General features: G+C 59.4%; 61 protein-coding genes (2 of these 61 cut by a window edge). 16 read left to right on the forward strand and 45 right to left on the reverse strand.

Annotated features, from left to right (window positions below):
• The 3 genes from QNH97_RS25320 to trxA form a co-directional block, all read left to right on the forward strand.
• Positions 1-426 carry the 3' portion of a hypothetical protein gene (locus QNH97_RS25320; protein ID WP_283554413.1) on the forward strand. 39 nt of this gene lie to the left of the window's left edge, so the window shows 426 of its 465 coding nt (coding positions 40-465); its start codon lies off the left edge, out of view; the stop codon is at positions 424-426.
• Positions 423-1082, forward strand: a complete 660-nt coding sequence (locus QNH97_RS25325) for a class I SAM-dependent methyltransferase (protein ID WP_283554414.1) — start codon at positions 423-425, stop codon at positions 1080-1082. The genes QNH97_RS25320 and QNH97_RS25325 overlap by 4 nt, the downstream gene beginning before the upstream one ends.
• A gap of 180 nt (positions 1083-1262) precedes the next feature.
• Positions 1263-2135, forward strand: a complete 873-nt coding sequence (gene trxA / locus QNH97_RS25330) for a thioredoxin (RefSeq protein WP_283554415.1) — start codon at positions 1263-1265, stop codon at positions 2133-2135.
• Here the strand turns inward: trxA and QNH97_RS25335 are convergent.
• Complete coding sequence (locus QNH97_RS25335) at positions 2132-2485, reverse strand: hypothetical protein (protein WP_283554416.1); 354 nt, start codon at positions 2483-2485, stop codon at positions 2132-2134. The genes trxA and QNH97_RS25335 overlap by 4 nt on opposite strands.
• Positions 2486-2615: 130 nt before the next feature.
• Here QNH97_RS25335 and QNH97_RS25340 point away from each other — a divergent pair, with 130 nt between their 5' ends.
• The 5 genes from QNH97_RS25340 to QNH97_RS25360 all read left to right on the forward strand — a co-directional run bounded on the left by QNH97_RS25340 (position 2616) and on the right by QNH97_RS25360 (position 6801).
• A complete protein-coding gene (locus tag QNH97_RS25340; protein ID WP_283554417.1) occupies positions 2616-3203 on the forward strand; it encodes a DUF2796 domain-containing protein in 588 nt (195 codons plus the stop codon).
• A gap of 134 nt (positions 3204-3337) precedes the next feature.
• Positions 3338-4048 (forward strand): ABC transporter ATP-binding protein, encoded by a 711-nt coding sequence (locus QNH97_RS25345; RefSeq protein ID WP_283554418.1) that lies wholly within the window; start codon positions 3338-3340, stop codon positions 4046-4048.
• Between the two features lies 1 nt (position 4049).
• Positions 4050-5315: an ABC transporter permease gene (locus QNH97_RS25350; RefSeq protein ID WP_283554419.1), complete on the forward strand. Its 1266-nt coding sequence runs from the start codon at positions 4050-4052 to the stop codon at positions 5313-5315.
• A gap of 11 nt (positions 5316-5326) precedes the next feature.
• On the forward strand, positions 5327-5845 hold the full coding sequence (locus QNH97_RS25355) for a DUF3299 domain-containing protein (protein WP_283554420.1): 519 nt from the start codon (positions 5327-5329) through the stop codon (positions 5843-5845).
• A 257-nt stretch (positions 5846-6102) separates the two neighbouring features.
• The gene (locus tag QNH97_RS25360) at positions 6103-6801 is read left to right on the forward strand and encodes an OmpW/AlkL family protein (RefSeq protein WP_283554421.1); all 699 of its coding nucleotides are present in this window, start codon (positions 6103-6105) and stop codon (positions 6799-6801) included.
• Between the two features lie 189 nt (positions 6802-6990).
• Here QNH97_RS25360 and pgnE read toward each other — a convergent pair whose 3' ends face one another.
• Complete coding sequence (gene pgnE, locus QNH97_RS25365) at positions 6991-7920, reverse strand: UDP-N-acetylglucosamine epimerase PgnE (protein WP_283554422.1); 930 nt, start codon at positions 7918-7920, stop codon at positions 6991-6993.
• Positions 7913-8797, reverse strand: coding sequence for a sugar nucleotide-binding protein (locus tag QNH97_RS25370; RefSeq protein ID WP_283554423.1), 885 nt, complete (start codon positions 8795-8797; stop codon positions 7913-7915). The genes pgnE and QNH97_RS25370 overlap by 8 nt, the downstream gene beginning before the upstream one ends.
• A 301-nt stretch (positions 8798-9098) precedes the next feature.
• Here QNH97_RS25370 and QNH97_RS25375 point away from each other — a divergent pair, with 301 nt between their 5' ends.
• Positions 9099-13418 (forward strand): DEAD/DEAH box helicase, encoded by a 4320-nt coding sequence (locus tag QNH97_RS25375; protein ID WP_283554424.1) that lies wholly within the window; start codon positions 9099-9101, stop codon positions 13416-13418.
• Between the two features lie 281 nt (positions 13419-13699).
• Here QNH97_RS25375 and QNH97_RS25380 read toward each other — a convergent pair whose 3' ends face one another.
• Positions 13700-15787, reverse strand: coding sequence for a mechanosensitive ion channel family protein (locus QNH97_RS25380; RefSeq protein ID WP_283554425.1), 2088 nt, complete (start codon positions 15785-15787; stop codon positions 13700-13702).
• Between the two features lie 329 nt (positions 15788-16116).
• Here QNH97_RS25380 and QNH97_RS25385 point away from each other — a divergent pair, with 329 nt between their 5' ends.
• The 4 genes from QNH97_RS25385 to QNH97_RS25400 are packed head-to-tail and all read left to right on the forward strand — an operon-like array spanning position 16117 to position 20135.
• Positions 16117-17043 carry a DUF72 domain-containing protein gene (locus QNH97_RS25385; RefSeq protein WP_283554426.1) on the forward strand — a complete coding sequence of 309 codons (927 nt, stop codon included), beginning with the start codon at positions 16117-16119 and terminating at the stop codon, positions 17041-17043.
• Entirely contained in the window at positions 17040-17852 is an 813-nt protein-coding gene (locus QNH97_RS25390) for an endonuclease/exonuclease/phosphatase family protein (protein ID WP_283554427.1), read from the forward strand. Before QNH97_RS25385 ends, QNH97_RS25390 begins: the two co-directional genes overlap by 4 nt.
• Complete coding sequence (clsB, locus tag QNH97_RS25395; RefSeq protein WP_502944469.1) at positions 17849-19147, forward strand: cardiolipin synthase ClsB; 1299 nt, start codon at positions 17849-17851, stop codon at positions 19145-19147. The genes QNH97_RS25390 and clsB overlap by 4 nt, the downstream gene beginning before the upstream one ends.
• Complete coding sequence (locus QNH97_RS25400; RefSeq protein WP_283554428.1) at positions 19134-20135, forward strand: lysylphosphatidylglycerol synthase domain-containing protein; 1002 nt, start codon at positions 19134-19136, stop codon at positions 20133-20135. The genes clsB and QNH97_RS25400 overlap by 14 nt, the downstream gene beginning before the upstream one ends.
• 138 nt (positions 20136-20273) lie before the next feature.
• Here the strand turns inward: QNH97_RS25400 and QNH97_RS25405 are convergent, their stop codons facing one another.
• The 3 genes from QNH97_RS25405 to QNH97_RS25415 all read right to left on the reverse strand — a co-directional run bounded on the left by QNH97_RS25405 (position 20274) and on the right by QNH97_RS25415 (position 23428).
• Complete coding sequence (locus QNH97_RS25405; RefSeq protein ID WP_283554429.1) at positions 20274-21032, reverse strand: alpha/beta hydrolase family protein; 759 nt, start codon at positions 21030-21032, stop codon at positions 20274-20276.
• A complete protein-coding gene (locus QNH97_RS25410; protein ID WP_283554430.1) occupies positions 21022-22131 on the reverse strand; it encodes a DUF3182 family protein in 1110 nt (369 codons plus the stop codon). The genes QNH97_RS25405 and QNH97_RS25410 overlap by 11 nt, the downstream gene beginning before the upstream one ends.
• Before the next feature lie 301 nt (positions 22132-22432).
• Positions 22433-23428 (reverse strand): GlxA family transcriptional regulator, encoded by a 996-nt coding sequence (locus QNH97_RS25415; protein WP_283554431.1) that lies wholly within the window; start codon positions 23426-23428, stop codon positions 22433-22435.
• A gap of 97 nt (positions 23429-23525) precedes the next feature.
• On the opposite strand from QNH97_RS25415, the gene QNH97_RS25420 reads away from it, so the two are divergent.
• Both QNH97_RS25420 and QNH97_RS25425 read left to right on the forward strand, forming a co-directional pair.
• Positions 23526-24080, forward strand: coding sequence for a cysteine hydrolase family protein (locus QNH97_RS25420; protein WP_283554432.1), 555 nt, complete (start codon positions 23526-23528; stop codon positions 24078-24080).
• A 357-nt stretch (positions 24081-24437) separates the two neighbouring features.
• A complete protein-coding gene (locus QNH97_RS25425) occupies positions 24438-25064 on the forward strand; it encodes a hypothetical protein (RefSeq protein ID WP_283554433.1) in 627 nt (208 codons plus the stop codon).
• Between the two features lie 124 nt (positions 25065-25188).
• On the opposite strand, the gene QNH97_RS25430 is transcribed toward QNH97_RS25425, so the two are convergent.
• Both QNH97_RS25430 and QNH97_RS25435 read right to left on the reverse strand, forming a co-directional pair.
• Positions 25189-25716 carry a single-stranded DNA-binding protein gene (locus tag QNH97_RS25430; protein ID WP_283554434.1) on the reverse strand — a complete coding sequence of 176 codons (528 nt, stop codon included), beginning with the start codon at positions 25714-25716 and terminating at the stop codon, positions 25189-25191.
• A 9-nt stretch (positions 25717-25725) separates the two neighbouring features.
• A complete protein-coding gene (locus QNH97_RS25435) occupies positions 25726-27123 on the reverse strand; it encodes an MFS transporter (RefSeq protein ID WP_283554435.1) in 1398 nt (465 codons plus the stop codon).
• Positions 27124-27301: 178 nt separating this feature from the next.
• Between QNH97_RS25435 and uvrA the strand changes: the two genes are divergently transcribed.
• On the forward strand, positions 27302-30136 hold the full coding sequence (gene uvrA, locus QNH97_RS25440; RefSeq protein WP_283554436.1) for an excinuclease ABC subunit UvrA: 2835 nt from the start codon (positions 27302-27304) through the stop codon (positions 30134-30136).
• Between the two features lie 80 nt (positions 30137-30216).
• On the opposite strand, the gene bfr is transcribed toward uvrA, so the two are convergent.
• From bfr to rpoB, 36 genes are all read right to left on the reverse strand, one after another.
• Positions 30217-30681 carry a bacterioferritin gene (gene bfr, locus QNH97_RS25445; protein ID WP_025215751.1) on the reverse strand — a complete coding sequence of 155 codons (465 nt, stop codon included), beginning with the start codon at positions 30679-30681 and terminating at the stop codon, positions 30217-30219.
• Positions 30682-30838: 157 nt separating this feature from the next.
• Positions 30839-32287: a catalase gene (locus QNH97_RS25450; protein ID WP_283554437.1), complete on the reverse strand. Its 1449-nt coding sequence runs from the start codon at positions 32285-32287 to the stop codon at positions 30839-30841.
• Between the two features lie 223 nt (positions 32288-32510).
• Entirely contained in the window at positions 32511-32897 is a 387-nt protein-coding gene (rplQ, locus tag QNH97_RS25455) for a 50S ribosomal protein L17 (protein ID WP_003186009.1), read from the reverse strand.
• Positions 32898-32939: 42 nt separating this feature from the next.
• Positions 32940-33941: a DNA-directed RNA polymerase subunit alpha gene (locus QNH97_RS25460; RefSeq protein WP_003186012.1), complete on the reverse strand. Its 1002-nt coding sequence runs from the start codon at positions 33939-33941 to the stop codon at positions 32940-32942.
• A gap of 22 nt (positions 33942-33963) precedes the next feature.
• On the reverse strand, positions 33964-34584 hold the full coding sequence (gene rpsD, locus QNH97_RS25465; RefSeq protein ID WP_003176404.1) for a 30S ribosomal protein S4: 621 nt from the start codon (positions 34582-34584) through the stop codon (positions 33964-33966).
• An 18-nt stretch (positions 34585-34602) separates the two neighbouring features.
• Complete coding sequence (gene rpsK, locus QNH97_RS25470) at positions 34603-34992, reverse strand: 30S ribosomal protein S11 (RefSeq protein WP_002555466.1); 390 nt, start codon at positions 34990-34992, stop codon at positions 34603-34605.
• Between the two features lie 30 nt (positions 34993-35022).
• Complete coding sequence (gene rpsM, locus QNH97_RS25475; RefSeq protein ID WP_003186020.1) at positions 35023-35379, reverse strand: 30S ribosomal protein S13; 357 nt, start codon at positions 35377-35379, stop codon at positions 35023-35025.
• Between the two features lie 130 nt (positions 35380-35509).
• Entirely contained in the window at positions 35510-35626 is a 117-nt protein-coding gene (gene rpmJ / locus QNH97_RS25480; protein ID WP_002555468.1) for a 50S ribosomal protein L36, read from the reverse strand.
• Between the two features lie 30 nt (positions 35627-35656).
• Complete coding sequence (secY, locus tag QNH97_RS25485) at positions 35657-36985, reverse strand: preprotein translocase subunit SecY (RefSeq protein ID WP_283554438.1); 1329 nt, start codon at positions 36983-36985, stop codon at positions 35657-35659.
• Positions 36986-37423, reverse strand: coding sequence for a 50S ribosomal protein L15 (gene rplO / locus QNH97_RS25490; RefSeq protein ID WP_003186032.1), 438 nt, complete (start codon positions 37421-37423; stop codon positions 36986-36988).
• Positions 37424-37426: 3 nt separating this feature from the next.
• A complete protein-coding gene (rpmD, locus tag QNH97_RS25495; RefSeq protein ID WP_003176408.1) occupies positions 37427-37603 on the reverse strand; it encodes a 50S ribosomal protein L30 in 177 nt (58 codons plus the stop codon).
• A gap of 2 nt (positions 37604-37605) precedes the next feature.
• The gene (rpsE, locus tag QNH97_RS25500) at positions 37606-38106 is read right to left on the reverse strand and encodes a 30S ribosomal protein S5 (RefSeq protein WP_003186035.1); all 501 of its coding nucleotides are present in this window, start codon (positions 38104-38106) and stop codon (positions 37606-37608) included.
• Positions 38107-38109: 3 nt separating this feature from the next.
• Complete coding sequence (gene rplR, locus QNH97_RS25505; RefSeq protein ID WP_003186037.1) at positions 38110-38460, reverse strand: 50S ribosomal protein L18; 351 nt, start codon at positions 38458-38460, stop codon at positions 38110-38112.
• A gap of 10 nt (positions 38461-38470) precedes the next feature.
• A complete protein-coding gene (gene rplF / locus QNH97_RS25510; protein ID WP_003186039.1) occupies positions 38471-39004 on the reverse strand; it encodes a 50S ribosomal protein L6 in 534 nt (177 codons plus the stop codon).
• Positions 39005-39016: 12 nt separating this feature from the next.
• Positions 39017-39409 (reverse strand): 30S ribosomal protein S8, encoded by a 393-nt coding sequence (gene rpsH / locus QNH97_RS25515; protein WP_003186040.1) that lies wholly within the window; start codon positions 39407-39409, stop codon positions 39017-39019.
• Positions 39410-39619: 210 nt separating this feature from the next.
• Positions 39620-39925: a 30S ribosomal protein S14 gene (gene rpsN, locus QNH97_RS25520; RefSeq protein ID WP_003186042.1), complete on the reverse strand. Its 306-nt coding sequence runs from the start codon at positions 39923-39925 to the stop codon at positions 39620-39622.
• Between the two features lie 13 nt (positions 39926-39938).
• Positions 39939-40478 carry a 50S ribosomal protein L5 gene (gene rplE, locus QNH97_RS25525; protein ID WP_003186044.1) on the reverse strand — a complete coding sequence of 180 codons (540 nt, stop codon included), beginning with the start codon at positions 40476-40478 and terminating at the stop codon, positions 39939-39941.
• Between the two features lie 20 nt (positions 40479-40498).
• Positions 40499-40813: a 50S ribosomal protein L24 gene (gene rplX / locus QNH97_RS25530; RefSeq protein WP_003186046.1), complete on the reverse strand. Its 315-nt coding sequence runs from the start codon at positions 40811-40813 to the stop codon at positions 40499-40501.
• 11 nt (positions 40814-40824) lie between these two features.
• Complete coding sequence (rplN, locus tag QNH97_RS25535; protein ID WP_002555479.1) at positions 40825-41193, reverse strand: 50S ribosomal protein L14; 369 nt, start codon at positions 41191-41193, stop codon at positions 40825-40827.
• 23 nt (positions 41194-41216) lie between these two features.
• Positions 41217-41483 (reverse strand): 30S ribosomal protein S17, encoded by a 267-nt coding sequence (rpsQ, locus tag QNH97_RS25540; RefSeq protein WP_003176419.1) that lies wholly within the window; start codon positions 41481-41483, stop codon positions 41217-41219.
• Between the two features lie 2 nt (positions 41484-41485).
• Positions 41486-41677, reverse strand: coding sequence for a 50S ribosomal protein L29 (rpmC, locus tag QNH97_RS25545; RefSeq protein ID WP_002555481.1), 192 nt, complete (start codon positions 41675-41677; stop codon positions 41486-41488).
• On the reverse strand, positions 41677-42090 hold the full coding sequence (rplP, locus tag QNH97_RS25550; RefSeq protein WP_025215754.1) for a 50S ribosomal protein L16: 414 nt from the start codon (positions 42088-42090) through the stop codon (positions 41677-41679). The genes rpmC and rplP overlap by 1 nt, the downstream gene beginning before the upstream one ends.
• Positions 42091-42102: 12 nt before the next feature.
• Positions 42103-42789, reverse strand: a complete 687-nt coding sequence (gene rpsC, locus QNH97_RS25555; RefSeq protein ID WP_003176422.1) for a 30S ribosomal protein S3 — start codon at positions 42787-42789, stop codon at positions 42103-42105.
• A gap of 13 nt (positions 42790-42802) precedes the next feature.
• The gene (gene rplV, locus QNH97_RS25560) at positions 42803-43135 is read right to left on the reverse strand and encodes a 50S ribosomal protein L22 (protein ID WP_003103908.1); all 333 of its coding nucleotides are present in this window, start codon (positions 43133-43135) and stop codon (positions 42803-42805) included.
• 11 nt (positions 43136-43146) lie between these two features.
• Entirely contained in the window at positions 43147-43422 is a 276-nt protein-coding gene (rpsS, locus tag QNH97_RS25565; protein ID WP_002555486.1) for a 30S ribosomal protein S19, read from the reverse strand.
• Positions 43423-43438: 16 nt separating this feature from the next.
• The gene (rplB, locus tag QNH97_RS25570) at positions 43439-44263 is read right to left on the reverse strand and encodes a 50S ribosomal protein L2 (protein WP_003210080.1); all 825 of its coding nucleotides are present in this window, start codon (positions 44261-44263) and stop codon (positions 43439-43441) included.
• A 14-nt stretch (positions 44264-44277) separates the two neighbouring features.
• Positions 44278-44577, reverse strand: a complete 300-nt coding sequence (gene rplW, locus QNH97_RS25575; RefSeq protein WP_002555488.1) for a 50S ribosomal protein L23 — start codon at positions 44575-44577, stop codon at positions 44278-44280.
• Positions 44574-45176 (reverse strand): 50S ribosomal protein L4, encoded by a 603-nt coding sequence (rplD, locus tag QNH97_RS25580; RefSeq protein ID WP_003186057.1) that lies wholly within the window; start codon positions 45174-45176, stop codon positions 44574-44576. Before rplD ends, rplW begins: the two co-directional genes overlap by 4 nt.
• Before the next feature lie 12 nt (positions 45177-45188).
• Positions 45189-45824: a 50S ribosomal protein L3 gene (gene rplC / locus QNH97_RS25585; RefSeq protein WP_003186059.1), complete on the reverse strand. Its 636-nt coding sequence runs from the start codon at positions 45822-45824 to the stop codon at positions 45189-45191.
• A gap of 80 nt (positions 45825-45904) precedes the next feature.
• Positions 45905-46216: a 30S ribosomal protein S10 gene (gene rpsJ, locus QNH97_RS25590; RefSeq protein WP_003186070.1), complete on the reverse strand. Its 312-nt coding sequence runs from the start codon at positions 46214-46216 to the stop codon at positions 45905-45907.
• Positions 46217-46372: 156 nt separating this feature from the next.
• Positions 46373-47566 (reverse strand): elongation factor Tu, encoded by a 1194-nt coding sequence (gene tuf, locus QNH97_RS25595; RefSeq protein ID WP_003186071.1) that lies wholly within the window; start codon positions 47564-47566, stop codon positions 46373-46375.
• 31 nt (positions 47567-47597) lie between these two features.
• Positions 47598-49703: an elongation factor G gene (fusA, locus tag QNH97_RS25600; protein ID WP_283554439.1), complete on the reverse strand. Its 2106-nt coding sequence runs from the start codon at positions 49701-49703 to the stop codon at positions 47598-47600.
• A 30-nt stretch (positions 49704-49733) separates the two neighbouring features.
• Complete coding sequence (rpsG, locus tag QNH97_RS25605; RefSeq protein ID WP_003186074.1) at positions 49734-50204, reverse strand: 30S ribosomal protein S7; 471 nt, start codon at positions 50202-50204, stop codon at positions 49734-49736.
• A gap of 118 nt (positions 50205-50322) precedes the next feature.
• The gene (gene rpsL, locus QNH97_RS25610; protein WP_002555494.1) at positions 50323-50694 is read right to left on the reverse strand and encodes a 30S ribosomal protein S12; all 372 of its coding nucleotides are present in this window, start codon (positions 50692-50694) and stop codon (positions 50323-50325) included.
• 216 nt (positions 50695-50910) lie between these two features.
• The gene (gene rpoC / locus QNH97_RS25615) at positions 50911-55110 is read right to left on the reverse strand and encodes a DNA-directed RNA polymerase subunit beta' (RefSeq protein ID WP_283554440.1); all 4200 of its coding nucleotides are present in this window, start codon (positions 55108-55110) and stop codon (positions 50911-50913) included.
• 64 nt (positions 55111-55174) lie between these two features.
• Positions 55175-56022: the final stretch of a DNA-directed RNA polymerase subunit beta gene (gene rpoB / locus QNH97_RS25620; RefSeq protein WP_212797810.1), read on the reverse strand. Its footprint extends 3226 nt past the window's final position; 848 of the gene's 4074 nt are visible here — the last part of the coding sequence; its start codon lies off the right edge, out of view; the stop codon is at positions 55175-55177.

The raw sequence follows: 56022 nt of genomic DNA on the forward strand, positions 1-56022 counted from the left end.
CTGCTGATGGCGTGCAGCAGCGACGCCCCCAAGCCCGCAGCCCCCGCACCAGCCCCGGCGCCGAAACAGGCCCAGGAAAAGGCCCGCCAGGCTGCCGAGCTGGGCCCGCTGCCGGCGCATCAACGCGAATTGAGCGGCACCCTGCAAGGCATACCGGCCGGCGCCGAGGTCGAGCTGGCGTTGCTGGTGATCGATGACAAGGGCCGTCCGCAACAATTGCTCGCCAGTTCCAGCCTGATCGGCACCACCCAGGCCCTGCCCTTTCGCCTGCGTTTCAACCCCGAAACCTTCCCGGTCGGCGCTCGCGTCGAACTGCGTGGTCGCGCCAGCCAGTCCGGCCAGTTGATCCTTCACCTGCCGGAACAGCGCATCAGCCAACCGACCACCCAGGCGCTGGGCATGCTGCAATTTGTCAAAGCACCATGACGGCACCGCAGGACCTGCAACAAGCGTTGAGTGAGTTGCTGGGTGACGCGCGCCTGGTGGCCTGCCCGCTACCCGGCAGCGACTTGAAATTGTGGCTGATCGACGGCGACAACATGGACCGGGCCTTCAGCCCGGAGGAGACCCGCCGCATTCTCCATGAACCGCCTTATTGGAGCTTTTGCTGGGCCAGCGGCCTGGCGATGGCCCGCTACCTGGCCGAACGGCCGCAGTGGGTCGCGGGCAAGCGGGTGCTGGATTTTGGCGCCGGTTCCGGCGTGGCGGGCATCGCGGCGGTCAAGGCCGGAGCCCTGGAAGTGGTGGCTTGCGACCTCGATCCGCTGGCGATTGCCGCGTGCCAGGCCAATGCCGCGCTCAATGGCGTGGAACTGGGGTACTCGGCAGACTTCTTCGCCGAAGCCGATCGCTTCGACCTGGTGCTGGTGGCCGATGTGCTCTACGACCGCGCCAACCTGCCGCTGCTCGATCACTTCCTCAGCCGCGGTCGCGAAGCCCTGGTGGCCGATTCCCGGGTGCGGGACTTTCAGCATCCGCTGTACCGGCGTATCGAAATGCTTGAAGCCATGACCTTGCCGGACCTGGCCGAGCCCGAGGAGTTTCGGCATGTGAGCCTGTACCACGCGCGGCGCTGGCCCTAAAAGCATCGCGAGCAAGCTCGCTCCCACAGGAATCGGATGAACACTTGAGATCCCTTGTGGGAGCGAGCTTGCTCGCGATGGGGCCCTGCCAATCAACACACCTCTCACTACCACTCCGCTTTCAGCCACCCCCCACCAAGCCGTATAGTTGCCCCATTCAAGCGTTCTACGAGATCCCCCATGACCCAGGACACGCCCTACATTTTCGACGCCACCACCGCCGATTTCGACCAGTCGGTGATCGCCAACTCTTTCCACAAACCGGTACTGGTGGATTTTTGGGCCGAGTGGTGCGCACCGTGCAAGGCGCTGATGCCGATGCTGCAAACCATTGCCGAGAGCTATCAGGGCGAACTGTTGCTGGCCAAGGTCAACTGCGACCTCGAACAGGACATCGTTGCCCGCTTCGGCATTCGCAGCCTGCCCACCGTAGTGCTGTTCAAGGACGGCCAGCCCGTCGATGGTTTCGCCGGGGCCCAGCCGGAATCAGCGGTGCGCACGATGCTCGAGCCCCATGTGCAGATGCCGCCGCCGGCCGCAGCCGACCCATTCGAACAGGCCCAGGCGCTGTTCGATGACGGTCGTTTCGCCGACGCCGAAGCCCTGCTCACCGTGTTGCTGGGCGAAGACAATACCAACGCCAAGGCCTTGATTCTGTACGCCCGCTGCCTGACCGAGCGCGGCGAGCTGGGCGAAGCGCAAACCGTGCTCGATGCGGTAAAAAGCGACGAGCACAAGGCCGCCCTCGCTGGAGCCAAGGCGCAGATCCAGTTCCTCGGCCTGGCTAAAAACCTGCCGGACGCCGCCGACCTCAAGGCGCGCCTGGCGAAAGACCCGCAGGACGATGAAGCGGTGTATCAACTGGCGATCCAGCAACTGGCGCGGCAACAGTACGAAGCGGCCCTCGATGCGCTGCTCAAGCTGTTCATGCGTAACCGCAGCTACAACGAAGGCCTGCCCCACAAGACCTTGCTGCAAGTGTTCGAACTGCTGGGCAACGATCACCCGCTGGTGACGACCTATCGCCGCAAGCTGTTCGCGGCGCTGTATTAAGCCTCGGGCCCGACCCAGCTATAGAGCGGCGTATCGCCGCCGCTCAACACCTTGACCTCGGCGCTATGGCGCAAGCGCACTAACAAGCGCTTGCCCGCCGAGGCACTGCCGGTCAGGCCTTCGAGTTGCTCCAACAGGTCCGGGCCGCTCAGTTGCCCGGCCTTGCGCAGCAGTTCCTTGGCGATCTGCCACTGGGCGTCGTCCTGGTTCGCCGGCTTGGCCGCCGATGTCGCCGTGCCTTCGGACCTGGCCACTTGCAACTGCGCGCCGAGCTGCGCCCAGTCGCCTTCATCCATTTCGATCGACAAGTCCACCGGCCAATCGCCGACCGTTCCGCGTATCCGCAACATCACCGCGCTCCTGAATATTTCATGCGCCCATGCTCCCATGGCCCTTGCGCGACGCCAAGCAGACAGTCAAACTCCCCGCACTTTCGTTATAAGATTACATAACACATCTTGTACTTCCTGGAGACTCGTCATGCGTCGCTTGCTTCTCGCCCTGCCGTTTGCCCTGCTGCCATTGGCTGTCGCTCATGCGGCCATCGAGCATGACCACGACCATGAACATGAGCACGGCAGCCTCGGCGCCCATGAACATGGGGTCGGCCGGTTGAATGCTGCACTGGACGGCCAGACCCTGGAGCTGGAACTGGAAAGCCCGGCGATGAACCTGGTGGGGTTCGAACACGCCGCCACCAGCGACGCCGACAAGGCCAAGGTGGCCGCCGCCCGTGCCCAACTGGAAAAACCCCTGGCCCTGTTCAACCTGCCGGCCGCCGCCCAGTGCAGCGTGGCCCAGCAGGAACTGGAAAGCCCATTGTTTGGCGATAAACCGGACCACGAAGACCACGATGAAGACGCCGATGGCGACGAACACCACGAGCACAGTGAAATCCATGCCCACTATCAATTCACCTGCGCCGTTCCTGGTGCCTTGAAGAACCTGGACCTGGCGACACTGTTCAAAACCTTCCCGGCCACTCAGAAAATTCAGGTACAACTGATCAGCCCAAGCGGCCAGCAAGGCGTGGAAGTGACCGCCAAGGCGGCCACCCTGAAATTCTGATTCACTGCAAAACCCATATGGGAGCGAGCTTGCTCGCGATGAGGCCGGCACATCCAATACAGATGCAGCCTGACACACCGCTATCGCGAGCAAGCTCGCTCCCACAGGGTTCACCTCGATCTGACCGGTTTCATATGACCCAAGCACTCATCGAACTGTCCGACCTGGGCTTCAGTTGGCCCGGGCAACCGCCATTGCTGGACATCCCGGCGTTTCGCCTGGAGGCCGGCGAAACCTTGTTTCTCAAAGGCCCGAGTGGCAGTGGCAAGACCACGCTGCTGGGGCTGCTGGGCGGTGTGCAGACGCCGGATCGCGGCAGCATCCGCCTGCTCGGCCAGGAACTCAGCGAACTGGGCGCCGGCAGTCGCGACCGGTTTCGCGTGGACCACACCGGCTACATCTTCCAACAATTCAACCTGCTGCCGTTTCTCTCGGTGCGCGAGAACGTTGAGCTGCCTTGTCATTTTTCCAAGCTGCGTGCGCAACGGGCCATGCAGCGCCACGGCAGCGTCGACCAGGCCGCCGCCACGCTGCTGGCTCACCTTGGGCTGACCGATCCAAACCTGCTGGAGCGCCGCGCCGATTCGCTGTCCATCGGCCAACAGCAACGGGTTGCCGCCGCCCGGGCGTTGATCGGCCAACCGGAACTGGTGATCGCCGACGAGCCAACCTCGGCCCTGGACTACGACGCTCGGGAAAACTTCCTGCGGCTGTTGTTCGCCGAATGCCGCGAGGCCGGCTCGAGCCTGTTGTTCGTCAGCCACGACCAGAGCCTGGCGCCACTGTTCGACCGCAACCTCTCGCTGGCCGATCTCAATCGCGCCGCTACGCCACTCGAGGTCTGAGATGTATTTGTTCCGTCTAGCCATGGCCAGCCTGGCGAACCGCCGCTTCACCGCGATCCTCACCGCTTTCGCCATTGCCCTTTCGGTGTGCCTGCTGCTGGCAGTGGAACGGGTGCGCACCGAGGCGCGGGCCAGTTTTGCCAGCACCATCAGCGGTACCGACCTGATCGTCGGCGCCCGCTCAGGCTCGGTGAACCTGCTGCTGTACTCGGTGTTCCGCATCGGCAACGCCACCAACAACATCCGCTGGGACAGCTTCGAACACTTCGCCAGCAACCCGAAAGTGAAGTGGGCGATTCCCATGTCACTTGGCGATTCCCATCGCGGCTACCGGGTGATGGGCACCACCGAGGCTTACTTCGAGCACTATCAGTACGGCCGCCGGCAACACCTGGAATTGGCCGATGGCCGGGCTTTCGTCACCGATCCGTTCGAAGTGGTGCTCGGTGCCGAAGTGGCCGAGGCGCTCCACTACAAGCTCGGCGACAAACTGGTGCTGGCCCACGGTGTGGCGGTGGTCAGCCTGGTCAAGCATGACGACAAGCCCTTCACCGTGGTCGGGATTCTCAAGCGCACCGGCACCCCTGTGGACCGCACGCTGCACATCAGCCTCGGCGGCATGGAAGCGATCCACATCGACTGGAAGAACGGCGTGCCGGCCCAGGGCAATGGCCGCATCAGCGCCGACCAGGCCCGTAACATGGACCTCACGCCCCAGGCGATCACCGCGTTCATGCTCGGGCTTAACAGCAAGATTTCCACGTTTGCCTTGCAGCGCGAGATCAACGAGTTCCGCGGCGAACCGTTGCTGGCGATCCTGCCCGGCGTGGCGCTGCAAGAGTTGTGGAGCCTGATGGGCACGGCGGAAAAAGCCCTGTTCGTGATTTCGCTGTTCGTGGTGCTGACCGGGTTGATCGGCATGCTCACGGCGATCCTCACCAGCCTCAACGAGCGCCGCCGGGAAATGGCGATCCTGCGGTCGGTGGGCGCGCGGCCGTGGCACATCGCGACCCTGCTGGTGCTTGAAGCCTTTGCCTTGGCGCTGGCCGGAGTGAGTGCTGGGCTGGCCCTGCTGTACATCGGCATCGCCGCCGCCCAGGGCTACGTACAGTCAGCCTATGGCTTGTATCTGCCACTGGGCTGGCCGAGCGAATATGAATGGACGCTCATGGCTGGCATCCTGGTCGCCGCCCTGCTGATGGGCAGCGTGCCGGCCTGGCGCGCCTATCGCCAATCGTTGGCCGATGGCCTGTCGATCCGTTTATGAGGACATTGAAAATGCCCCGCGCCCTGCTTGCGCTGTTGATGATGGTCGCCCTGCCGCTGTGGGCGGCCGAGCCGAGGGACCTGGCCTGGTCGGAAATGATCCCGCCGGACGCGCCGCCGGAAGTGCCGAACATGACCCCGTTGCACGACTTGTCGAAGATGAGCGATGCCCTGGCCGCCGAAGCCGCACCGGCGGCCAAGCAGGATTTGCCCAACGCACCGGTGGTCAAGGCCCTCGACGGCCAGCAGATTCGTTTGCCTGGCTACATCGTGCCGCTGGAAGTCAGCGAGGAAGGCCGCACTACGGATTTCTTGCTGGTGCCGTATTTCGGCGCTTGCATCCATGTGCCGCCACCGCCGTCGAATCAGATCGTGCATGTGAAAAGCGAGGTCGGCGTGAAACTCGATGAGTTGTACCAGCCGTACTGGGTCGAAGGACCGATGCAGGTCAAGCCGTCCACCAGTGAACTGGCCGATGCCGGGTATCAGATGGAGGCGCAGAAGATTTATGTATATGAGCTGCCGGAGTGAACCCGGTAGTGATGTGCAGTCAGTCAGATAGCTATCGCGAGCAAGCTCGCTCCCACAGTTGATCGGGTTTCTTCGGAAAGAATGCAGTCGAATGTGGGAGCGAGCTTGCTCGCGATGGGGCCGTCAAGGCGTGCTCATCAGCATTTTATTGAGCCAAATCAATTTATCACCCCAGACTCATTGAGCTGTGTCAAAAGACCAGCCCAGACGGCTTCGTACCATAGGACATCAATTTTGAAATGTCCTCTGGAGCCCCCATGCACAAGTCCTTGCTCAGCGCCTCCCTCGTTGCTCTCGCGCTCGCCGCCCCGCTCGCCCAGGCCCACACGGCCGGCGACATCATCGTTCGCGCCGGTGCCATTACCGTCAATCCAGAGGCCGACAGCTCCAGCGTCAAGGTCGACCGTGGTCCGTTGGCCGGTGCCGACCTGGGCGGCAAGGCGACCATGAGCAGCGACACGCAACTGGGGCTGAACTTCGCCTACATGATCACCAACAACCTGGGGATCGAACTGCTGGCGGCCTCGCCGTTCGAGCACGACGTGAAGATCAAAGGCACCGCCCTGGGCGCGGCCAACAACAAGCTCGGCAGCCTCAAGCACCTGCCGCCGACCCTGAGCCTGGTCTACTACCCGCTCGACGCCAAGTCGGCGTTCCAGCCTTATGTCGGCGCCGGCATCAATTACACTTGGATCTACGACGAACACGTCGGCAGCACAGCCAGCGCCAACGGCTTCAGCAACTTTCGCGCAAGCAACAGCTGGGGCATGGCATGGCAAGTGGGCGCTGACTACATGCTGACCGACAACGTGATGATCAACGGCCAGATTCGCTACATCGACATCGACACCACGGCGTATGTCGACAACAACGCCGTGGCCGGCGGGACTCGGGCCAAGGTGAATGTCGATGTGGATCCGTTCATCTACATGGTGGGGTTGGGCTACAAGTTTTAACCTGCAGCACAATGGCAAGTTGATAACACATCCTGTGGCGAGGGAGCTTGCTCCCGCAGGGCTGCGAAGCAGACCCAAAGAGGTTGCGACCGCTTCGCGCTCGAGCGGGAGCAAGCTCCCTCGCCACAGTGTTCACTCCAGCATTGTGCAGTTCATGAAAAAGGCGCCTCGAAAGGCGCCTTTTTTCATTCAGCGGCCCAGCAACCGCGCCAATCCCTCACTCATTGGTGTTTGCGGGGGAAAGTTGAAGCGCTCCAACAAACGACGATTGTTGGCCCGGGAATGGCGGATGTCGCCAGAACGCGCCGGGCCATGGCTGATCGGCGGCAGGTCGCCGACCACCGCGGCCAGGGCCTGGAGCATCTGGTTGAGGGTCGTGGCCTGGTTCCAGCCGACGTTCACCGCCCCCACTTCCACCTCAGGCTTCTCGATGGCTTGCACCAGCAAGTCCACCAAGTCTTCGACGTAGACAAAATCCCGGGTCTGCTCACCATCGCCGAACACAGTGATCGGCAAGCCTTTCAGCGCCCGTTCGCTGAAGATGCTGATGACCCCGGAATACGGCGAGGACGGATCCTGGCGCGGGCCGTAGATGTTGAAGAAGCGAAACACCACCGGTTCCAGCGCGTGCTGACGACGATAGAAGTCGAAGTAGAACTCGCTGGCCAGCTTATCCGAGGCATAGGGTGTGAGCGGCGCCTTGGGGGTTTCTTCGTCGATGGACTCGCCTTCGCCATTGTTGCCGTAGACCGCTGCGCTGGAAGCGAACAGCACCCGCTTTACACCGGCCTGGCGCATGGCTTCGCAGACATTCAGGGTACCGATGAAATTGCTCTGGTGCGTGCGCACCGGGTCGTCCACCGAGGCTTGTACCGAAGCCACGGCGGCCAGGTGCGCCACGGCGCTGCAACCGGCCATGGCCCGGGCGACCAGCGCCGCATCGGCGACGTCGCCTTCGATCAGCTCGACAGCGGGGTTGTCCAGCGGCAGGTTGCTGCGCTTGCCGGTGGACAGGTCATCGAGGATGCGTACCGAATGTCCCTTGGCAAGCAGAGCGTCAGTCAGGTGCGAACCAATGAAACCCGCACCGCCGGTGATTAAAACAGGGCCTTCAGCCATGACGATAAAACCTATCCAGTAAGCTCGGGAGCGCCGCGCGCCAGGCGCGGGGCTTGATCCCGAAAGTGTGCAGTATTTTCTTGCAGGCCAGTACCGCGTGCTGCGGCTCTTCCGCGGCGTCCGGCCGTGCAGCGTGAGCCTGGGGCGTGGGTGCCTCGACCGCCAGGGGATGGAGGGCGCGGGCTTCGGTGAGGATCGCCTGGCCCAGGGCCAACGGCGTGGTCGCCTCGTGCCCGGCGTAATGGTAGGTGCCCCACAGCGGAGCGGCGCAATCGAGTTGCTTGAGTACGGAGATGATCACCCGTGCGGCATCGTCCACCGGCGTCGGATTGCCCCGACGGTCATCGGCCAGCAACAGCTCTTCGGGCTGTTCGGCCCGGGCCAGGAAACGTCCGAGAATGCCGTCGGCGCTGTCGTCCAGCAGCCAGCCGAAACGCAGCAGCACATGTTGCGGGCAGGTGGCGCGCACGCTTTGCTCGATCCGCCACAATGCCTGGCCACGCAGGCCCAGGGGCACGGGCTCGTCTTTTTCGCTGTAGGCGGTGGCACGGGAACCATCGAACACCCGATAGCTGGACGGTTGCAGCAAGACGATGTTGTGATGCTGGCACAGCTCGGCCAGGCGCTCGACAGCCCGCTCCTGGCTGGCCAGGCGCGGCTCGCTGACGGCCTCGGCCTGGAACCAGTCGAAGTAGTACGCCAGGTTGATCAAGGCGTCCGGCCGGGTGTCGTCGAGCAACTGAGTCAGGCTCGCGGCATCCCAACCGTCTTCGGGGGGGCGGGGGGCAAGAAAACCGATGTCTTCTTCTGCACCGAGGCGAATCAGCGCCTGCCCGAGGGCATTCCCGCCGCCCAGTAACATAAGGCGCATTCGCATAAAGTCAGCAGGCCCAGTCTGTTGGCACAAGAATTTGGTCGACAACGCCCGCAGGCGTTGTCGGAATCGTTGCATTTTGCGGGTTTAGTGCGCAACCGTCATCCGTAAAGTGTGGATCCGGCATTTGCGTTGTCCTTTATGGCCTCTTCGCGAGCAGGCTCGCTCCCACAGGTGACGGGTTTCTTCAGATGAAATGCGATCAAATGTGGGAGCGAGCCTGCTCGCGATGAGGCCCTGACAGGCGACAGAGGTCTCAGACGATACTTGCATCCTCCCCTCCTCGCCCGCATAAACTGCCCCCATGAATCTGCCTCTTGCAGCCGACCACGCCATGGCAGGCTTTCACCCTGCCGTTCGCGCCTGGTTCAGCCAGACCTTCCCTGCGGTCACCGCCGCCCAGGCCCAGGCGTGGCCGTTGATCGGCCAGCGCCGTTCGACCCTGGTGGCGGCGCCCACCGGCTCGGGCAAGACCCTGACCGCATTTCTCGCCGTACTCGACGACCTCGTGCACCGCGGCCTGGAACAGGGCGGCCTGCCGGACCAGACCCTGGTGGTCTACGTCTCGCCGCTCAAGGCGCTGAGCAACGACATCCAGATCAACCTGCAAAACCCGCTGGCCGGCATTACCGAACAACTGCGGCAAATGCACCTGCCGCCCCTGCACATCACCACCGCCGTGCGCACCGGCGACACGCCGCAGAAAGAACGCACGGCGATGCGCAAGACCGCGCCGCACATCCTGGTGACCACCCCCGAATCGCTCTACGTGCTGCTCGGCTCTGATTCCGGCCGGCAGATGCTCGCCAGCACCCGCACGGTGATCGTCGACGAAATCCACGCCATCGCCGCCAGCAAGCGCGGCAGTCACCTGGCCTTGAGCCTGGAACGCCTGCAAGCCCTGTGCGCCGAACCGCTGGTGCGCATTGGCCTGTCGGCCACGCAAAAACCCATCGAAGCGGTGTCGCGCTTCCTCGTGGGCAGTGGGCGTACCTGTGAAATCGTCGACATCGGCCACGCCCGGCCCCGGGACCTGGACCTGGACATCGAGGTGCCGCCGGTGCCGCTCTCGGCGGTAATGGCCAATGACGTCTGGGAGCTGGTCTACAACCGCCTCGCCGACCTGGCCCGGGAACATCGCACCACCCTGGTCTTCGTCAACACCCGGCGCCTGGCCGAACGCCTGAGCCGGCATTTGAGCGAGCGCCTGGGCAAGGACGCCGTGGCGGCCCATCACGGCAGCCTGGCCAAGGAGTTTCGTCTCGATGCCGAACAACGCCTCAAGCGCGGCGAATTGCAGGTATTGATCGCCACCGCGTCGCTGGAGCTGGGCATCGATATCGGTGACGTCGACCTGGTGTGCCAGATCGCCTCGCCCCGCTCGATCTCGGCCTTTCTGCAAAGAGTTGGGCGCTCCGGGCACCAGGTCGGCGGCACGCCCAAGGGCCGCCTGTTCGCCACCACCCGCGACGATCTGATCGAGTGCGCCGCTCTGCTCGACTGCGTGCGCCGTGGCGAACTCGACATCCTGCACATCCCCAAGGCGCCACTGGACGTATTGGCCCAGCAGATCGTCGCCGAGGTCAGTTGCCAGGAATGGCAGGAACAGGCGCTACTGGAAACCTTCCGCCGCGCGTCGCCCTACGCGGAACTGGATGAAGGGCATTACCAAGCGTTGTTGCAGATGCTTGCCGAAGGCCTCAACGGTCGCCAGGGCGTGCGCAGTGCCTACCTGCACCGGGACGCCGTGACCCGCACCTTGCGCGGACGCCGGGGCAGCAAGCTGACCGCCGTGACCAGCGGCGGCACCATCCCGGACAACGCCGACTACAGCGTATTGCTCGAACCCCAGGGCCTGAATATCGGCAGCGTCAACGAAGACTTCGCGGTGGAAAGCATTGCCGGCGACGTATTCCAGCTGGGCAACACCTCCTACCGCATCATTCGCGTCGAAACCGGCCGCGTGCGGGTCGAGGATGCCCAGGGCCAGCCGCCGACCATCCCGTTCTGGCTCGGTGAAGCCCCGGGTCGCAGCGCTGAGTTGTCCCTGGCCGTGGCGCGCTTGCAAGCCCAGCTTGATCAACTGCTTGGCGCCACGCCGGGCAATCTGCAACCGGCCCTGGATTGGCTGACCGGCACCTTGCAGTTAAATCTGGCCAGCGCCGAACAATTGGTGGATTACCTGGCGCCGGCACGCCTGGCTTTCGGCGCCCTGCCGTCCCAGGACACGCTGCTGATGGAGCGGTTCTTCGACGAGTCCGGCGGCACGCAACTGATCATCCACACGCCGTTCGGCAGCCGCATCAACCGCGCCTGGGGCCTGGCCTTGCGCAAGCGTTTCTGCCGCACTTTCAATTTCGAGCTGCAAGCCGCCGCCAGCGAAGACGCCATCGTGCTGTCGCTGTCCACCAGCCACAGCTTCGAGCTGGACGAGGTCTGGCGTTACCTCAACAGCCACAGCGCCGAACAGATCCTGATCCAGGCCGTACTGGATGCGCCGCTGTTCGGCGTGCGCTGGCGCTGGAACGCTGGCGTGGCCCTGGCCTTGCCGCGTTATGCGGGCGGGCGCAAAGTTGCTCCGCAGATCCAGCGGATGAAAAGCGAAGACCTGATCGCCAGTGTGTTTCCCGACCAGATCGCCTGCCTGGAGAACCTCGCCGGCGAGCGTGAAATCCCCGACCATCCGTTGGTGGAACAAACCCTCGACGATTGCCTGCACGAGGCCATGGACAGCGAAGGCTGGCTGACGCTGTTGCGGCGCATGGAAGCCGGCGAGATTCGCCTGATCAGCCGCGACCTGCCGGCGCCCTCGCCCCTGGCGGCGGAAATCCTCAGCGCCCGGCCCTACACCTTTCTCGACGACGCGCCGCTGGAAGAACGCCGCACCCAGGCGGTGATCAATCGGCGCTGGAGCGATCCACAGTCCACCGACGACTTGGGCGCGCTGGACGCCGAGGCCATCCAGTCGGTCCGGGACGAAGCCTGGCCGAGCCCGGCCAATCTCGATGAAATGCACGAAGCATTGATGAGCCTGGCGTGCATCGCCGACAGCGAGGCCAGCGCCCACGTGCCGTGGCTGGATTGGTTGCAGAGGCTGGCCGAGACCGGGCGCGCCAGCCATGTGCAGATCAGCGCCGAACGCGGCCTGTGGGTGGCGCTGGAACGGCTGACGTGTCTGCAAGCGGTGTATCCACAGGCCCAATGGCAACCACCGCTGACGCCTTTGGCCGGTTTCGATGAAGCCTGGGACGGCGACGAAGCCATGGTGGAAGTGCTCCGCGCCCGGCTCAGTGCCTTTGGCCCGCTGCCGTTGAAGGCCATCGCCTACCCGCTGGGGTTGTCGACCTCACAGGTGACCCAGGCACTGGCGCACCTCGAGCAGCAAGGCTACGTGCTGCGCGGGCGGTTCACGCCGGGCACTGGCCAGGAGGAATGGTGCGAGCGGCATTTGCTGGCGCGCATCCATCGCTACACCGTCAAGCGCCTGCGCCGGGAAATCGAGCCGGTGATGTTGCAGGATTTCATGCGGTTCCTGTTCGACTGGCAGCACCTGTCGCCGTCCACCCAAGGCCGGGGCAGCGCCGTACTGCCGTCGATCATCAGCCAGTTCGAAGGCTACCCGGCCGCCGCCTCGGCCTGGGACAGCGACTTGCTGCCGGCACGGATCAAGGACTATTCGCCCAGTTGGCTCGATGAGCTGTGTCGCAGCGGCAAGCTGGTGTGGACGCGCCTGAGCGCTCGCCAGAAGCTTTCGGCCAGTGCCCTGCGCAGCACGCCGGTGGTGTTACTGCCGCGCAGCCAGGTCGCACTGTGGAGCAGCCTGGCCGAGCAAACGCCGATCAGCGAACTGTCGCTCAAGACGCAAAAAGTCCATCAGGCCCTCAGCGAGCATGGCGCGCTATTTTTTGACGAACTGCTGCACGAAGCCCACCTGCTGCGCAGCGAACTGGAAATCGCCTTGCAGGAACTGGTGGGCGCCGGCCTGGTGAATGCCGACAGCTTTGCCGGCCTGCGCGCGTTGATCACCCCCGCCAGCAAGCGCCAGGCCCGCAGCAGTCGGCGCGGGCGCGGGGCGTTTGTCGGCGGCATGGACGATGCCGGGCGCTGGGCCTTGCTGCGCCGTAGTGCGCCCACCCCCGTAGACGGCAACCGACCCGCGTCGACACCGCCCGAAACACTGGAACACATTGCCATGACCCTACTACGCCGTTACGGCGTGGTGTTCTGGCGCTTGCTGGAGCGGGAAGCGGATTGGCTGCCAAGCTGGCGCGAGTTGCTGCGCACCTTTCATCGCCTGGAGGCGCGGGGCGAGATTCGGGGTGGGCGGTTCGTCAGCGGCCTGGCGGGCGAACAATTCGCCCTGCCCGAAGCCATCCCGCTGCTGCGCGAAGTGCGCCGCCGCCCCACCGACAGCAGCCTGGTGGCGGTGTGCGGCGTCGACCCGCTGAACCTGGCCGGCACCCTGCTGCCGGGGACGAAAGTGCCGGCGCTGGCGAGTAATCGGCTGGTGTATCGCGATGGGTTGCCGGTTGCGGCGCAGATCGCTGGCAAGCAGCAGGTGTGGGTGGAGTTGGATGGACTGGGGATGACTGAGGTCAGGAATAAGCTGATCCAGAAAGGTTGAGGGTGTCTGGACGGGCCTCATCGCGAGCAAGCTCGCTCCCACAGTGAACTGTGGTGAACGCAATTTTGCAGCCACCGAAGATCCCCTGTGGGAGCGAGCTTGCTCGCGATGAGGTCATCAGCCCCCACCATAAACCTGATCCATTATTGAGATTGATCAGGCCCCCATCCTCTCCCACAGTTGAACTGTGGTGAACGCAATTTTTGCAGCCACCGAAGATCCCCTGTGGGAGCGAGCTTGCTCGCGATGAGGTCATCAGCCCCCACCATAAACCTGATCCATTATTGAGATTGATCAGGCACCCCATCCTCTTCCCTCGGTTCCTCCACCAACCGTCGCGGCAACATCACCTGCTGTGGATAAGTCTGCGCAAAATGCACCGCCGGGGCGTTATCCACAAGCTTCTTCAAGCGCTGGTTGAACGCCCGGCTCACCGCATACTGACCTCCCGACACCGTGCGGAACTGCGCCGTGAGCACCACGCCGTTGAGGTCCATCTTGTCCACGCCGAACACATCCAGCGGCCCTTGCAGGTTGAACTTGAGGAACGGGTCTTCGGAGATCGAGCGCCCGGCTTCGCGAATCAGCTCGATGGCCTGGTCCACGTCGGTGTCATAGGTGAACTGCACGGAGAAGAACGCGAAGGCAAATTGTCGGGATTGGTTGGTCACGGCCTTGATCTGGCCGAACGGCACCGAATGCACGAAGCCCTTGCCGTCGCGCAGGCGCAGGGTGCGGATGGTCAGTCCCTCGACGGTCCCGGCATGGCCGGAGTCGAGCACCACCCAGTCGCCGATGGACAGCGTGTCCTCGATGATGATGAACAGCCCGGTGATCACGTCCTGCACCAGTTGCTGCGAACCGAAACCGATCGCCAACCCCACCACCCCGGCACCGGCCAGCAACGGCGCGACGTTGATGCCCAGGTTGGCCATGGTGGTGATCGCGCAGATCACCACCAGGATGATTTTCGCCGCATTGCGCAGCAGCGGCAGGATGGTCTTGATCCGGGTGCTGGGCTGGCGAGCCCCACGTTTGTTCAGGGGTGGTTTCAAGGCTTCCTGGATCGCGGTGTCGAGCACCACCCAGGTGAGCCAGGTCATCAGGAAAATCAGGCCGATGCGGCTCAAGGAATCACTGATCGCCCTGCCTATGGCATTGCGCGAGGCGAACTCGAACAGCGAAATCCCCCAGATCCGTCCGAGGATTTCAATGAACGCCACTGCCATGGCGATCCGCAACAACGCATGCAGCAAGCTCAACAGGCGGCCCTTATAGGCGCTGCTACGCTGGATGGCCTCGGCCTTGGGCGACTTGAAGATGTGCTGGAACACCGTGCTGAGGAACACCATCGCAATCAGCAGGATCGTGGTGAACAGCGCGCAGCGCAGGGCCTTCTGGTTGTCTTCGCCAACGCCAATCAGGCTTACCGCCGAGACCAACACCATCAACAGGATCGGCCAGTACCAAAGCCCGGAAAAGATCCGCAGCGACTCCTGCAGGGCTGGCTGCTTCAAACGCTGGGCCAGCGGTCGGTTGCGGATCAGGTGCGCCACCGGCCGGCGCAGGCGAATCACCAGCCAGCCGAAGATCACCGAGGCGAACAAGCCGGTGAATACCGCGATACTGCTGGTGATGTTGCCGCCCAGTTGCCGGGCGATCTGCGGGCTGGTCAGGGCATCGCTGAGGGCGGCGAGAAAGCCGATCATGAACAGCGGCCTGGGGCTCAGGCGACGGATCATCGCCACTGCCCGGCGTTTGTGGCCGACGTTGAACATCACGATCACGCACAGCAGCACCGACGTGGAGAAGATGCCGCTGCTGGTGGCGTAGGCGAAACACAGCGCCAAGGCACGCCCCACCGAGACTTGGAGGAAATGGCTGACGTACAGGGTCAGCGGCAGGCAGACCAGTGCCGGTACGGTATAGGGCAGCAGGTAACCGAGCAGGTCCCGGACCCGCTGGCGGCTGCGTAGCCAGCGGCGCGGGCCCAGGTGTCGCACCAGCAGCCGCGCCGCAGTCCAGATCAAGGCAAAAGCCCCGATCCAGACGCTCGATAACAACAGGAAGTCCCCCGCCACCCGCCAGGATGAACGGGAGGTCTGGTCCACCAGGCGGTCCACCTCATCCGCCGCCCGATCCGCCCGCAAGCGCCAGGCATCCACCAGGCTCTGGTTGAGGTCGAGTTTGTCCTGGACGTCGTCGATGCTCGAACTGATGGCGCCCAACAAGCCGCCCTGCACCAGCGGCTCGGGTTCGGCGGGGGCCTCACTGGGTTTCGAGGTGCCGGGAATAGCGGCGGTCCCGTAGGCACTGGTGCCGGTCAGCGCCAGCAACACCAAAAGGAATGCGGTACTCAATCGAGACAAAACGCGAGGCTCCTTCACACAGGTTCGGTAAGGAACTGATCAATTATGGGCCGGCAAGTTCGCCCGCAAGACCAATACCAAACCCCGTGGCGAGGGAGCTTGCTCCCGCTGGGCTGCGCAGCAGCCCCAAAACAGGGCCGCTGCGCGCCCCAGCGGGAGCAAGCTCCCTCGCCACAAAAAACAAAAGTGCTCTCCCTCATGTGGGAATACCCCCTCCCCACAATGACCGCCCCGCCCCCACCGCCGGTAAGCCCATCGAAACTTTCCACGCCCCCCGGCAGTCATCACAAAACACAGGCTGCACGAGGTCATTGGCACGGGAGGGACACATGACGGCGATACACATTGGCATTTCCGGTTGGCGTTACACGCCCTGGCGGGGGGATTTCTACCCCAAGGGCCTGCCCCAGAAGCGGGAATTGCAATTTGCCTCGCGAGCGGTCAACAGCATCGAAATCAATGGATCGTTCTACGCCCTGCAACGCCCCGAGCGGTATGCCCAGTGGTACGCCGAAACGCCGCCCGGCTTCGTGTTCAGCGTCAAGGCCCCGCGTTTCATCACCCACATCAAGCGCCTGCGGGATATCCGCAAGCCGCTGGCCAACTTCTTCGCCTCCGGCGTGCTGGAGCTCAAGGAAAAACTGGGGGCGATCCTCTGGCAGTTTCCTCCCAGCTTCAAATTCGACCCAGAGCTGTTCGAAGACTTTCTCAAGCAACTGCCCCACGACACCGAAGGCGCTGCCGCCCTGGCCGGTGAGCACGAACCGCGCCTGGACGGCCACGCCAGCACCAAGACCGATAAAAAACGCCCGCTGCGCCATGCCGTCGAAATCCGTCATGAGAGTTTCATCGACCCGGACTTCATCACCTTGCTCAAGCGCTACGACATCGCCCTGGTGATCGCCGATACCGCCGGCAAGTGGCCCTATCGCGAAGACGTCACCAGTGATTTCGTCTACCTGCGCCTGCACGGCGCCGAGGAGCTGTACGCCAGTGGTTATACCGACGCGGCGTTGAAACGCTGGGGCGACCGGATCGAAGCCTGGAGCCACGGCAAGCAGCCCGCCGACGCCCACCTGATCGACCCGAAAAAGAAACCCCGGGCGCGCAAGAGCCGGGAAGTGTTCTGCTATTTCGACAATGACATCAAAGTCCGCGCGCCCTATGACGCGCGCCACTTGCTGGAGCACTTCGACCTGGACAAGGACCTCGCCACCACACCCGGTGAGCGCCCGGCCGAGGGAGTATTGCCATGAGCATTCCAGAATCCACCGAAGCGACCCACGATCCGACCCAGCACCTGGCCCAGGACGTCGAGCGGATCAACCGTTTCACCGTGCTGACGGTCAACACCCACAAGGGCTTCACCGCCCTGAACCGGCGTTTCATCCTCCCGGAACTGCGCGAAGCAGTGCGCAGCGTGTCCGCCGATGTCGTGTTCTTGCAGGAAGTGCACGGCACCCATGAACACCACCCCCAGCGCTACAACAATTGGCCGAGCATGCCGCAATACGAATTCCTCGCCGACAGCCTCTGGCCGCAATTCGCCTACGGGCGCAATGCGGTATACCCGGCGGGCGATCACGGCAATGCGCTGTTGTCGAAATTCCAGATCATCCGCCACGACAACATCGACATGTCCATCAGCGGCCATGAAACCCGCGGCATGCTCCACAGCGTGCTGCGTCTGCCGGGCAGCGACGGGCTGGAAATCCATGCCATTTGCGTGCACCTGGGGTTGCGCGAAGGTCATCGCGTCGAGCAACTGAAACTGCTTGGCCAGCGTTTGAGTGAACTGCCGCCCGAGGCGCCGGTGATCGTCGCCGGGGACTTCAATGACTGGCGCGGCAAGGCCAGTGAGTTGCTCGAGCCCTGTGGCCTGCGGGAAGTGTTCGCCGAACAGCTGGGCAAGCCGGCCCGCAGCTTCCCAGCACGCCTGCCGATTCTGCGCCTGGACCGCATCTACGTGCGCAACCTCAAGGCCCATCACCCCAAAGTGTTGAGCGTACGCCCCTGGTCGCACCTGTCCGACCATGCACCGCTGTCGGTGGAGATTGAATTATGAGCGCGACGATGGACAAGGCGACGGTGGAACAGATCGAGGTTCCGCCCACCGAGGGCAATCCGGCGCTGACCGATATCGAATACGGCTGGCACGGCAATAACCGCGTCACGCTGCTGGAAAACGGCGAGGAATATTTCCCCCGGGTTTTCGAAGCCATTCGCCGCGCCGAGAGCGAAATTCTGCTGGAGACCTTCATCCTGTTCGAGGACAAGGTCGGCAACGAACTGCGCGACCTCTTGGTGGATGCCGCCCACCGCGGCGTACGCATCACCGTCAGCCTCGACGGCTTCGGCTGCGGTGAGCTGACCACCGAATTCCTGGCGTCGTTGAGCGGCGCCGGCGTGCGCCTGCAAATGTTCGATCCCGCCCCCCGGCACTTGGGGTTTCGCACCAACTGGTTCCGGCGCCTGCACCGCAAGATCGTGGTGGTGGACGGGGTGATTGCGTTTATCGGCGGGATCAATTTTTCCGCTGATCACCTGGGTGATTTCGGCCCCGAGGCCAAGCAAGATTACTCCGTGGAGATCAAAGGCCCGGCGGTGGTGGATATCCATCACTTCGCGCTGTTGCAGAGCGGCCGGCCTTCGCGGGCCAAATACTGGTGGCAACGGCGCCGCAGCCGTCGCAACGAGCTGGCTTTCAACGATCATGACGGCCAGGTGCGCCTGGTCTATCGCGACAACCACGAGCATCAGACCGACATCGAAGAGGTCTACCTGCAAGTACTGCGCAGCGCCCAGCGGCGTGTGGTGATCGCCAATGCCTATTTCTTCCCTGGCTACCGGTTGCTGCGGGAAATCCGTAATGCGGCCCGGCGTGGCGTAGAGGTGCGGCTGATTCTGCAGGGCCAGCCGGACATGATGATCGCCAAGCTCGCGGCGCGGATGCTTTACAACTACCTGCTCAAAGCCGGCGTGGTGATCTACGAATACTGCGAGCGCCCGTTGCACGGCAAAGTCGCGTTGGTGGATGAGGATTGGAGCACCGTCGGCTCGAGCAACCTCGACCCGCTGAGCCTGTCCCTGAACCTGGAAGCCAACGTGCTGATCCGTGACCGGGGATTCAATCGCGAACTGTTCCAGCGTCTCGATCATCTGAGCCGCAACCACTGCACCGTCATGCCTGAGAATCAAGCCCCCCGGGGCCTGCTGTGGCGCATGACCATCGGTTTCATGGTGTTCCACTTCTTGCGCCACTTTCCGGCCTGGGCCGGCTGGCTGCCGGCCCATAAACCACGTCTGAAACCTTTTTCGCCGCCGACGGCGGTTCGGAGCGAACCCCATGAACCACTCTGAAGCGCACACCGCGCCGGGAGATGCCCACGCACCGGAGCAGGCCAAACCGGTGTCGCGCTGGAGCCGCTGGAAAAGACCATTGACCCTGGCCTTCTTCCTGCTGCTGATCGTGCTGTTCACGACCCTGGCCCGACGCATCGACTGGTCGGAAGTGTTCGCCACCCTGGCGGACTTCAAGGTGCGTACCTTGATCATCGCTGGCGCGTTGACCATTACCAGTTTCATTACCTACGCCTGCTTCGACCTGATCGGCCGCACCTACATCCGGCAAAAGCTGGGATGGCGGCAGATCTTGCCGGTGGGGGTGATCAGCTATGCGTTCAACCTCAACCTCAGCGCCTGGGTCGGCGGCATCGCCATGCGCTATCGACTGTATTCGCGGCTGGGGGTCAGCACCGGCAACATCGCCAAGATCCTCGGCCTGAGCCTGGCCACCAACTGGTTCGGCTACATGACCTTGGCCGGCGCGGTGTTCAGCAGCGGCCTGGTCACAATGCCGCCGGGCTGGAAACTGAGCAGCGGGGCGCTGCAAGGCGTGGGAGTGCTGTTGTTGCTGGTGAGCGCCGGTTATCTGGTGGCCTGTCGGTTTTCCAAGCGGCGGGCCTGGACGATTCGCGGCATGGAAATCAACCTGCCGTCGTTGCGCATGGCCATGCTGCAACTGGCCCTGGGGGCGCTGAACTGGTCGCTGATGGCGGCGGTGATCTTCACCTTGTTGCCAGGCAAACTGGATTATCCGATGGTGCTCGGGGTGTTGCTGATCAGCAGCATTGCCGGGGTCATCACCCACATTCCGGCGGGGCTTGGGGTATTGGAGGCGGTGTTCATTGCTCTCCTGCAACACGAAGTGTCCCGGGGCAGCCTGTTGGCGGGGCTGATCGCCTACCGGGCGATCTACTTCATTTTGCCGTTGTTGATCACGGTGGTGATGTATTTGGTGATTGAGGCGAAGGCCAAGGCGTTGCGGGTCAAGTCCGGACCCAGGTAATAGGTCGCTTGGACGGGCCTCATCGCGAGCAGGCTCGCTCCCACAGGGGATTTGTACTGCACATGAGTTATGTGTTCGCAACGGATCAAATGTGGGAGCGAGCCTGCTCGCGATAGGGCCCACACCAGCACCACAAAATCACCGGTCCTGAATAATGCTCAACCGTTCTCCCACCACCATCTCCGTGATCCAGTCCACTAGGATCGAGGTGTAGGCCTGTTGTGAGACAGGGTCGCTCAGGGCATGGTCGGCGCCGTCGATGATCCGGTGGGTCAACGAATGGGTCTGCTGGCACGCGGCGCGGTAGCTCATGATGGTGGCGTGGGGGACGTGATCGTCGGTTTCCGACTCCACCAGCAGCACATCGCCGGTGAACTGCGAGCAGGCATGCAAGGCGCGGTTGGTGTCGGCGTGCACCAGGGTGCTGCGATAATCCAGCAGGTCGCTCTTGTCGAGGTCGCGCTTGGGCGTGTGCCATTGCTCGTCGCGGTACAGCGCCGGAACCCGCAACGCCAGCCAGCGCACCGGGCGCAGCGATGTCAGGATCGAGGCCAGGTAACCGCCGTAGCTGGTACCCACAACCGCAATCGCCGAGGTGTCCAGCGCCGGGTGCGCGAGCAGCCGGTCGTAGGCCGTCAGCAGATCCCGCAAGTTGTCCTCCCGCGTCACCCGTGACAGCGGAATGCCCGCCCCGCCGGTGTGCCCGCGCAAGTCAAAGGTCAAACACACGCAACCCAGGCCGGCGATGCCTTTGGCCCGCTCCAGGTCACGCTCCTGGCTGCCGCCCCAACCGTGCACGAATAACACGCCAGGCACCTTCGACTTGGGGCTCAGGAAGGTCCCGTTCATGTGTTCATCGTCGATCTTGATCTGAATGGTTTCGCTTCTAGCCGTCATAGGAATGAACCGTTACGTATTTAAGAAGGAAGTCTCCATTGTGCGCCTCGCCGCGATACACCTCGGTGGCCCCGGGGGGCAGCGGCTGGTCGGTGTAGGTTTCCACCGAGGACACGCGAACCGCGTTGGTCGATGGGTCCTCGACGAATACCTGCAACGCCGCCAGCTCCGCACTGCTCGCTCCGCCCATGCGCCACGATTGCTCCAGCACACCGCCCCGGGGCTGGCCGGCGGCGTCAAGGCCCTGGGCAATGTCGTAATTGCGCCGCGAGGCGAAGAAACCGGGGTAGGCCTGGTTGGCGGCGTCATCGAAGACCTGGGCCAGGCGCACCGCCTCACGCACGTCGTCGGGCAGCTCAAGCTTGAGCAATTCGATGTAGCCGCCCTGCACCACCAGCAGATCCGAGCCGCCGTAGACTTCCAGGCCTTCGCTGTCCCGGGTCAGGTGTTGCACGCCGCAATAGCTGAGGACCTTGCCGTCGATGAAGCTCTGGCCGACGCTCTGGGTCTGGACCTCACTGAGGTTCTGCTCCAGCACCACCCCGTCGCGAAACAGCGCCTGGGCGTCCGGCGCGGCAACGACTTCATCGAACTGCGCCAAGCTCTTGATTACACGCTGGTCGCGCCCGGCACAAGCATGCACAGGCTTGAGGCGGATCGCTCCGGAGTACAGCAAATGCTCGGCGGCCGGACGCGCGTCCTTGAGTGCGAAGACACTCACGCCATCGAGCACGGCGCCACGGGTAAGCTTGGCAAACAGTGGCGACCAGCCTTGGGGCGCCACGGCATCCTTATTCAACAGACCGTGGGTAATCGCCTTGGTGCAGATAAAATCATGCTCGACATAACCGCCCCATAAATCCTCCGGGCCCTTGACGCCCAAGCGCGACGCAGTTTCGGCTCCGATCAAGGTTTGCGTAGGCACCAGATATACATCACGCCCGGCATGTTGCTGGTCGTCATAACTGCCGCCGTACTCAAAGCCTAGGATCTGCGCCAGCCAACGGGCCAGTGCGCGATTGGTTTCGACTTCATGGAGCGGTGCGTGAGGGTTGACCGAGTGGGCCATTACCGCTTTGTTGCGATTGACTGACGTCATGCGATGCCCTTTATCTGTGCTCGACGGCGGTAGATAAGGGAGGTGCAGGGATCAGGCCAACGGTGTTCGGCCCGGGAGGATCAAGGAAACGGGCGGATTGGTGGGAGTTGATAGCACCTGGCCTGTTTTATTCTGCACGACCTGCGTCCGCCATCCCGCAAATTGCACGATGGAATGCAAATCCCCGTGGCGAGGGAGCTTGCTCCCGCTGGGGTGCGAAGCGCCCCCATAAAACCGACGCTTGCAATGGGCCTGCTGCGCAGTCCAGCGGGAGCAAGCTCCCTCGCCACAGGTGTCGGTCTCAGCTTTTTGAAACACCCGGCGGACTCACCCCAAACTTCGCCCGATAATCACTCGGCCCCAGCCCGGTAATTTTCTTGAAGGTGGCTCGAAACGCACTCGGATCCTGGTAGCCGACGGTCCAGGCGATGTGATCGATGGTGCCATTGGTGAGCTCCAGCATTTCCCGGGCCTTGCCGACGCGCAGGTGCTGGCAGTATTCGGTGGGCTTGAGGCCGGTGGCAGCGCGAAACCGGCGCAGGAAGGTGCGCTCTTCCAGACCGGCCCGTTCAGCCATCGCGCCGAGGGAGACGTCTACCGCGCCGCTGCTCTGCAACCAATGCTGAACCTTGAGAATCGCCGCATCGCCATGTCCGAGGATAGGGGCAAAGTTACTGCCGCACTGGCTCGCGCTGTCACTGTGCTCGATCACCAGAAATTGCGCGGTGCGCGTGGCAATGCTCGGCCCGAGCAGGCGGTCCACCAAGCGCAACCCGAGTTCCGACCACGCCATCAACCCGGCCGTGGTAATCAAGTCGCCGTCGTCGACGATGGGTTTGTCGGCGTTGAGTTTGATCTTCGGGTAACGCGCGGCGAAGCTCTTGGCCGAGGTCCAGTGGGTGGTGGCGCTGCGGCCGTCGAGCAACCCGCTTTCGGCCAGCAGGATCGAGCCTACGCAAACACCGCCCAATACCGTGCCGCCGGCATGCTGGGCACGCAACCAATCCATCAACGCCTGGGAAACCTGGCCTTCGCTGAAGCCGGCAAGGGATGGCGGAATCAACAACGCAACCAGCTTGCCCGCGGGGCCGGTAGCACTGTCGAAAACGCGCTGCGGCGCCTCATCATCCTCCGCTTGCCAGTGACTCACCCGCAGCTGCGGCAGCAGCGCGCTGGCCTGCTCTGCGGCGATCTGCTGCGCCACCGCAAACAGATCGGTCAAACCGTGCACCGCCGCCAATTGCGCGCCGGGATAGATCAGCACCCCGAGCTCCGCGACGGCCCTTTGCTGCGTCATTGTCAGTTTTCCCTCGCCTATTGTCGTTGCGGCCAATCCTCGAACCGATGGCAAAAGCCAATACTGGCGCCACATCCACCTGATCAAGGAAGCCCTCATGTCCAAGCAAGCGCTCATCGTAGTCGATATCCAGAACGACTACTTCCCCCAAGGAAAATGGCCGTTGGTCGGTGCCGAAGCTGCCGCTGACAATGCCGCACGCTTGATCGAAGCCTTCCGCCAGGCAGGCGATCACGTGGTGCACATCCGCCACGAGTTCACCGACGACGACGCGCCATTCTTCACGCCGGGCTCCGAAGGCGCCAAGCTGCATCCCAAGGTGCTCAACCGCGCCGAAGAACCGGTGGTGCTCAAGCACTTCGTCAATTCGTTTCGCGAGACCGAACTGCAAGCCATCCTCGACCACCACGGCATCGAACAACTGGTGGTCGTCGGCAGCATGAGCCACATGTGCGTCGATGGCGTCGTGCGGGCGGCGGCAGACCTGGGCTACGACGTCACGGTAATCCACGATGCCTGCGCCACCCTCGACCTGGAATTCAATGGCGTCGTCGTTCCAGCCGCCCAGGTGCATGCGGCGTTCATGGCGGCGCTGGGGTTTGCTTATGCGAGCGTGGTAAGCGCCGAGCAGTTTTTGGCGGCCAGCCGCTGAGGGGTAATCAATTATTCAAGGGCAGGGAGAAACCGCGCAACTGAAGCGCAATGCAGTTCACTTAAGAGAAATGATGGACCTGTGGCGAGGGAGCTTGCTCCCGCTCGGCTGCGAAGCAGTCGTAAACTGCCGGGTGCGGTGTATCTGATGCTCCGCATTTGGCAGGTTTTGGGGCCGCTTCGCGGCCCAGCGGGAGCAAGCTCCCTCGCCACGGGTTTATCGATTGCCTTAAGGGAACGGCATTAGGCAACTGAAGCGTGGCTTTTCCTTTTGAACTCTCGATGGTGATTTCCACTAGGCGTACTTGAGGAATAACGATAAGAATGGCCGGTCAGTTTTCCCCCTAGAGCCAGCCGCATGAAACGCAAACGCCCGCCGCGCCTGGTCGACTCCCCTGTCCCGATCGACACCGCTGCATCAGCGCCACGGCACCCACCTACTTGGGATTGCTCAAGCAACGTATCCCGGCCGGGATACTTCGGCACCATGCTGTACGCCGTGGCGGTGTTCCTGGCCTTGCCGGTCTACGGACTGGCCGTGTTATCGATGAAGCTGTTTCATGTCGGACAGAGCCTGTCGCCCATTCACACAAGAGTGATCGAGGATCCACTGTTTTTGGCGCTCACGTTCATCAGCGCATTTGTGGCCGTCTGCATGCTCAACTGGCTCGCCTCCGGGCCCAAGGTGCTTGGTTTCTGCTTTGACGAACGTCAGCAACGCCTCACCTTCATCCAGCGCCGTCCAGCCCGAAAAACCACCGAGGAATCCGTGCCGTACAGCGACATCCATTTCATCAAGCCCTACAAAACGACTGCTTACGGCAACGTTTGTCATTTCGTGGTGGGCTTCGCCGGGGGCAATGGCAAGGACATCGCACTTCGGTTTTGGGTGGACCTGACGGATCAGGACATGGCGTTTCATGCTGCGTGGTTGAGTCAGTCGGTTGGCGAGAGGATGCAGGAGGTATTGGATCTGGATTTGTGAGCAAGGGCGGGTTTGCCAGTGTCCCCAAGTCACGATTCGGTTTGCGCCAGACAAATAAAAAGCCCCAAGTGCAGAGCGCTTGGGGCTTTCAGGGAACTACCTGAGCAATAGTCTCAGGCAGGAATCAGAACGGAATATCGTCATCAAAGCTGTCGAAATCCGGCGCCGGTTGCGGCGCGGCTTGTTGTGGGGCCGCCGGGCGCTCGCGTTGTGGCTGTGGCGCCGACTGCTGTGGGCGAGGCGCCTGCTGACGTGGGGCTGGGGCCGATTGCTGGTAGTTGTTGCCACCTTGTTGCTGGTCACCCTGTGGACGGCCGCCCAGCAGTTGCATGGTGCCTTGCATGTCGACCACGATCTCGGTGGTGTAACGCTTGATACCGTCTTTTTCCCACTCGCGGGTCTGCAGCTTGCCTTCGATGTACACCTGCGAACCCTTGCGCAGGTATTCACCGGCGATCTCAGCCACCTTGCCGAACATCGACACGCGGTGCCATTCGGTCTTCTCGACCTTCTGGCCGGTCTGCTTGTCGGTCCACTGTTCGCTTGTCGCCAGACTCAGGTTGGTCACGGCGTTGCCGTTCGGCAGGTAGCGAACTTCGGGATCCTGGCCGCAAGTACCGACCAATATGACTTTGTTAACCCCACGGGCCATAACGTTCTCCTAGGCTTCGCACGCGTTCGGGGCCGGGTTGTTCACCAGGCGCTCAAGCGTCGCGCGATCCAATAATTCGGTGTCCAGTTTGATATAAACGGCCGCTTCGTCGGCGACCACCACTGCATCGGTTACTCCAACGACGGCCTTGAGGCGCTCGGTCAGGCCTGCTTCGCGGATGGCTTCGGGCGACAACGGCAAGCGCAGGCTCGTCACATACGGAGGTTCGCGCATGGTAACAGCAAAAAGCAGCCAAAGTGCAGCCAGCGCGGCGCATCCCAGGAACACAACCGACAAACCGCCATGCTGGAACAGCCAGCCGCCGAGAATCCCCCCCAACGCTGATCCCAGGAACTGGCTGGTGGAATAAACCCCCATCGCCGTGCCCTTGCCGCCCGCTGGTGAAACCTTGCTGATCAGCGACGGCAGCGACGCCTCCAGCAGATTGAACGCGGTGAAGAACACCACCGTGCCGATCACCAGAGCCCTCAAGCTATCGCCGAACTGCCAGAAGAATAGCTCAGTGAGCATCAGCGTCATGACGGCACCGAGCAAAACTCGTTTCATTTTGCGTCGTTTCTCGCCATAGATGATAAACGGGATCATGGCGAAGAACGAAATCAGCAACGCGGTGAGGTAGACCCACCAGTGCTGTTCTTTGGGCAGGCCGGCTTTCTCGACCAGCGCCAGCGGCAAGGCCACGAAGCTGGACATCAGCATGGCGTGGAGCACGAAAATGCCCAAGTCCAGGCGCAACAGGTCCGGGTGCTTGAGCGTCGGCATAAGTGCCTGCCGGGCCACCCCGGATTCACGGTGCTGCAACGGTCCGGTGGAACGCGGCACCATGAACGCCACGATCAGGATGCCCACCAACGCCATGGCCCCGGTGGCCAGGAACAGGCCCGACAAGCCAAAAGCGCGAGTCAGCAACGGTCCTACAACCATGGCGACAGCGAATGACAGACCGATCGTCATGCCGATCATAGCCATGGCCTTGGTCCGATGTTGTTCGCGGGTCAAGTCTGACAACAGCGCCATGACGGCTGCGGAAATAGCCCCGGCGCCTTGCAGGATTCGTCCGGCGATCACGCCCCAGATCGAATCGGCATTGGCCGCCAGCACGCTGCCGAGGGCGAAGACGATCAGCCCCAGATAAATGACGGGGCGCCGGCCAATACGGTCGGAGATCATCCCGAAGGGAATCTGGAAAATTGCCTGGGTCAGGCCGTAAGCGCCAATCGCCAGCCCAATGAGAGCCGGGGTCGCGCCCGCCAGGTCCATGCCATAGGTCGCCAGTACCGGCAACACCATGAACATGCCCAGCATACGGAAGGCGAACACCAGGGCCAGACCGCTTGCCGCGCGGGTCTCACCACTACTCATGCGTTCGCTGTGGGGATCGTGCATGGAAAAACCTCATGTGAACCGGCGGCGATTCTACCAGTCCCATCGATTGAGGGGGTATATGGCGACCGTTTGCCGCGCAGTCTTCATGTATGGCTGCAATCGCACTTCAATAGTGTGCATCCATCCAGTATTTGCCCGTATACTCCTACGTTTTCGACGCCCGCCGAGCGAGGCCACTTTGGACAAGATCCTGATTCGTGGGGCCCGTACCCACAACCTGAAGAACATCGACCTGACCCTGCCCCGGGACAAACTGATCGTCATCACCGGCCTGTCCGGATCCGGCAAATCATCCCTGGCTTTCGACACCCTGTACGCCGAAGGCCAGCGACGCTATGTCGAATCGCTGTCGGCCTATGCCCGGCAGTTCCTGTCGATGATGGAAAAACCCGACGTCGACACCATCGAAGGCCTGTCGCCGGCCATCTCCATCGAACAGAAATCCACTTCCCATAACCCCCGGTCGACGGTGGGCACCATCACCGAGATCTACGACTACCTGCGTTTGCTGTATGCGCGAGTCGGTATCCCCCGCTGCCCCGACCATGACATCCCCCTGGAAGCCCAGACCGTCAGCCAGATGGTCGATCTGGTGCTGGCCCAGCCGGAAGGCAGCAAGCTGATGCTGCTGGCGCCGGTGATTCGCGAGCGCAAGGGCGAGCACCTGATGGTCTTCGAAGAACTGCGCGCCCAGGGTTTCGTGCGGGCCCGGGTCAACGGCAAGTTGTGCGAGCTGGACGAACTGCCGAAACTGGATAAACAGAAGAAGCATTCGATTGATGTCGTGGTCGACCGCTTCAAGGTCCGCGCCGACCTGCAACAGCGGCTGGCCGAGTCCTTCGAGACAGCCCTGAAACTGGCCGACGGCATTGCCCTGGTGGCGCCGATGGACGACGAGCCTGGCGAAGAAATCATCTTCTCCGCGCGCTTCGCCTGCCCGATCTGCGGCCACGCCATCAGTGAGCTGGAACCTAAGCTGTTCTCCTTCAACAACCCGGCTGGCGCCTGCCCGACCTGCGATGGCCTGGGGGTCAAGCAGTTCTTCGACACCAAGCGCCTGGTCAATGGCGAGCTGACCCTGGCTGAAGGTGCAATTCGCGGCTGGGACAGGCGTAACGTCTATTACTTCCAGATGCTCGGGTCGCTGGCGACCCACTACAAGTTCAGCCTGGACAAGCCGTTCAATGAATTGCCCGCCGATCAGCAGAAATTCATCCTGCACGGCAGCGGCTCGCAGAATGTCGACTTCAAATACCTGAACGACCGCGGCGACATCGTCAAGCGCTCCCACCCGTTCGAAGGCATCGTGCCGAACCTGGAGCGGCGCTATCGCGAGACCGAGTCGGCGAGCGTGCGCGAAGAGCTGGCCAAGTTCCTCAGCACCCAGCCCTGCCCCGATTGCCGTGGCACCCGCTTGCGTCGCGAAGCACGGCATGTGTGGGTCGGCGAGAAGACCCTGCCGGCGGTGACCAACCTGCCGATCGGCGATGCTACCGATTATTTCGGCGGTTTGAAACTCACCGGCCGTCGTGGCGAAATCGCCGACAAGATCCTCAAGGAAATCCGCGAGCGCCTGCAGTTCCTGGTGAACGTCGGCCTGGATTACCTGACCCTCGATCGCAGCGCGGACACATTGTCCGGCGGCGAAGCCCAGCGTATCCGCTTGGCCAGCCAGATCGGCGCCGGCCTGGTGGGGGTGATGTACATCCTCGACGAGCCGTCCATTGGCCTGCACCAGCGCGACAACGACCGACTGCTCGGGACCTTGAAGCACCTGCGGGACATCGGTAACACGGTAATCGTGGTCGAACACGACGAAGACGCGATTCGCCTGGCGGATTACGTGGTGGACATCGGCCCGGGCGCGGGCGTGCATGGCGGGCATATCGTTGCCCAGGGCACGGCCGCCGAAGTCATGGCGCACCCCGATTCCCTGACCGGTAAATACTTGTCGGGCCGGGTAAAGATCAAGGTTCCGGCCAAGCGCACACCACGCAACAAGAAGCTGTCGCTGACCCTCAAGGGCGCCCGCGGCAACAACTTGCGCAACGTCGACCTGGAAATCCCGATCGGCCTGCTGACCTGCGTCACCGGCGTGTCCGGCTCCGGCAAATCGACACTGATCAACAACACCCTGTTCCCCCTCAGCGCCACGGCCCTGAACGGCGCCACCACCCTGGAAGCTGCCGCCCACGACAGCATCAAGGGCCTGGAGCACCTGGACAAGGTGGTCGACATCGACCAGAGCCCGATTGGTCGTACGCCGCGCTCCAATCCGGCGACCTACACCGGGTTGTTCACACCGATCCGCGAACTGTTCGCCGGCGTGCCTGAGTCTCGCTCCCGAGGCTACGGTCCGGGACGGTTCTCCTTCAACGTCAAGGGTGGGCGTTGCGAGGCCTGCCAGGGCGATGGCCTGATCAAGGTGGAGATGCACTTCCTGCCGGACATCTACGTGCCGTGCGATGTGTGCAAGAGCAAGCGCTACAACCGCGAAACCCTGGAGATCAAGTACAAGGGCAAGAGCATCCACGAAACCCTCGAGATGACTATCGAGGAAGCGCGGGTGTTCTTCGACGCGGTGCCCGCGCTGGCACGCAAGCTCCAGACGCTGATGGATGTGGGCCTGTCGTACATCAAGCTCGGGCAGTCTGCGACGACGTTGTCCGGCGGGGAAGCCCAGCGGGTCAAGTTGTCCCGCGAGCTTTCCAAGCGCGACACCGGCAAGACCCTGTACATCCTCGACGAACCGACCACCGGCCTGCACTTCGCGGATATCCAGCAATTGCTCGACGTGCTGCATCGCCTGCGGGACCACGGCAACACCGTGGTGGTGATCGAACACAACCTGGACGTCATCAAGACCGCTGACTGGCTGGTGGACCTGGGGCCGGAAGGCGGCTCCAAGGGTGGCCAGATCATCGCCGTAGGCACACCCGAGCAAGTGGCCGAGATGAAGCAGTCCTACACCGGCTACTACCTCAAGCCGTTGCTGGAGCGTGATCGGGACTGATTTTCCCCGAGCACGAAAAAGCCCCTGTCATCTCATCGATGACAGGGGCTTTTTGTTTTTCTGTGGCAGCGAGGCTGTAATCAGAACTGTGATTGCAGGTAGTTTTCCAGGCCAATCAACTTGATCAGACCCAACTGCTTCTCGAGCCAGTAGGTATGGTCTTCCTCGGTGTCGTTAAGCTGGATACGCAGGATCTCACGGGTCACGTAGTCGTTGTGCTGCTCGCAAAGCTCGATGCCTTTGCACAGCGCAGCGCGTACCTTGTATTCCAGGCGCAAGTCGGCGGCGAGCATATCGGGCACGGTGGTGCCGATGTCCAGGTCATCCGGACGCATCCGCGGCGTGCCCTCGAGCATCAGGATCCGGCGCATCAATGCATCGGCGTGCTGGGCTTCTTCTTCCATCTCATGGTTGATACGTTCGTAGAGCTCGGTGAACCCCCAGTCCTCGTACATCCGCGAGTGGATGAAATATTGATCACGGGCTGCCAGTTCGCCTGTCAGCAACGTGTTGAGGTAATCGATTACATCTGGGTGACCTTGCATCGCCCTACATCTCCACAAGCTTTGAAGGCTCTAGTTTGAACCAACCTGGGGGAGAGGTCACTCGCCGATCGCAATAAAAGCGAAGAAAATCCGAGAAAACCAGGTTAAAAAACGCAAAAACCGCCCAAATGAGGGCGGTTCTGCTTCTCGTTTAGACTTAGTTAAGCTGTACGCCCAACGCCTTTGCTATCCCTTCTCCATAAGCGGCATCCGCCCTGAAGAAATGCTGGAGCTGACGGTCAACGACATCCGCCGATACACCGGCCATCGCGCCGGCGATATTGTTGATCAGCAACGCTTTCTGCTCGTCGCTCATCAAACGGAACAGCGCACCGGCATGGCTGTAGTAGTCAGTGTCTTCGCGATGATCGTAACGATCAGCCGCGCCACTGAGGGCCAAGGCCGGCTCGGCATAGCGTGGAGCCTGTTTCGGCGCTTCCACGTAGCTGTTCGGCTCATAGTTCGGTGCCGCCCCGCCGTTGCTGCCAAACGCCATGGCACCATCACGCTGGTAGGTATTGACCGGACTGCGCGGAGCATTCACCGGCAATTGCTGGTGATTGGTCCCTACACGGTAGCGGTGTGCATCGGCGTAGGCGAATACCCGGCCCTGCAGCATGCGATCCGGCGACAGACCAACGCCCGGCACCATGTTGCTCGGCCCGAACGCCGCCTGCTCGACCTCGGCAAAGTAGTTCAGCGGATTACGGTTGAGTTCGAGTTCACCCACTTCAATCAACGGAAACTCTTTCTGCGACCAAGTCTTGGTCACGTCGAACGGGTTCTCGTAATGAGCCGCGGCCTGAGCCTCAGTCATGATCTGGATGCAGACACTCCATTTCGGAAAGTCACCGCGCTCGATCGCATTGAACAAGTCACGCTGGGCATAATCTGGGTCAGTCCCCGCCAGGCGTGCTGCTTCAGCCGGTGGGAGATTCTTGATCCCTTGCTTGGTCTTGTAGTGCCACTTCACCCAATGACGCTCGCCCTGAGCACTGATCAGGCTGTAGGTGTGGCTGCCGAAGCCGTGCATGTGGCGGTAGCCGTCAGGAATGCCACGATCGGAGAACAGAATGGTGACTTGGTGCAGCGCCTCAGGCGAGTGCGACCAGAAATCCCACATCGCCTGGGCGCTTTTCAGGTTGCTTTGCGGCAGACGTTTCTGAGTGTGGATGAAGTCCGGAAATTTCAACGGATCACGGATGAAGAACACCGGCGTGTTGTTGCCCACGATGTCCCAGTTGCCTTCCTCGGTGTAGAACTTCAGGGCAAAACCACGCGGATCGCGTTCGGTGTCGGCAGAACCACGCTCACCGCCCACGGTGGAAAACCGCAGGAAGGTTGGGGTTTGCTTGCCGACCGACTCGAACAACTTGGCGCTGGTGTACTGCGTGATGTCCCGAGTGACGGTAAATGTGCCGTAGGCGCCCGAGCCTTTGGCGTGCACACGGCGCTCAGGAATGTTCTCGCGGTTGAAGTGAGCAAGCTTCTCGATCAGGTGGAAATCGTCGAGCAACAGCGGGCCGCGCGGGCCGGCGGAGCGAGAATTCTGGTTGTCGGCGACAGGAGCGCCGCTAGCGGTCGTAAGCGTTTTGGTCTGGCTCATGCTCAATCTTCCTAGGTCGGTCTTCGAACTGCCGGCTAATCGGCTGGAAAGGAGTATTGATCATATTAATGACAGTATCCAAATTCATTAAATCATGGGCATCGATAGTTATTATCTAACACCGATGGCTGGCCGATAGCGAAGCCTGACGAAACGGCTTGGTTGCTTTTCCATCAGGCACAAAAAACCGGGCACTAGGCCCGGTTTTTTGTATGTTGCCGACTTACTCAGCGGATACAGCTTCACCGCTGGTAGCACGATCAACCAACTCGACGTACGCCATAGGCGCGTTGTCGCCAGCGCGGAAACCGCACTTGAGGATGCGCAGGTAGCCACCCTCACGGGTAGCATAACGCTTGCCCAGGTCGTTGAAGAGCTTACCAACGATAGCTTTCGAACGAGTACGGTCGAAAGCCAGACGGCGGTTAGCCAGGCTATCTGTCTTGGCCAGAGTGATCAGCGGCTCAGCAACGCGACGCAGTTCTTTGGCTTTCGGCAGTGTAGTTTTGATCAGCTCGTGCTCGAACAGCGACACCGCCATGTTTTGAAACATGGCCTTGCGGTGCGAGCTGGTGCGGCTCAGGTGACGACCACTTTTACGATGACGCATGGTTCATTCCTTACCAAACACAACGTTCGGTGATTACGACGATCAGGCAGTCGCCTTGTCGTCCTTCTTAAGACTTGCAGGCGGCCAGTTGTCGAGGCGCATGCCGAGGGACAGACCGCGGGAGGCCAGAACGTCCTTGATTTCAGTCAAGGATTTCTTGCCAAGGTTCGGAGTCTTCAACAGCTCTACTTCGGTGCGCTGAATCAGGTCACCGATGTAGTAGATGTTTTCCGCCTTAAGGCAGTTAGCCGAACGTACAGTCAGTTCCAGATCGTCAACCGGGCGAAGCAGGATCGGATCGATCTCGTCTTCCTGCTCAACAACCACTGGCTCACTATCACCCTTAAGGTCGACGAACGCAGCCAACTGCTGTTGCAGGATGGTTGCAGCGCGGCGAATAGCCTCTTCAGGATCCAGGGTACCGTTGGTTTCCAGATCAATAACCAGCTTGTCCAGGTTGGTACGCTGTTCGACACGGGCGTTTTCCACCACGTATGCGATACGGCGAACCGGGCTGAACGAAGAGTCAAGCTGCAAGCGACCAATGCTGCGGCTTTCGTCTTCATCGCTCTGACGCGAGTCTGCCGGTTCATAACCACGACCACGAGCTACTGTGAGCTTCATGTTCAGGGCGCCGTTAGACGCCAGGTTAGCGATTACGTGATCGGGGTTAACGATCTCGACATCATGATCCAGCTGAATATCGGCAGCGGTAACCACCCCCGAACCCTTCTTCGACAAGGTCAGCGTAACTTCGTCACGACCGTGCAGCTTGATAGCCAGACCTTTAAGGTTCAACAGGATTTCAATTACATCTTCCTGTACACCTTCGATGGCGCTGTACTCATGGAGCACACCGTCAATCTCGGCCTCGACTACTGCACAGCCGGGCATTGAGGACAACAGGATGCGTCGCAGCGCGTTGCCCAGGGTGTGGCCGAAACCACGCTCGAGAGGCTCGAGTGTGATCTTGGCGCGGGTTGGACTGACAACCTGCACATCAATATGGCGGGGTGTCAGGAACTCATTTACCGAAATCTGCATGGATGCACCTATTTTCTAGCCCTTACTTGGAGTAGAGCTCGACAATCAGGCTTTCGTTGATGTCGGCGGACAGATCACTGCGAGCAGGAACGTTCTTGAAAACGCCCGACTTCTTCTCAGTGTCTACTTCTACCCATTCTACGCGGCCACGTTGGGCACACAGATCGAGAGCTTGGACAATGCGAAGTTGGTTCTTTGCTTTCTCGCGAACAGCAACCACGTCACCAGCACGAACCTGGTAGGACGGAACGTTTACGGTCTGACCGTTAACGCTGATCGACTTGTGCGATACCAGCTGACGGGATTCGGCACGAGTAGAACCGAAACCCATACGGTATACAACGTTGTCCAGACGGCATTCGAGCAGCTGCAACAGGTTTTCGCCAGTTGCGCCTTTCTTGCCAGCAGCTTCTTTGTAGTAGCCGCTGAATTGACGCTCGAGAACGCCGTAGATACGACGGACCTTCTGCTTTTCACGCAGTTGGGTGCCGTAATCGGACTGGCGACCGCGGCGTTGGCCGTGGATACCAGGTGCTGCTTCAATGTTGCACTTCGATTCGATCGCGCGCACGCCGCTCTTCAGGAAGAGATCGGTGCCTTCGCGACGAGCGAGTTTGCATTTTGGACCAATGTAACGAGCCATTCTTTACAATCTCCTGGATTACACGCGGCGCTTCTTCGGCGGACGGCACCCGTTGTGCGGGATTGGCGTCACGTCGGTGATGCTGGCGATCTTGTAGCCACAGCCGTTCAAAGCGCGGACTGCGGATTCACGACCTGGACCTGGACCTTTGACGTTGACGTCGAGGTTTTTCAGGCCGTATTCCAGCGCAGCTTGACCAGCACGTTCAGCAGCTACTTGAGCAGCGAACGGGGTGGACTTGCGGGAACCGCGGAAACCCGAACCACCAGAGGTAGCCCAAGAGAGAGCGTTACCTTGACGGTCGGTAATGGTCACGATGGTGTTGTTAAAAGAAGCATGGATGTGGGCGATGCCATCAACCACTGTCTTTTTAACTTTTTTACGAGGACGAGCAGCAGGTTTTGCCATGATTAAATTCCTGTCGATTCGCTGGGGCGATTACTTGCGGATCGGCTTACGCGGACCTTTACGGGTACGCGCGTTGGTCTTGGTACGCTGACCGCGCACTGGAAGACCACGACGATGACGCAGACCGCGATAGCAACCGAGGTCCATCAAGCGCTTGATTTTCATGTTGATTTCGCGACGCAGGTCACCTTCAGTGGTGAACTTCGCCACTTCGCCACGCAGCTGTTCAATCTGCTCGTCGCTCAGATCTTTGATCTTTGCCGCTGGGTTGACCCCAGTCACTGCACAAATTTTCTGTGCAGTAGTGCGACCAACACCATAGATGTAGGTCAGCGAGATAACAGTATGCTTGTTATCTGGAATGTTAACGCCTGCAATACGGGCCATTCAGTGGGACTCCAATTGACAGCTACCTACGCCCCGGAAGCCAAGAAATAGGGCGCGAGATAATATCGCTGTAATAACAAATAATCAACCCGGCAGCGCACTAGCTGCCGGGCTTAAAGCACAATCACACTCAGCCTTGGCGCTGTTTGTGACGCGGTTCCGCGCTGCAAATTACCCGAACAACACCTTCGCGGCGAATAATCTTGCAGTTACGGCACAGCTTTTTCACCGATGCACGAACTTTCATCACCAACTCCTCGAACCTTATGGACGCTACTCAGCGCAACATGCCGCTGCCGTAGCCCTTCAGGTTGGCTTTCTTCATCAGGGATTCGTACTGGTGCGAAACGAGGTGCGATTGTACTTGGGACATGAAGTCCATCACAACCACGACCACGATCAGCAACGAGGTCCCGCCAAGGTAGAACGGTACGTTTGCCGCAACCACCAGGAACTGGGGCAACAGACAGACGGCCGTCATGTAAAGAGCACCGAACATGGTCAAGCGAGTCAGAACGCCATCAATGTAGCGCGCAGACTGCTCACCTGGACGGATGCCCGGAATAAAGGCACCGGACTTCTTCAGGTTTTCCGCTACGTCTTTCGGATTGAACATCAACGCCGTATAGAAGAAGCAGAAGAAAATAATCCCTGCACTAAACAGCAGAATATTCAACGGCTGACCAGGAGCGATCGACTGCGAGATGTCCTGCAACCAGCCCATACCTTCAGACTGGCCGAACCAGGCACCCAACGAAGCCGGGAACAGCAGAATGCTGCTCGCGAAAATAGCCGGAATTACGCCGGCCATGTTCACCTTCAACGGCAAGTGGCTAGTCTGCGCAGCAAACACCTTGCGGCCTTGCTGACGCTTGGCGTAGTGAACGGCAATACGCCGCTGACCACGCTCAATGAACACCACGAAACCGATAATCGCTACTGCCAGCAAACCGATGGCAACCAGGGCGAAAATGTTGATATCACCCTGACGCGCAGACTCGAAAGACTGCCCGATCGCTCTCGGAAGACCGGCGACGATACCTGCGAAGATCAACATCGAGATACCGTTGCCAACACCACGCTCAGTAATCTGCTCACCCAGCCACATCATGAACATCGCACCCGCCACAAACGTGGTTACCGCGACGAAATGGAAGCTAAAGTCACCAGTGAACGAAACACCCTGCCCCGCCAAGCCAATGGACATGCCAATGGCTTGAACGAGAGCGAGAATGACAGTGCCGTAGCGGGTGTACTGGCTGATCTTGCGACGGCCAGCTTCACCTTCCTTCTTCAACTGCTCCAGTTGCGGGCTGACGGCGGTCATCAGTTGCATGATGATCGATGCCGAAATGTACGGCATGATCCCCAGTGCAAAGATGCTCATCCGTTCCAGCGCGCCACCGGAAAACATGTTGAACAAGCTAAGAATGGTCCCCTCATTCTGTCGAAACAGGTCCGCGAGTCGGTCCGGGTTGATACCTGGAACCGGGATGTGTGCGCCTATTCGGTAGACGATAATCGCCAGGAACAGAAAACGCAGACGAGCCCAGAGTTCAGACATACCGCCTTTGCCGAGCGCAGAGAGAGCACCTTGCTTAGCCATTTATTCCTCGAACTTGCCGCCAGCTGCTTCGATAGCCGCACGCGCACCTTTGGTGGCGCCGATTCCCTTTCCGATGGTGACAGCACGAGCAACTTCGCCCGACAGCATGATTTTCACACGCTGTACGTTCTGGTTGATCACGTTGGCATCCTTCAGGGACTGCACGGTGACGATGTCGCCATCCACTTTAGCCAGTTCGGACAGACGCACTTCTGCGCGGTCCATGGCCTTCAGGGAAACGAAACCGAACTTCGGCAGACGACGATGCAGCGGCTGTTGACCGCCTTCAAAGCCTGGAGCAATGGTGCCACCGGAGCGGGAGGTCTGACCTTTGTGGCCACGGCCACCGGTCTTGCCCAAACCACTACCGATACCACGGCCCGGACGATGCTTTTCGCGACGGGAACCCGGCGCTGGACTCAGATCATTGAGTTTCATCGATTAACCCTCGACACGCAGCATGTAGTAAGCCTTGTTGATCATCCCGCGATTCTCGGGAGTATCCTGGACTTCTACAGTGTGACCGATGCGACGCAGACCCAGACCCTTAACGCACAGTTTGTGGTTAGGGATGCGGCCGGTCATGCTTTTGATCAGCGTTACTTTTACGGTAGCCATGATCAGAAGATCTCCTTGACGCTTTTGCCACGCTTGGCGGCAATGGATTCAGGAGACTGCATTGCTTTCAAACCCTTGAAAGTGGCGTGAACCACGTTTACCGGGTTAGTCGAGCCGTAGCACTTGGCCAGAACGTTCTGAACGCCAGCAACTTCGAGGACAGCACGCATAGCGCCGCCAGCGATGATACCGGTACCTTCAGAAGCAGGCTGCATGTACACCTTCGAAGCGCCATGGGCAGACTTCATTGCGTACTGCAGAGTGGTGCCGTTCAGATCAACTTGGATCATGTTGCGGCGAGCAGCTTCCATTGCCTTCTGGATCGCAGCAGGCACTTCACGCGACTTGCCACGGCCGAAGCCAACGCGCCCTTTACCATCACCCACCACGGTCAACGCGGTGAAAGTGAAGATACGGCCGCCTTTAACGGTTTTGGCTACACGGTTAACCTGAACCAGCTTCTCGATGTAGCCTTCGTCGCGCTTTTGGTCGTTATTTGACATAACTTAGAACTCCAGCCCAGCTTCACGAGCAGCATCAGCCAGCGCCTTGACGCGGCCGTGGTACTTGAAGCCAGAGCGGTCGAAAGCCACCTGCGAGACGCCAGCGGCTTTTGCACGCGTAGCGACCAGCTGGCCAACCTTAGTGGCCGCGTCGATGTTGCCAGTGGCACCATCACGCAGTTCTTTATCCAAAGTCGAGGCACTTGCCAGGACTTTGTTGCCGTCGGCCGAAATGACCTGGGCGTAGATGTGCTGCGACGAGCGGAACACGCAGAGACGCACGACTTCGAGTTCGTGCATTTTCAGGCGTGCTTTGCGAGCGCGACGCAGTCGAGTAACTTTTTTGTCGGTCATTTGCTATGCCCTACTTCTTCTTGGCTTCTTTACGACGGACGACTTCGTCCGCGTAGCGCACACCTTTGCCTTTGTACGGCTCTGGTGGACGGAAGTCGCGGATCTCGGCGGCCACTTGACCTACCAGCTGCTTGTCGATGCCCTTGATCAGGATATCGGTCTGGCTAGGAGTCTCAGCGGTGATGCCTTCCGGCAGTTCATAATCCACTGGGTGCGAGAAGCCAAGAGCCAGGTTCAGCACTGTGCCTTTTGCTTGCGCTTTGTAACCAACACCGACCAGCTGGAGCTTACGCTCGAAGCCTTGGCTTACGCCTTGGACCATGTTGTTTACCAACGCACGAGTGGTACCAGCCATTGCGCGAGTCTGTTGATCGCCATTGCGAGCAGCGAAACGCAGCTCACCAGCTTCTTCAACGATCTCAACGGACGAATGGATGTTCAGTTGCAGAGTGCCCTTGGCACCCTTCACCGAAAGCTGTTGGCCTGCGAATTTGACTTCGACACCGGCTGGCAGCTTAACGGGGTTCTTAGCGACGCGTGACATGCTTATCCCCCCTTAGAACACAGTGCAAAGAACTTCGCCGCCGACACCGGCAGCGCGCGCAGCACGATCCGTCATCACACCTTTGTTGGTGGAGACGATAGACACACCGAGACCGCCACGAACTTTTGGCAGATCATCGACGGACTTGTACTGACGCAGGCCTGGACGGCTAACGCGCTTCACTTCCTCGATGACCGGACGGCCTTCGAAGTACTTCAGCTCGATGGACAGCAGTGGCTTGATTTCGCTGCTGATCTGATAACCCGCAATGTAACCTTCGTCCTTCAGGACTTTGGCAACAGCTACCTTCAACGTAGAAGATGGCATGCTTACGACGGACTTTTCAGCCATCTGGGCATTACGGATACGAGTTAGCATGTCCGCTAACGGGTCCTGCATACTCATGGGCTAGACGCTCCTAATACACAAAAAATTAGCCTTGCGGCTAGTACGTGTCGCCGAGTGCATCCGTGCGAAAAAAGCACGGGCTCAGGCGAGCCGGGTATTCTAGACACACCCCACAAATGAATCAAGCCCCATGAGGGGCTTGATTCAAGTTCAAGGTCACCGGTGGTCAGGATCTTGCGACTCTGAACACCGAGACTTCGATCGTGCTTACCAGCTGGCTTTAACCAGACCTGGAACGTCACCACGCATTGCAGCTTGACGCAGCATGTTACGGCCAAGGCCGAACTTGCGGTACACGCCGTGCGGACGACCAGTCAGGCGGCAGCGGTTACGCATGCGCGAGGCGCTTGCGTCACGTGGCTGCTTCTGCAGGGCTACGGTAGCTTCCCAACGCGCTTCTGGACTTGCGTTCAGATCGACGATGATAGCTTTCAGCGCTGCACGCTTGGTGGCGTACTTGGCAACGGTGAGCTGACGCTTCAGCTCACGGTTTTTCATGCTCTTCTTGGCCATTTTCCTACTCCAATCAGTTGCGGAACGGGAATTTGAATGCGCGCAGCAGTGCGCGACCTTCGTCATCCGTCCGAGCAGTGGTGGTCAGGGTAATGTCCAGACCGCGGAGAGCATCGATCTTGTCGTAATCGATTTCCGGGAAAATGATCTGCTCTTTAACGCCCATGCTGTAGTTACCACGCCCATCGAAGGACTTGGCATTCAGGCCGCGGAAGTCGCGAACCCGAGGCAGGGAGATCGACAGCAGACGATCCAGGAACTCGTACATACGCTCGCGGCGCAGGGTCACTTTGACGCCGATCGGCCAACCTTCACGGACTTTAAAGCCAGCGATGGATTTCCGAGCGTAAGTCACAACGACTTTCTGACCGGTGATCTTTTCCAGGTCAGCAACAGCGTGCTCGATGACTTTTTTGTCACCGATCGCTTCGCCCAGACCCATGTTCAGGGTGATTTTGGTAACGCGCGGAACTTCCATCACGTTCGAAAGCTTAAGTTCTTCCTTAAGTTTCGGTGCGATTTCCTTCCGGTAAATCTCTTTTAGTCGTGCCATGGTCTTCTACCTAGCAGTGTTCAAGCATCAACCGCTTTTTGGGTCGACTTGAAGACACGAATTTTCTTACCGTCTTCTACTTTGAAACCAACGCGGTCAGCCTTGTTGGTTTCGCCGTTGAAAATGGCGACGTTAGAAGCGTGCAGTGGCGCTTCTTTCTCGACGATACCGCCCTGTACGCCCGACATCGGGTTAGGCTTGGTATGACGCTTGACCAGGTTCAGACCACCAACAACCAGACGGTTGTCAGCAAGAACCTTCAGCACCTTACCGCGCTTACCTTTGTCTTTGCCGGCGATCACGATGATCTCGTCGTCACGACGAATCTTTTGCATGTCGGATCTCCTTACAGCACTTCTGGGGCGAGCGAGACGATCTTCATGAACTTCTCAGTACGAAGTTCACGGGTCACTGGCCCAAAGATACGGGTGCCGATCGGCTCTTGCTTGTTGTTCAGAAGAACAGCAGCGTTGCCATCAAAGCGGATAATGGAGCCATCTGCACGGCGAACGCCGTGACGAGTGCGGACTACAACAGCAGTCATCACTTGGCCTTTTTTCACCTTACCGCGAGGAATTGCTTCCTTCACGGTAACTTTGATGATGTCACCAATACCAGCGTAACGACGATGGGAGCCACCCAGCACCTTGATGCACATAACGCGGCGAGCGCCGCTGTTATCGGCCACATCGAGCATGGATTGAGTCTGAATCATATAATTTCTCCGACCCCTAGTCCTTAGACTTCCACAGCGCGTTCGAGAACATCAACCAGCGCCCAAGACTTGGTCTTGGCCAAAGGACGAGTTTCACGAATAGTGACTTTGTCGCCGATGTGGCACTGATTGGTTTCGTCGTGCGCGTGCAGCTTAGTCGAACGCTTAACGTATTTACCGTAGATCGGGTGCTTAACGCGACGCTCGATCAGAACGGTGATGGTTTTGTCCATCTTGTCGCTGACAACACGGCCAGTCAGCGTACGGACAGTTTTTTCGGCTTCAGCCATGATTACTTACCTGCCTGCTGGTTGAGCACAGTTTTCACGCGAGCGATGTCACGCTTAACTTGCGAGAGCAGATGAGACTGCCCCAACTGGCCAGTTGCTTTCTGCATACGCAGATTGAACTGGTCGCGCAGCAGGCCGAGCAGTTGCTCGTTCAGCTGCTGTGCTGATTTTTCACGAAGTTCATTCGCTTTCATCACATCACCGTCCGTTTAACAAAGGCGGTGGCGAGCGGCAGCTTTGCAGCAGCCAGGGCAAAAGCCTCACGCGCCAGCTCTTCAGTTACACCCTCGATTTCATACAGGACTTTGCCTGGCTGAATCTGGGCAACCCAGTATTCGACGTTACCCTTACCTTTACCCATCCGAACTTCGAGTGGCTTCTTGGAAATAGGCTTGTCCGGGAATACACGGATCCAGATCTTGCCGCCACGTTTTACGTGACGGGTCAGAGCACGACGCGCTGACTCGATCTGACGAGCGGTGAGACGACCACGAGCTACAGACTTCAGCGCGAACTCGCCGAAGCTGACTTTGCTACCGCGCAATGCCAGGCCACGGTTGTGACCGGTCATCTGCTTGCGGAACTTCGTACGCTTTGGTTGCAACATTTGGCGTACCCCTTACTTAGCAGCTTTTTTACGAGGCGCTGGTGCTTGTGGTTTCAGCTCTTCTTGGCGACCACCAATTACTTCGCCTTTGAAGATCCAAACCTTTACACCGATCACACCGTAGGTGGTGTGAGCTTCGTAGTTGGCATAGTCGATGTCGGCACGCAGGGTGTGCAGAGGCACACGACCTTCGCGATACCATTCAGTACGTGCGATTTCAGCACCGCCGAGACGACCGCTCACTTGGATTTTGATGCCTTTGGCACCAATGCGCATTGCGTTCTGTACAGCGCGCTTCATAGCGCGACGGAACATTACGCGACGCTCCAGCTGCTGAGCTACGCTCTGCGCAACCAGCATACCGTCGAGCTCCGGCTTACGGATCTCTTCGATATTGATGTGCACAGGCACACCCATTTGCTTGGTCAGGTCCTGACGCAGTTTCTCAACATCTTCACCCTTCTTCCCGATAACGATACCTGGGCGAGCGGTGTGGATGGTGATACGTGCAGTCTGAGCCGGACGATGGATATCGATACGGCTTACGGACGCGCTTTTTAGTTTGTCTTGGAGATACTCACGCACCTTCAGATCAGCGAACAAATAGTCCGCATAAGTCCGACCGTCTGCGTACCAGACGGAGGTGTGCTCCTTGACGATTCCCAGGCGAATGCCAATGGGATGTACTTTCTGACCCATCTCTTCGACTCCGTTACTTGTCAGCAACCTTGACAGTGATATGGCAAGACCGCTTGACGATGCGATCAGCACGGCCTTTGGCACGCGGCATGATACGCTTCAGCGAACGCCCTTCGTTGACGAAAACGGTGCTGACTTTCAGGTCATCAACGTCTGCGCCTTCGTTATGCTCGGCGTTGGCTACGGCCGACTCCAGCACTTTTTTCATGATCTCGGCGGCTTTCTTACTGCTGAAAGCCAACAGGTTGAGCGCTTCGCCCACCTTCTTCCCGCGGATCTGGTCGGCGACCAAGCGGGCTTTCTGGGCGGAGATTCGAGCGCCCGACAACTTAGCGGCTACTTCCATTTCCTAACCCCTTAACGCTTGGCTTTCTTGTCAGCCACGTGCCCACGGTATGTGCGGGTACCGGCAAACTCGCCCAGTTTGTGGCCGACCATGTCTTCGTTCACGAGAACGGGGACGTGCTGACGACCGTTGTGTACTGCGATGGTCAAACCGACCATTTGTGGCAGGATCATCGAACGACGCGACCAGGTCTTAACTGGTTTGCGATCGTTCTTTTCCGCCGCCACTTCGATCTTCTTCAGTAGGTGAAGATCAATAAAAGGACCTTTTTTCAGAGAACGTGGCACTGTCGTATCCCTCTATTTACTTGCGACGACGGACGATCATTTTGTCGGTACGCTTATTACCACGAGTCTTCGCGCCCTTAGTCGGGAAGCCCCATGGCGATACCGGATGACGACCACCAGAGGTACGACCTTCACCACCACCATGTGGGTGGTCAACCGGGTTCATGGCAACACCACGAACGGTTGGGCGAACGCCACGCCAGCGCTTGGCACCAGCTTTACCCAACGAACGCAGGCTGTGCTCGGAGTTCGAGACTTCGCCCAGGGTCGCACGGCATTCAGCCAGTACTTTACGCATCTCACCAGAGCGCAGACGCAGGGTCACGTAGACACCTTCACGAGCGATCAGCTGAGCCGAAGCACCAGCGGAACGAGCGATTTGCGCGCCTTTACCTGGCTTCAATTCGATGCCGTGTACGGTGCTACCAACTGGGATGTTGCGCAGTTGCAGAGCGTTGCCCGGCTTGATCGGTGCCAAGGCACCTGCGATCAGCTGGTCGCCAGCGCTCACGCCTTTAGGGGCGATGATGTAGCGACGCTCGCCATCTGCGTACAGCAGCAGAGCGATGTGAGCAGTACGGTTTGGATCGTATTCGATACGCTCGACGGTGGCAGCGATGCCATCCTTGTCGTTGCGACGGAAGTCGACCAGACGATAATGCTGCTTATGACCACCACCGATGTGACGAGTGGTAATACGGCCATTGTTGTTACGACCACCAGTCTTCGATTTTTTCTCGAGCAGCGGTGCGTGAGGAGCGCCTTTATGCAGCTCCTGATTGACCACCTTGACCACAAAACGGCGGCCAGGGGAAGTCGGTTTGCATTTAACGATTGCCATGATGCACCCCTTCCTTACTCAGCACTGCTGCTGAAATCGAGATCTTGGCCTGGCTGAAGGGAGATAACTGCCTTCTTCCAGTCATTACGCTTGCCCAGACCGCGAGCAGTGCGCTTGCTTTTACCCAGAACGTTCAGGGTAGTCACGCGCTCCACTTTCACGCTGAACAGGCTTTCGACGGCCTTCTTGATTTCCAGCTTGGTTGCGTCAGTCGCAACCTTGAAAACGAACTGGCCTTTCTTGTCTGCCAGAACCGTAGCCTTCTCGGAAACGTGCGGGCCAAGCAGAACTTTAAATACGCGTTCCTGGTTCATCCCAGCAGCTCCTCGAATTTCTTCACGGCCGACACGGTGATCAACACCTTGTCGTATGCGATCAGACTAACTGGATCGGAACCTTGCACGTCACGGACATCAACGTGTGGCAGGTTACGAGCAGCCAGGTACAGGTTCTGATCAACAGCGTCAGACACGATCAGGACGTCAGTCAGGCCCATGCCATTCAGCTTGTTCAGCAGATCTTTGGTTTTCGGCGCTTCAACAGCGAAGTCCTGAACCACGACCAGACGATCAGTACGCACCAGCTCAGCAAGGATGGAACGCATTGCTGCGCGATACATCTTCTTGTTCAGCTTCTGGGAGTGATCCTGAGGACGAGCTGCGAAAGTGGTACCGCCGCCACGCCAGATTGGGCTACGGATAGTACCGGCACGAGCACGGCCAGTACCTTTCTGACGCCATGGGCGCTTACCGCCACCAGAAACGTCGGAACGGGTCTTTTGCTGCTTGCTACCTTGACGGCCGCCGGCCATGTAGGCCACGACTGCTTGGTGAACCAGCGTCTCGTTGAATTCGCCGCCAAATGTCAGTTCGGAAACTTCGATCGCTTGAGCGTCATTTACATTTAATTGCATGTCAGCTTCCCCTTAACCGCGAGCCTTGGCTGCTGGACGTACAACCAAGTTGCCGCCAGTAGCGCCAGGAACAGCGCCCTTGACCAACAACAGATTGCGTTCAGCGTCCACGCGCACTACTTCGAGGGACTGCACGGTCACGCGCTCAGCGCCCATATGACCGGACATTTTTTTGCCCTTGAATACACGACCAGGAGTCTGGCACTGGCCGATAGAGCCTGGAACGCGGTGGGATACGGAGTTACCGTGGGTGTTATCTTGCCCGCGGAAATTCCAACGCTTGATCGTACCCTGGAAGCCTTTACCTTTGGACTGACCGGTTACATCAACCAGTTGACCAGCAGCGAAGATTTCAGCGTTGATCAGATCGCCGGCCTGGTACTCGCCTTCTTCAAGACGGAATTCCATTACGGTACGACCAGCGGCAACGTTCGCCTTGGCGAAGTGGCCAGCCTGAGCAGCTGTTACACGCGAAGCACGACGCTCGCCGACAGTGACTTGCACTGCACGATAGCCATCGGTCTCTTCAGTTTTGAACTGGGTGACGCGATTCGGCTCGATCTCAATGACCGTGACCGGAATGGAGACACCTTCTTCGGTGAAAATACGGGTCATACCGCATTTACGACCGACTACACCAATAGTCATGTTGTAAACCTCATGAGTGTACGGGGCTTTCACCCGCTATGGCCGCCCATTTCAGAGCGTTACACGACTAAGACCGAGTCTTAGCCGAGGCTGATCTGCACTTCCACACCGGCCGCAAGATCAAGCTTCATAAGAGCATCAACGGTTTTATCCGTTGGCTGGACGATGTCCAGAACGCGCTTATGAGTACGGATCTCGTACTGGTCACGCGCGTCTTTGTTGACGTGCGGGGAGACCAGAACGGTGAACCGCTCTTTACGGGTAGGCAGTGGAATTGGACCACGCACTTGAGCACCAGTACGTTTCGCGGTTTCCACGATTTCCTGGGTGGATTGGTCGATCAGGCGATGGTCAAAAGCCTTCAACCTGATACGGATTTGCTGATTTTGCATTGGATTTCAGACTCCGGCTGCTATTCCCACCGAGCGCAATACGCCCGTTAAAAGGAGGCGCAATTCTATAGACGACCCATATAGGTGTCAACCCAATAAAAAAGCCCCCGCTAGGCGGAGGCTTTTTCAACTCATCGAAGCTGACTCGAAAAGAGCTTACTCGATGATTTTGGCTACGACGCCAGCGCCGACGGTACGACCGCCTTCACGGATAGCGAAACGCAGACCGTCTTCCATTGCGATGGTCTTGATCAGGGTGACAACCATTTTGATGTTGTCGCCTGGCATTACCATTTCAACGCCTTCCGGCAGTTCGCAGTTACCGGTCACGTCAGTGGTCCGGAAGTAGAACTGCGGACGGTAGCCTTTGAAGAACGGAGTGTGACGGCCGCCTTCTTCCTTGCTCAGAACGTACACTTCAGCTTCGAACTTGGTGTGCGGCTTGACCGAACCTGGCTTAACCAGAACCTGGCCACGCTCAACGTCGTCACGCTTGGTACCACGCAGCAGAACGCCGCAGTTCTCGCCAGCACGACCTTCGTCGAGCAGCTTACGGAACATTTCAACACCGGTGCAGGTGGTGACGGTAGTGTCACGCAGACCAACGATTTCCAGTGGATCCTGAACCTTGACGATACCGCGCTCGATACGACCGGTTACAACAGTACCGCGACCCGAGATCGAGAATACGTCTTCGATTGGCATCAGGAATGGCTTGTCGATAACACGAACTGGCTCTGGGATGTAGCTGTCCAGAGTTTCTACCAGGCGCTTGACAGCGGTGGTACCCATTTCGTTGTCGTCTTGGCCGTTCAGAGCCATCAGAGCCGAACCGATGATGATCGGAGTGTCGTCACCTGGGAAGTCGTAAGTGCTCAGCAGATCGCGCACTTCCATCTCAACCAGTTCCAGCAGCTCAGCGTCGTCAACCATGTCAGCCTTGTTCAGGAAGACAACGATGTACGGAACGCCAACCTGACGGGACAGCAGGATGTGCTCACGGGTTTGTGGCATCGGACCATCAGCGGCCGAACAAACCAGGATCGCGCCGTCCATCTGGGCAGCACCGGTGATCATGTTCTTCACATAGTCAGCGTGACCTGGGCAGTCAACGTGAGCGTAGTGACGAATCGAAGAGTTGTACTCAACGTGCGCGGTGTTGATGGTGATACCACGAGCCTTCTCTTCCGGAGCGCTGTCGATTTTGTCGAAAGCAACAACGGCCGAGCCGAAAACTTCGGAGCAGACGCGAGTCAGAGCAGCAGTCAGGGTGGTTTTACCGTGGTCAACGTGACCAATGGTGCCAACGTTGACGTGCGGTAGGGAACGATCAAATTTTTCTTTAGCCACGACAATTAACTCCTAGCCTAAAGGGGCTGAATCAGCCTTGTTTTTTGGTAACAGTTTCGACGATATGCGACGGAGCTGTATTGTATTTTTTGAATTCCATAGAGTAGCTTGCGCGACCCTGAGACATGGAACGAACGTCGGTCGCGTAACCGAACATTTCACCCAACGGAACCTCGGCACGAATAACCTTGCCGGAAACCGTATCTTCCATACCCAGAATCATGCCACGACGACGGTTAAGGTCGCCCATGACATCACCCATGTAGTCTTCAGGCGTTACGACTTCTACCGCCATGATCGGCTCGAGCAACTCACCACCGCCCTTCTGGGCCAGTTGCTTGGTTGCCATGGAAGCAGCCACCTTGAACGCCATCTCGTTGGAGTCGACGTCGTGGTAAGAACCATCGAACACAGTTGCCTTCAGGCCGATCAGCGGATAGCCGGCAACAACGCCGTTCTTCATCTGCTCTTCGATACCCTTCTGGATCGCCGGGATGTATTCCTTAGGAACCACACCACCTACGACTTCGTTCACGAATTGCAAACCTTCCTGACCTTCGTCAGCGGGTGCAAAACGAATCCAGCAATGGCCAAACTGACCACGACCGCCGGACTGGCGAACGAACTTGCCTTCGATCTCACAGTTCTTCGTGATGCGCTCACGATAGGAAACCTGAGGCTTGCCGATGTTGGCTTCGACGTTGAACTCGCGGCGCATCCGGTCAACCAGGATGTCCAAGTGCAGCTCGCCCATGCCAGAGATGATCGTTTGACCAGTCTCTTCATCAGTCTTAACGCGGAAAGATGGATCTTCCTGAGCAAGCTTGCCCAGAGCGATACCCATTTTTTCCTGGTCATCCTTGGTTTTTGGCTCAACGGCAACCGAAATAACCGGCTCCGGGAAGTCCATGCGAACAAGGATGATTGGCTTGTCGCCGTTGCACAAAGTCTCACCCGTGGTGACGTCCTTCATGCCGATCAAGGCCGCGATGTCACCAGCGCGCACTTCCTTGATCTCTTCGCGGGCGTTTGCGTGCATCTGCACCATACGACCCACGCGCTCTTTCTTGCCTTTTACAGAGTTGATCACGCCGTCGCCGGAGTTCAACACACCCGAGTAAACCCGGACAAAGGTCAAGGTACCCACGAATGGGTCAGTAGCGATCTTGAACGCCAGAGCCGAGAACGGCTCGCTGTCGTCTGCATGACGCTCCAGCTCGATAGTCTCGTCATCCGGGTCAGTACCCTTGATGGCAGGAATGTCGGTCGGCGCAGGCAGGAAGTCGATCACGGCGTCGAGAACCAGGGGAACACCCTTGTTCTTGAAGGAAGAACCACAAACAGCCAGGACGATCTCACCAGCGATAGTACGCTGACGCAGAGCAGCCTTGATTTCCTCGTTGGTGAGCTCTTCACCCTCGAGGTACTTGTTCATCAGTTCTTCGTTGGCTTCGGCCGCAGCCTCAACCATGTTGCCGCGCCACTTCTCGGCTTCTTCCAGCAACTCTGCAGGGATGTCCTTGCGAACAGGAACCATACCCTTGTCAGCGTCGTTCCAGTAGACCGCTTGCATGTTGATCAGATCGATCTGACCCTGGAAGTTGTCTTCGGAACCGATAGCCAACTGGATCGGCACCGGAGTGTGACCCAGACGCTGCTTGATCTGAGCGATCACGCGCAGGAAGTTGGCGCCCGCACGGTCCATCTTGTTCACATAAACAAGACGCGGAACGCCGTATTTGTTGGCCTGACGCCATACGGTTTCCGACTGAGGCTCAACACCCGAGGTGCCGCAGAACACAACCACAGCGCCGTCGAGCACGCGCAGGGAACGTTCTACTTCAATGGTGAAGTCCACGTGACCCGGGGTGTCGATGACGTTGAAGCGGTGCTCGTCCTTGTACTGCTTCTCAGAACCCTTCCAGAAAGCGGTAATGGCAGCAGAAGTAATGGTAATACCACGCTCCTGCTCCTGCACCATCCAGTCGGTGGTCGCGGCGCCATCATGCACCTCGCCCATCTTGTGACTTTTGCCAGTGTAAAAAAGGACGCGCTCAGTGGTGGTGGTTTTACCAGCATCCACGTGAGCAACGATACCGATGTTACGGTAGCGGTTAATCGGTGTAGTACGAGCCATAAAGCCCTCGCAAATTGAGTGACGCTAAAATTAGAAGCGGTAGTGCGAGAAAGCCTTGTTGGCTTCAGCCATACGGTGCACGTCTTCACGCTTCTTAACTGCAGCACCTTTACCTTCAGCAGCGTCCAACAGTTCGCCAGCCAAGCGCAGAGCCATGGACTTCTCGCCGCGCTTGCGGGCGAAGTCTACCAACCAGCGCATTGCCAGGGCGTTACGACGGGACGGACGAACTTCGACCGGAACCTGGTAAGTAGCACCGCCTACACGGCGCGACTTCACTTCGACCAGCGGAGCGATGGCGTCGAGAGCTTTCTCGAAGATTTCCAGGGGATCGCTGTTCTTGCGTTCCTTAACTTTGTCCAGTGCGCCATAAACAATACGCTCGGCAACGGCTTTCTTGCCGCTTTCCATTACGTGGTTCATGAACTTGGCGAGAATCTGGCTTCCGTATTTCGGATCGTCCAGAATCTCTCGTTTGGCTGCTACGCGACGTCTTGGCATTGATAAGCCCTCAAACGGTCTTCAGGTTCGCTCGGAATCGGTGCCCTTGCGGGACGCCTCCGACCTTACTCTTATCGACTCAAAAAAAATAAAATCAGTTTTTTACCAAAAGCCGCTACTACTTAGGCTTCTTGGTACCGTACTTCGAACGACCCTGGTTACGACCTTTGACGCCGGAAGTATCCAAAGAACCGCGAACGGTGTGGTAACGAACACCTGGCAAGTCTTTTACACGACCGCCGCGGATCAGGACCACGCTGTGCTCTTGCAGGTTGTGGCCTTCACCGCCGATGTACGAGGAAACCTCGAAACCGTTGGTCAGACGCACACGGCATACTTTACGCAGTGCCGAGTTAGGTTTTTTCGGCGTGGTGGTATACACACGGGTGCATACGCCACGACGTTGCGGGCAGTTCTGCAGCGCAGGTACGTCGGATTTCTCGACGATACGCTTACGCGGCTGACGTACCAGCTGGTTGATAGTTGCCATCTACTAGCTCCACTGTTGTCTTGCGACGCTATTGTCTTACAAGAAAAGCAAAATGGCAGGAACGAATTCCCGCCAAATTTAGGGGATCAAGAGTCTAAAGAGGATCTTGTTCCCAGTCAAGGCAAGGCCCCGACCTCCCCGCCCGCCGGATCTCGACAATTTGTCGCGATTCGGCGAACGGGATGACCAGGGCCAGGCACTCAATTACTGCCGAACTCAGTTACCGCTCGAGTTCAGTGCTTCGGTCAGTGCAGCTTCCACTTCACTGGCGCTGACGCGCAACGGCTTGTCTGCTTCGCGGCGACGCTTGCGTTCGCTGTGATAGGCCAAACCGGTACCGGCCGGGATCAGACGACCCACGACCACGTTTTCTTTCAGGCCGCGCAGGTAGTCGCGCTTGCCGGTTACCGCCGCTTCGGTCAGTACGCGGGTGGTTTCCTGGAAGGAAGCCGCCGAGATGAACGATTCGGTGGACAACGACGCCTTGGTGATACCCAGCAGCACGCGAGTGAACTTGGATACGAACTTGTCATCCGCAGCCAGGCGCTCGTTCTCTACCAGTACGTGAGTCAGCTCCATCTGGTCGCCCTTGATGAAACTCGAGTCGCCGGATTCAGCGATCTCGACCTTACGCAGCATCTGACGCAGGATGGTCTCGATGTGCTTGTCGTTGATCTTCACGCCTTGTAGACGATAAACATCCTGGATCTCGTTCACGATGTACTTGGCCAGCGCACTCACACCCAGCAGACGCAGGATGTCGTGTGGATCGCTCGGGCCGTCGGAGATCACTTCGCCGCGGTTTACCTGTTCGCCTTCGAAGACGTTCAGGTGACGCCACTTCGGAATCAGCTCTTCGTACGGATCGCTACCGTCGTTCGGCGTGATGACCAGACGGCGCTTGCCCTTGGTCTCTTTACCGAACGCGATGGTGCCGCTGACTTCAGCCAGAATCGAGGCTTCTTTCGGACGACGGGCTTCGAACAAGTCGGCAACACGCGGCAGACCACCGGTGATGTCGCGAGTTTTCGAAGTTTCCTGCGGGATACGGGCGATAACATCACCGATCGCGATCCGCGCACCGTCCGCAACACCGACCAGGGCGTTGGCTGGCAGGAAGTACTGAGCGATTACGTCAGTGCCTGGCAGCAACAGATCCTTGCCGTTGTCGTCGACCATCTTCACGGCAGGACGGATGTCCTTGCCGGCAGCTGGACGATCTTTCGCGTCAAGTACTTCGATGTTGGTCATACCGGTCAATTCGTCAGTCTGACGCTTGATCGTGATGCCTTCTTCCATGCCCACGTAGGTCACGGTACCTTTCATTTCGGTCACGATTGGGTGGGTGTGCGGATCCCACTTGGCCACAATAGCGCCAGCGTCGACCTTGTCACCTTCCTTGACCGAAATCACAGCACCGTACGGCAGCTTGTAACGCTCGCGCTCACGACCGAAGTCGTCAGCGATCGCCAGCTCACCGGAACGGGATACAGCCACCAGGTGACCGTCCACGCGCTCAACGTGCTTCAGGTTGTGCAGACGGACAGTACCGCCATTCTTCACCTGAACGCTGTCGGCTGCAGAGGTCCGGCTTGCCGCACCACCAATGTGGAACGTACGCATCGTCAGCTGGGTACCCGGCTCACCGATGGACTGGGCAGCGATAACGCCGACCGCTTCACCGATGTTCACCTGGTGACCACGAGCCAGGTCGCGACCGTAGCACTTGGCGCAAATACCGTAGCGGGTTTCGCAGCTGATCGGCGAGCGCACGATCACTTCGTCGATGCTGTTGAGCTCGATGAACTCGACCCACTTCTCGTCAACCAGGGTGCCGGCAGGAACGATGACGTCCTCGGTACCTGGCTTGAATACGTCACGGGCAATGACACGACCCAATACGCGCTCACCCAGCGGCTCTACAACGTCACCGCCTTCAATGTGCGGTGTCATTACCAGGCCGTGCTCAGTGCCGCAATCGATCTCGGTCACGACCAGATCCTGGGCGACGTCTACCAGACGACGAGTCAGGTAACCGGAGTTCGCGGTTTTCAACGCGGTATCCGCAAGACCCTTACGAGCACCGTGAGTGGAGATGAAGTACTGAAGTACGCTCAAACCTTCACGGAAGTTCGCGGTAATCGGGGTCTCGATGATGGAACCGTCCGGCTTGGCCATCAGGCCACGCATACCGGCGAGCTGACGGATCTGCGCAGCAGAACCCCGTGCGCCCGAGTCGGCCATCATGTACATGGAGTTGAAGGACTCTTGGTCGACTTCATTGCCATGACGGTCGATGACTTTCTCTTTCGAGAGGTTGGCCATCATCGCCTTGGATACTTCGTCGTTCGCCTTGGACCAGAGGTCGATCACCTTGTTGTACTTCTCGCCCTGGGTTACCAGGCCGGAAGCGTACTGGCTTTCGATCTCTTTCACTTCTTCGGTAGCAGCACCGATGATGCGGGCTTTTTCATCCGGGATAACGAAGTCGTTAACACCGATGGAAACGCCGGAAATGGTCGAATAAGCAAAGCCGGTGTACATCAACTGGTCAGCGAAGATCACGGTCTCTTTCAGACCAACCACGCGGTAGCACTGGTTGATCAGCTTGGAGATCGCCTTTTTCTTCATCGGCAGGTTGACGACATCGTAGGACAAGCCTTTTGGCACAACCTGGAACAACAGCGCACGGCCGACAGTGGTGTCGACGATACGGGTGTTGGTCACGCTGCCACCATCACGGTCGTTGACGGTTTCGTTGATCCGCACTTTGACCTTGGCATGCAGTGCGGCTTCGCCGGCACGGAACACACGGTCAACTTCCTGCAGATCCGCGAACACACGACCTTCGCCCTTGGCGTTGATCGCTTCACGAGTCATGTAGTACAGACCCAATACAACGTCCTGCGACGGAACGATGATTGGCTCACCGTTGGCTGGCGACAGGATGTTGTTGGTAGACATCATCAACGCGCGCGCTTCGAGCTGGGCTTCCAGCGTCAGCGGCACGTGCACGGCCATTTGGTCGCCGTCGAAGTCGGCGTTGTACGCAGCACAGACCAGCGGGTGCAGCTGGATGGCTTTACCTTCGATCAGTACCGGTTCAAACGCCTGGATACCCAGACGGTGAAGGGTCGGTGCACGGTTGAGCAGCACTGGGTGTTCGCGAATCACTTCAGCGAGAACGTCCCAGACTTCTGGCAGCTCGCGCTCGACCATTTTCTTCGCCGCTTTAATGGTGGTAGCGAGACCACGCATTTCCAGCTTGCCGAAAATGAACGGCTTGAACAGTTCCAGAGCCATTTTCTTAGGCAGACCGCACTGGTGCAGACGCAGGGTCGGGCCTACGGTAATTACCGAACGACCGGAGTAGTCAACACGCTTACCGAGCAAGTTCTGACGGAAACGACCCTGCTTACCCTTGATCATGTCGGCCAAGGATTTCAGAGGACGCTTGTTGGAACCGGTGATAGCGCGGCCACGACGACCGTTGTCGAGCAGTGCGTCGACAGCTTCTTGCAACATACGCTTTTCGTTGCGCACGATGATGTCCGGAGCGGACAGATCAAGCAGGCGCTTCAAGCGGTTGTTACGGTTGATCACTCGACGATACAGATCGTTGAGGTCAGAAGTCGCGAAACGACCGCCATCGAGCGGAACCAGTGGACGCAGGTCTGGCGGCAGAACCGGCAGAACGGTCAGCACCATCCACTCTGGCAGGTTGCCGGAACCCTGGAAGGCTTCCATCAACTTCAGACGCTTGGACAGCTTCTTGATCTTGGTTTCGGAGTTGGTTTGCGGAATTTCTTCGCGCAGACGGCCAATCTCGTGCTCCAGGTCGATAGCGTGCAGCAGTTCGCGGACAGCTTCGGCACCCATGCGGGCATCGAAATCGTCGCCGAATTCTTCCAGCGCTTCGAAGTACTGCTCGTCGTTCAGCAGCTGACCTTTTTCAAGGGTGGTCATGCCTGGATCGATAACGACATAGCTCTCGAAGTAGAGAACGCGTTCGATATCACGCAGGGTCATGTCCATCAGCAGGCCGATACGGGACGGCAGCGATTTCAGGAACCAGATGTGGGCAACCGGCGAGGCCAGTTCGATGTGGGCCATGCGCTCACGACGAACTTTTGCCAGCGCAACTTCAACGCCGCACTTCTCGCAGATCACACCACGGTGCTTCAAGCGCTTGTACTTACCGCACAGGCACTCGTAATCCTTTACCGGGCCAAAGATCTTGGCGCAGAACAGGCCGTCACGCTCGGGTTTGAACGTACGGTAGTTGATGGTTTCCGGCTTTTTAACTTCACCGAACGACCACGAACGGATCATCTCAGGCGAGGCCAATCCAATACGGATGGCGTCGAACTCTTCGACTTGACCCTGGTTTTTCAGCAAATTCAGTAGGTCTTTCAAGGCCTTTCCTCCTGGCGGAGCAGAGAGCGGGCCAAACAGCCCCGCTCTCGATTCGCGTCACGTGTTATTCGGTTTCCAGATCGATATCGATGCCGAGGGAACGAATTTCCTTGATCAACACGTTGAAAGACTCGGGCATGCCCGGCTCCATACGGTGATCGCCGTCCACGATGTTTTTGTACATCTTGGTCCGGCCGTTCACATCGTCCGACTTCACTGTGAGCATTTCTTGCAGAGTGTATGCAGCACCGTACGCTTCCAGTGCCCAGACCTCCATCTCCCCGAAACGCTGACCACCGAACTGCGCCTTACCACCCAGCGGCTGCTGGGTAACCAGGCTGTAAGAACCGGTAGAACGAGCGTGCATCTTGTCGTCTACCAAGTGGTTCAGCTTCAGCATGTACATGTAGCCAACGGTAACCGGGCGCTCGAACTTGTTGCCGGTACGGCCGTCGAACAGCTGCATCTGGCCGCTTTCTGGCAAGTCTGCCAGTTTCAGCATGGCCTTGATTTCGCTTTCCTTGGCACCGTCGAACACCGGAGTAGCCATTGGAACGCCGCCGCGCAGGTTCTTCGCCAAGTCCAGGATTTCCTGGTCGGTGAAGGTGTCCAGCTCTTCGTTGCGTCCGCCGATCTCGTTGTAGATCTCGTGCAGGAACTTACGCAGGTCAGCGACCTTGCGCTGCTCTTCGATCATACGGTTGATCTTCTCGCCCAGACCTTTGGCCGCAAGGCCCAGGTGGGTTTCAAGGATCTGACCAACGTTCATACGCGAAGGTACGCCCAACGGGTTGAGGACCACATCGACCGGGGTGCCATTGGCATCGTGCGGCATGTCTTCAACCGGCATGATCACGGAGACCACACCCTTGTTACCGTGACGACCGGCCATCTTGTCGCCCGGCTGGATGC

Origin of the sequence: Pseudomonas sp. G2-4 (assembly GCF_030064125.1) — a bacterium.
In the GTDB taxonomy this organism is placed as follows: Bacteria; Pseudomonadota; Gammaproteobacteria; order Pseudomonadales; family Pseudomonadaceae; genus Aquipseudomonas.

Bases quoted from the DNA above. Each gene is read 5' to 3' on its own strand.
- QNH97_RS25325 (WP_283554414.1), top strand. From the start codon at position 423: ATGACGGCACCGCAGGACCTGCAACAAGCGTTGAGTGAGTTGCTGGGT.
- trxA (WP_283554415.1), top strand. From the start codon at position 1,263: ATGACCCAGGACACGCCCTACATTTTCGACGCCACCACCGCCGATTTC.
- QNH97_RS25335 (WP_283554416.1), bottom strand. From the start codon at position 2,485: ATGTTGCGGATACGCGGAACGGTCGGCGATTGGCCGGTGGACTTGTCG.
- QNH97_RS25340 (WP_283554417.1), top strand. From the start codon at position 2,616: ATGCGTCGCTTGCTTCTCGCCCTGCCGTTTGCCCTGCTGCCATTGGCT.
- QNH97_RS25345 (WP_283554418.1), top strand. From the start codon at position 3,338: ATGACCCAAGCACTCATCGAACTGTCCGACCTGGGCTTCAGTTGGCCC.
- QNH97_RS25350 (WP_283554419.1), top strand. From the start codon at position 4,050: ATGTATTTGTTCCGTCTAGCCATGGCCAGCCTGGCGAACCGCCGCTTC.
- QNH97_RS25355 (WP_283554420.1), top strand. From the start codon at position 5,327: ATGCCCCGCGCCCTGCTTGCGCTGTTGATGATGGTCGCCCTGCCGCTG.
- QNH97_RS25360 (WP_283554421.1), top strand. From the start codon at position 6,103: ATGCACAAGTCCTTGCTCAGCGCCTCCCTCGTTGCTCTCGCGCTCGCC.
- pgnE (WP_283554422.1), bottom strand. From the start codon at position 7,920: ATGGCTGAAGGCCCTGTTTTAATCACCGGCGGTGCGGGTTTCATTGGT.
- QNH97_RS25370 (WP_283554423.1), bottom strand. From the start codon at position 8,797: ATGCGAATGCGCCTTATGTTACTGGGCGGCGGGAATGCCCTCGGGCAG.
- QNH97_RS25375 (WP_283554424.1), top strand. From the start codon at position 9,099: ATGAATCTGCCTCTTGCAGCCGACCACGCCATGGCAGGCTTTCACCCT.
- QNH97_RS25385 (WP_283554426.1), top strand. From the start codon at position 16,117: ATGACGGCGATACACATTGGCATTTCCGGTTGGCGTTACACGCCCTGG.
- QNH97_RS25390 (WP_283554427.1), top strand. From the start codon at position 17,040: ATGAGCATTCCAGAATCCACCGAAGCGACCCACGATCCGACCCAGCAC.
- clsB (WP_502944469.1), top strand. From the start codon at position 17,849: ATGAGCGCGACGATGGACAAGGCGACGGTGGAACAGATCGAGGTTCCG.
- QNH97_RS25400 (WP_283554428.1), top strand. From the start codon at position 19,134: ATGAACCACTCTGAAGCGCACACCGCGCCGGGAGATGCCCACGCACCG.
- QNH97_RS25405 (WP_283554429.1), bottom strand. From the start codon at position 21,032: ATGACGGCTAGAAGCGAAACCATTCAGATCAAGATCGACGATGAACAC.
- QNH97_RS25410 (WP_283554430.1), bottom strand. From the start codon at position 22,131: ATGACGTCAGTCAATCGCAACAAAGCGGTAATGGCCCACTCGGTCAAC.
- QNH97_RS25415 (WP_283554431.1), bottom strand. From the start codon at position 23,428: ATGACGCAGCAAAGGGCCGTCGCGGAGCTCGGGGTGCTGATCTATCCC.
- QNH97_RS25420 (WP_283554432.1), top strand. From the start codon at position 23,526: ATGTCCAAGCAAGCGCTCATCGTAGTCGATATCCAGAACGACTACTTC.
- QNH97_RS25425 (WP_283554433.1), top strand. From the start codon at position 24,438: ATGAAACGCAAACGCCCGCCGCGCCTGGTCGACTCCCCTGTCCCGATC.
- QNH97_RS25430 (WP_283554434.1), bottom strand. From the start codon at position 25,716: ATGGCCCGTGGGGTTAACAAAGTCATATTGGTCGGTACTTGCGGCCAG.
- QNH97_RS25435 (WP_283554435.1), bottom strand. From the start codon at position 27,123: ATGCACGATCCCCACAGCGAACGCATGAGTAGTGGTGAGACCCGCGCG.
- bfr (WP_025215751.1), bottom strand. From the start codon at position 30,681: ATGCAAGGTCACCCAGATGTAATCGATTACCTCAACACGTTGCTGACA.
- QNH97_RS25450 (WP_283554437.1), bottom strand. From the start codon at position 32,287: ATGAGCCAGACCAAAACGCTTACGACCGCTAGCGGCGCTCCTGTCGCC.
- rplQ (WP_003186009.1), bottom strand. From the start codon at position 32,897: ATGCGTCATCGTAAAAGTGGTCGTCACCTGAGCCGCACCAGCTCGCAC.
- QNH97_RS25460 (WP_003186012.1), bottom strand. From the start codon at position 33,941: ATGCAGATTTCGGTAAATGAGTTCCTGACACCCCGCCATATTGATGTG.
- rpsD (WP_003176404.1), bottom strand. From the start codon at position 34,584: ATGGCTCGTTACATTGGTCCAAAATGCAAACTCGCTCGTCGCGAAGGC.
- rpsK (WP_002555466.1), bottom strand. From the start codon at position 34,992: ATGGCAAAACCTGCTGCTCGTCCTCGTAAAAAAGTTAAAAAGACAGTG.
- rpsM (WP_003186020.1), bottom strand. From the start codon at position 35,379: ATGGCCCGTATTGCAGGCGTTAACATTCCAGATAACAAGCATACTGTT.
- rpmJ (WP_002555468.1), bottom strand. From the start codon at position 35,626: ATGAAAGTTCGTGCATCGGTGAAAAAGCTGTGCCGTAACTGCAAGATT.
- secY (WP_283554438.1), bottom strand. From the start codon at position 36,985: ATGGCTAAGCAAGGTGCTCTCTCTGCGCTCGGCAAAGGCGGTATGTCT.
- rplO (WP_003186032.1), bottom strand. From the start codon at position 37,423: ATGAAACTCAATGATCTGAGTCCAGCGCCGGGTTCCCGTCGCGAAAAG.
- rpmD (WP_003176408.1), bottom strand. From the start codon at position 37,603: ATGGCTACCGTAAAAGTAACGCTGATCAAAAGCATGACCGGCCGCATC.
- rpsE (WP_003186035.1), bottom strand. From the start codon at position 38,106: ATGTCAAATAACGACCAAAAGCGCGACGAAGGCTACATCGAGAAGCTG.
- rplR (WP_003186037.1), bottom strand. From the start codon at position 38,460: ATGACCGACAAAAAAGTTACTCGACTGCGTCGCGCTCGCAAAGCACGC.
- rplF (WP_003186039.1), bottom strand. From the start codon at position 39,004: ATGTCACGCGTCGCTAAGAACCCCGTTAAGCTGCCAGCCGGTGTCGAA.
- rpsH (WP_003186040.1), bottom strand. From the start codon at position 39,409: ATGAGTATGCAGGACCCGTTAGCGGACATGCTAACTCGTATCCGTAAT.
- rpsN (WP_003186042.1), bottom strand. From the start codon at position 39,925: ATGGCCAAGAAGAGCATGAAAAACCGTGAGCTGAAGCGTCAGCTCACC.
- rplE (WP_003186044.1), bottom strand. From the start codon at position 40,478: ATGGCACGACTAAAAGAGATTTACCGGAAGGAAATCGCACCGAAACTT.
- rplX (WP_003186046.1), bottom strand. From the start codon at position 40,813: ATGCAAAAGATTCGTCGTGACGACGAGATCATCGTGATCGCCGGCAAA.
- rplN (WP_002555479.1), bottom strand. From the start codon at position 41,193: ATGATTCAGACTCAATCCATGCTCGATGTGGCCGATAACAGCGGCGCT.
- rpsQ (WP_003176419.1), bottom strand. From the start codon at position 41,483: ATGGCTGAAGCCGAAAAAACTGTCCGTACGCTGACTGGCCGTGTTGTC.
- rpmC (WP_002555481.1), bottom strand. From the start codon at position 41,677: ATGAAAGCGAATGAACTTCGTGAAAAATCAGCACAGCAGCTGAACGAG.
- rplP (WP_025215754.1), bottom strand. From the start codon at position 42,090: ATGTTGCAACCAAAGCGTACGAAGTTCCGCAAGCAGATGACCGGTCAC.
- rpsC (WP_003176422.1), bottom strand. From the start codon at position 42,789: ATGGGTCAGAAAGTACATCCCATTGGCATTCGCCTGGGAATCGTCAAG.
- rplV (WP_003103908.1), bottom strand. From the start codon at position 43,135: ATGGAAGTAGCCGCTAAGTTGTCGGGCGCTCGAATCTCCGCCCAGAAA.
- rplB (WP_003210080.1), bottom strand. From the start codon at position 44,263: ATGGCAATCGTTAAATGCAAACCGACTTCCCCTGGCCGCCGTTTTGTG.
- rplW (WP_002555488.1), bottom strand. From the start codon at position 44,577: ATGAACCAGGAACGCGTATTTAAAGTTCTGCTTGGCCCGCACGTTTCC.
- rplD (WP_003186057.1), bottom strand. From the start codon at position 45,176: ATGCAATTAAATGTAAATGACGCTCAAGCGATCGAAGTTTCCGAACTG.
- rplC (WP_003186059.1), bottom strand. From the start codon at position 45,824: ATGACTATTGGTGTAGTCGGTCGTAAATGCGGTATGACCCGTATTTTC.
- rpsJ (WP_003186070.1), bottom strand. From the start codon at position 46,216: ATGCAAAATCAGCAAATCCGTATCAGGTTGAAGGCTTTTGACCATCGC.
- fusA (WP_283554439.1), bottom strand. From the start codon at position 49,703: ATGGCTCGTACTACACCGATTAACCGCTACCGTAACATCGGTATCGTT.
- rpsG (WP_003186074.1), bottom strand. From the start codon at position 50,204: ATGCCAAGACGTCGCGTAGCAGCCAAACGAGAGATTCTGGACGATCCG.
- rpsL (WP_002555494.1), bottom strand. From the start codon at position 50,694: ATGGCAACTATCAACCAGCTGGTACGTCAGCCGCGTAAGCGTATCGTC.